The organism is Aquidulcibacter paucihalophilus, assembly GCF_002105465.1.
Taxonomy (GTDB): Bacteria; Pseudomonadota; Alphaproteobacteria; order Caulobacterales; family Aquidulcibacteraceae; genus Aquidulcibacter; species Aquidulcibacter paucihalophilus.
Genome location: NZ_NCSQ01000171.1, coordinates 57,672 through 114,147, shown reverse-complemented (window position 1 = coordinate 114,147; position 56,476 = coordinate 57,672). Strand labels below are relative to the sequence as shown.

Genomic DNA, 56,476 nt, shown 5'->3' with positions numbered 1-56,476 from the left:
CGGTGGACGCCCGTGCCTCTGACAGCACCCTGATTATAGCACGTACCGACGCCATCGCAGTGGAGGGATTTGACCGTGCATTGGAACGCGCAGACCTCTACCGCCAAGCGGGCGCAGACATTTTGTTTGTTGAAGCCCCGCAAGCGATTGAACAAATGCAGGCGATTTGCCGCGCTTTTCCGGCGACACCGCTCTTGGCCAATATGGTCGAAGGCGGCAAGACGCCACTGCTCACATGCGATCAATTATCCGAGATGGGCTATCGTCTGGTGATTGCTCCTGGCTCCATGGTCCGCCTCCATGCCTTTATCGCACAACAGTTTCTGCAATCGCTAAAGGCGAATGGAACAACGGCCTTGTTCCGCGACAAAATGTTGGACTTTAAACAAATCAATGAGTTATTGGGATTACCAGACCTCATGGATCAAGGTTCTCATTATGAGATGCGCGGTCAAGAAGCGGCGGAATAGTGTTCTATTGCCGTAAGGCTTTTTTCACTGCGTTTCATTACAGTTTTGTCTCTATGTTGCCAGATTCTGGGTGCACGAAAGCTGTATGGTGATTAAGGACAGTCTCTGCTGTGAAAAGCATCTGGGTTCAGGTGTTTGGGCTCAAGCTAAGTTGGGCTTGCTTTCTTGCACCTTCATGGTTTTTGGGCTGGCTTTTGCAGGTTCTGCGGCTGCACAAACTCAAAAGCGGACAAGCGATCTTACGCTGAACGATATGTTCGCCAGCCCAAATGCTGCTGCCGCACAAGCCGTGTCCTTTAGTGCAGGGCCTAACAATATCCGTTTCATCCTAGACCGGTCGCAACCGCGGGTCGTTTTATTACGCTTTGAAGGTGATCCCGAAGTCTGGGCACTGACTTCGCAATGGGGACCACGGGGCGATGAGTTTTTGCGCAATGATATTGGAGAAGTCATTGTGCGCATCACCACATTGGGTGGCGTCACGGTCTATGGTCCATTGGGCACCAATGGGGGCCTAGCTGCTAGCGAGGGGCGTGCGAAAACCCTATCGGCCCCTGTGCGAAGCGAAGGCAATCTGCAAGCCACCTTAGAAAAAGCGCTTCGTTGGTTTGATAAATTCTCCAGCCGAAACATTCGCGTTGAAGCTTCAGGCGCTTTGCCGCCGGCTTTGGTCCATGAATCGCTAGAGCGCGCCGCACAAGGCATGTCGCGCGCACCGCGTGGCTATTTCGGTCGAGCAGAACGTCGTGTCAAGCTGATCCGAGTTCAACGCAGCTTTGATCGCCCCAGTGTACGTTGGCAATCCGGGGTTTTGACGATTGGTGTGGTGCCTGGTGCAGGCTACGCCGGTAGGCCGTCGAGCGCCGCGGTGCTCTTGGCGTTGACTAAGGGCAAATAGTCACACGACAGACTTAGGCGATTGCCCCGACCATACGCTCGGCATATATCAATCCTATGACCTTAGAACCCCTCAATATTGCAATCTTCGTTGCTATGGCTGTTGTTTTGGCCGTCTTGGTTGCCGGTATCGCTAATCTGGCCATAACGGGTGACAAAGCTCGGTCACGGTCTAACCAGCTGATGCGACTGCGAGTTGTGGTTCAGTTCATTGCCGTCCTTCTTTTGATGCTTGGCTTTTGGCTTAAAACGCGCGCGGGATGACGAAAAGAAGCTTTACCGGCAAGGTTGCCTTAGTTACCGGTGGCGGTGGGCGGTTTGGCCGTGTCATGAGCCAGGCCTTGGCACAACGCGGCTGTTCGCTCGTTGTCGGTGATTGTGACCTTTCAGCCGCGCGAGAAACGGCAGCCCAAACCCAAGGATTAGCCGTAGGTTTGGATGTTCGCGACCCGCCTATGTGGCTCAACGCGCTAACTTCAGCTCGCGACTTATTTGGATCGGTCGATTTCATTTTTCATTGTGCCCAACATCATGGAGAGGGCAATAGCGCTGAGGACTTTACCCAAGTGTGGGCCACTCAAATCACCGCCTTGGAGATCGCTCAACGCGCTTATACGGCCGATTTCGCCAAAACAGGGGGAAGCCACATTATCTTTGTCTCTGCGGCAGCTTGGATTCCAGATGGAGCGCGACCCTTATGGTCGGCAGCAGAAGCTGCAAAGCGACATTGGCATAAGGCTAATCGGCTGTCGCCAACTCGGATCCCGAGCTCACTAATTGCTTATGATGTCCCACCCCGTACCAACAGCAAAACACAAAATGATGAGATTGCGGCGGCAACGCTCTGGGCCTTAGCGCGCGGCGAACGTGACGCATATGTCCCAGGTGGGTTTGGGGTTAGAGGCTTTTGCCGTAAGGCGGCCAGCGACTAAATTAAGCCGGCATCCCCGGGCAGCGCAAGTATTTCTCAGGGGTTGCGCCATCCCAAGAAATACTGGCCGTCTCGTCACTTATCTTCTCAATAATCAAGCTAAATGACACCCCAACACCATTTTGGCCTTTGACTTCAAAGCCTTTTTCAGTTGGGTCCACCGCCAAAATTTTGTGGCGCTCGATGCCAGATGGTCGGATGCTGTCTAACCAAAGACCGGACTCTTCATCCATGAGAACATAGCCTTGATTCATCCGTTGAGGATTACAGGCTATTGGCCCCGCATCGGCGGGCTGACCCATAAAAGCAGCATTTGTTTCTTTGCCAGCGAACAGAAAGTCACGGTCGTCTGCAGAGATTTTTTCAAGTGGGTCTGCTGGCGCGCAGGCACTCATGATTAGACCCACCGCCAAGAAACCTGTGATTAGAGTATAGCGCATCGCCAGACCCCCTTATCGTATGCGGTGGGCACGATCCCATCGCGGTACAAGTGGACCATAGAGCGGTTAATCTTATGTGTTCATACTCTGGAAAAAGTCGTCGTTGTTTTTGGTTTGCTTGAGTTTATCCAGCAAGAATTCCATCGCATCCATGGTACCCATGGGGTTTAGGATTCGGCGAAGCATGTACATTTTTGGCAGGTGCTCTTTTGGAACCAAAAGCTCTTCTTTCCGGGTACCGGACTTGATGATGTCGATGGCTGGGAAGACGCGCTTATCAGAGACTTTACGGTCGAGAATGATTTCAGAGTTACCCGTACCTTTGAACTCTTCGAAGATGACTTCGTCCATCCGCGAACCGGTTTCGATCAGCGCAGTGGCAATGATGGTCAGCGAACCACCTTCCTCAAGATTTCGCGCTGCGCCAAAGAAACGCTTTGGACGTTGCAGGGCATTTGCATCCACACCGCCGGTTAACACTTTGCCGGAAGATGGCACTACCGTGTTATAGGCACGGCCCAGACGGGTGATGGAGTCGAGCAAGATCACGACATCGCGACCATGCTCGGCCAAGCGCTTTGCCTTTTCTATAACCATTTCAGCAACTTGCACGTGGCGCGTCGCGGGCTCGTCGAAGGTAGAAGATACCACTTCGCCCTTCACAGAGCGCTTCATATCAGTCACTTCTTCAGGACGTTCGTCGATCAATAGCACGATCAGATAAACTTCTGGATGGTTAATCTCGATCGACTTAGCGACATTTTGTAGAATGACCGTTTTGCCGGTGCGAGGTGGCGCCACGATCAAAGCACGTTGGCCTTTCCCGATAGGGGCTACAATATCGATGACCCGGCCAGTACGGTCTTTCCGGGTGGGGTCTTGGATTTCCAGATGTAACCGTTCGTCTGGATAAAGAGGGGTTAAGTTATCGAAATTGACCTTGTGGCGGGCTTGCTCTGGATCGGTGAAGTTGATCGTATCCACTTTTGAAAGAGCAAAATAACGTTCGCCGTCCTTAGGTGCCTTTACGGGTCCTTCGACGGTATCACCCGTCCGCAAACCGTGGCGGCGAATTTGTTGGGGCGAGACATAAATGTCATCTGGGCCGGACAAATAATTGGATTCTGGAGAACGCAAGAACCCGAAGCCATCTGGCAAAACTTCCAACACACCGCCGCCGCCAATTTCTGAACCGCGCTCGGCCTGTGCCTTTAAAATAGCAAAAAGTAGATCCTGGGTGCGCAGATTGGATGCACCATCAATTTCTAGGGATTCTGCCAGCACCACCAATTCAGTTGGGGTGCGGGTCTTTAATTCTTGTAGGGTGGACCGGCGAGGTGGGGCGTCGATCGACAATTCCTCTGACATGTCAGGGCCTCAAAATATCTTTGGTGAAAGCCGTCTTTGCAAGGACTGCAGCGGCTGTAATGCGGTGCCAAACCAGAAGAAGGTCTTGGCATCTGATGTCCACATGACGATTATCGCATGCGGGGTCAAGGTGTGTTGTTAAGAAAAAGGCTCAAGGACCACCATAAAGACAGCGACAATCATCAAAACAAAGGGCAACTCGTTCAAGAAACGAAAGGCCACATGGTTCAGCGGGCGCTCTCCGCGCTCAAAAGCTTTCCGCCAACGCATGTATAAATGATCAACAGCGGTAATGGTGGTCACCATGGCCAGTTTAATCTGCATCCATGGGTGGGCCAACAAATCCCATCCGCCTCGACCGACCAAAAGACTCACGCCCAAAATCCACACGACAATCATCGCTGGAACCATAATTCCGCGATGCAGACGCCGTTCCATAACAATCAATTGTTGATCCAGTTCTCCGCCATGAGGTGCCATAGAATGATAGACAAACAAGCGCGGTAAATACATCAACCCGGCCATCCATGCGATCACCGCAATCAAATGAAGGGCTCGAAAGACCTCATAATGACTAGCGATCCATAGACTCATGCCGCGCATCCACCAAATTCTGCCCTTGGGCAGGCGGGACAGGCGACAACACAGCCTGTCGTTCGCGCTGCAAGGATTGGGTCTGGGCCCTCAAGTAGATCCGTGGTTAGGCGGGCCAATTCGTCGATAAATTTCGCCCGTGTACCGAGCGCTGGTGCGCGCAAGTAAAGGGGTACACCAACTTCATGGGCCACTTCATAATATTCTTCATCTAATTCAACCAAAGTCTCAATATGTTCTGAGACAAAGGCAATCGGGACGACGATCACCGCTATTTTGTCCGCACCGGCACGCTCAATTTCAGTCTCAGTCGCCGGACCGATCCACTTCACCGGCCCCACGCGAGACTGATAGCAAATAGCATGCTCAAAATGATCTGGAAGAAGAGGCCGAAGGGCCGCCACTGTCTCTTCAACCTGTTTTTGATACGGGTCACCATCAAGGATGATCTTTTCTGGCAGGCCATGCGCCGACCACAAAACACGCACACGTTGGGGCGAGCCACCAGCCCTCCAGGTTTCCATAACCGCTTCAGCATGCGCTTCAATAAAGCCTGGAGCGTCAGGATAACAGCAAATCAGCTTGGTTGGACCACCGCCGGCCTTTTTCCAAGCCTGAAGGGATGAATCTGTCGTCGTCGTCGAAAACTGAGGATAAAGCGGCAGCAACACGGTTTCGTCTGGATTGAACGCGCGCACTTGCGCAACCGCATCCTTCACAAACGGCTTCCAATAACGCATCGCCAAGAAGGTTTTGACTTCGGCATTTTCATAGCCTGGACGCGCCTTTACGGCTTTTTCTAGCGCTTCTGCTTGCGCTAAAGTCTCGGGCACCAGTGGCGAACCACCACCCATTTTTGCGTAATTGGCCCGCGCTGATTTTGCCCGCAGCGTCGAGATCAGCCGTGCCAACATCCAGCGAACAGGGCCTGGAACGCGAATGATAGCTGGATCAGAAAACAAATTCTTTAAAAAAGGGCGCACTGAGTCCGGCCCATCCGGACCCCCTAGATTAAAGAGAACAATCGCTATTTTTTGTCCCATAGACCTATCAATTACCTTTTTTGGCCAGCGGTAGTCCAACTTAGCCGGTATTTAGGCCAAACCCTTTACTCGGCGCATAACATATTCGACATTTGGGATCGGCGTTGCAGGAACGACCCCATGTCCCAGGTTGAAGATATGTGGTCCCGTCGTCGCCGCGGCAAGAATGGCATCCACAGCCTGTTCCAAAGCCGCACCGCCGGCCATCAAAGCCATGGGATCAAGATTGCCTTGTAAACAAACTTTTGGCCCCAATGCAGACCGTGCTGCACTCAAATCAGCAGCGATATCCAGCCCGACACCTTGGACGCCGGTCTCTTGCTGAAATTGACCAACGCGGTGGCCTGCCCCGCGAGGAAAGCCGATAATAGGAACCTCTGGATAGACAGCGCGAACGACATCTACTGCGCGCCTTATTGGCTTGGTTACCAAACGAGCGAACAAGTGCCCTGGAATATCTTCAGCCCAAGATTCAAAAATCTGTAGCGCATTCGCGCCAGCCTTAACTTGGGCAATAAGATGTTGGCCAACAGCCTCTGCCAAAATCGCCAAAAGCTCATCCACTAAGTCAGGGTTCTGATAGGCAAAAGCTCTAGCAAGGTCACGTTCGCCCCCACGTCCTTGGATCATATAGGTCGCCAAGGTCCAAGGTGCGCCAGCAAAGCCAATTAGCGCCCTGTCTGCATCCATCGCCGCCCGAACTCGTTGTAAGGCCTCATAGACGGGTGCCAAGCGCGTTTCCAAACGCGACATATCAAGTTTCGCAATATCCTCCGCGCCTTCAAGGGGTGTTAAAAGGGGCCCCTCGCCCTCTGCGAAACGCACATCCCGACCCAAAGCATGTGGAACGACCAAAATATCGGAAAAAATGATGGCTGCATCGACTGGATAACGACGAACAGGTTGCAATGTGGCTTCAGCTGCCGCTGCGGGCGCGTAGCAAAAATCAAGGAAACTTTTGTTTTTTGCCCGCAGCTCTCGATATTCTGGCAAATGACGCCCAGCCTGGCGCATGAGCCAGATCGGAGGATGGGGTTGTTGCTCACCTAGGAGGGTGCGAACCAACGCGCTATTTTGTCCCTTTGCTCCCTCACCCATCTCGGGCTCCCCTTCCCTTATAAGATTTAGATTCTTGAATCAGTAGACAGTAGTGCGGTGGATAGACTGATCCTCGTAAGTCACCTGCATGACCTAACGGGATTTCTCAAGCGGTTTATCAGCTTTTGCCCCTGTTTTCTCCACAGGGTGGAGAGGCTGAAAAGCTCTGAAAATCATGTGATTGCTTGCCGAATAGGGTGACAGTTACCCCCAACGGGGATGCTAATTTCAACATCTTACCAGCCTTGTGGATGTTCGAGAAAAGTTCCGCATGGCTTTTTCGCTGGTAGTACACAAGCGACGATTTGCCTCACATATTCATACAAAATTAACCGCGTTTCTTAGAGATTCATTAAGCCCTTTTAACAAGTTATTAACAGCCCTACCGGGATGGCCGGGTGAGACTCCAAGAAGTTTGACCCGATCATGTATGAAAACCTTGATCCAGACTGCTTCGTCAGCCACACCTTCCAAATGCGCATGTCCACGTTTCTAAATGTACATTTGGTGTCTGACTCGACTGGCGAGACGCTGAATGCCGTATTGCGGGCGGTTGCGCCTTTGTTTGAAGGCGTGACTCCGTTGGAGCATTCCTACTATCTTGTGCGCTCCCGTCGCCAGCTGGACCGCGTCTTGGCAGAAATTGAGTCTTTTCCAGGGGTAGTCCTTTTCACCATCGCCGCGCACGATTTACGTGATGTGTTGGTAGACCATTGCAAGCGTCTAGGCATCCCAGCACTACCGCTTTTGGACCAAGTTCTCACCATGTGGGAACATCATTTGAAAATGCGGGCCGGTGAAAAGACCGGGTCTAAACAGGCGCTTGATGAAAATTACTTCCGACGGATCGATGCGCTCAATTACACAATGGCTCACGATGACGGTCAAATGGTACATGAATTCAATCAGGCTGAAGTTGTTTTAGTTGGCGTAAGCCGCACGTCGAAAACCCCAACCTCCATTTATTTGGCCAACCGTGGTATTCGTACTGGCAATTTTCCACTGGTTCCCAAAGCGCCAATTCCGCAAGCCTTATTGGAGCTAACAAAGCCTTTGGTAGTCGGCCTTCGGGTTTCACCCGACCGTTTGATTGCTATACGGCGAAATCGACTTTTGTCTCTCAATGCGGATGCGACGAGCGAATATGTTGATGAAGATGCGGTTCGTGAGGAGATAACAGATGCTAACCGTCTGTTTGAAAGGCAAAATTGGCCGGTTATTGACGTGACGCGCCGATCTATTGAGGAAACCTCTGCCGCGATCTTAAACCTGCTTGCCGAGCGGAATGCGAGATAATCATGTTGACGCTTGCTTCTACCAGCGCCATTCGAAAACAAATCCTTTCGCAAGCCGGTGTCGAGTTTCAGGCGGTTGGATCTGGGGTTAATGAAGATGCCGTCAAAGAGGCCATGCGCGCTGAAGGTGCTAGCCCACGAAATCAGGCCGACAAATTAGCTGAACTCAAAGCTGTTAAAGTTTCGCAGAAGCACAGCGGGTTTGTACTTGGATGCGACCAAATTCTTGCGTTTGACGGTCGTTCCTTTGATAAGGCCGAGACTTTAGAAGAAGCTTTTGAACGTTTATCTGAGTTGCGCGGCAAAACCCATAGTTTAGAATGTGCATCCGTGATTGCTAAAGACGGTCAAGTCATTTGGCGCTTGGTCACGAGCCCCAAACTCACCATGCGGGCATTCTCTGATGCTTTTTTGCGGGATTATCTAAGGGCTTATGGTCATGAGGCCCTTTCAAGTGTTGGTTGTTATCAATTTGAGGGTCCGGGCGCGCAATTATTTGAGCGCGTCGAAGGCGATTTTTTCTCGATTCTAGGTCTGCCATTGTTAGAAGTTTTGGCCTTTCTGCGTCTTCATGGGGAACTGCAAACATGAAGATAACTGGATCGACAGAGCTTTATGCGGTTTTGGGCAATCCCGTACGCCATTCCATGTCACCTATTTTGCAGAATTCATGGATTCAAGCCCATGGGTTTAACGCGCTCTATGTGGCTTTACCGGTCGAGCCGGAAAATTTTGAAACAGCCTTAGAAGGCTTGGCAGCTAGCGATGTCTGTGGACTGAATATTACGACCCCATTTAAAGAACGTGCTGCAGCGGCAGCTTTACAGCAGTCTGACCGAGTGCGGTTGATTGGTGCCGCTAATTGTTTGAGTTTGGACCGGACAGGCCGTGGTTATGACGCCAACAATACCGATGGAGACGGATTGGTCGCGGACCTCGATAACCGTGCAGCACAATGGCGCAGTCTGGAGGGCCATATTGTTGTCTTGGGTGCAGGAGGTGCAGCCAGATCTATTCTTGCTGCCTTGTCTGCCCATAGTGATAAAGAAATTTGCGTGATTAATCGCGATCAAGCACGGGCGCAGAAAATCGCTGATCAGCTAAATCCACAACAAATTCGTGTTGGAACGTGGCAGGACCTGTCGCAGAATTTGGCCAATTCCAGCCTTGTTATCAACGCTACCAGTCAAGGTCTTAATAACCAAGCGCCGTTTTCTCCGGATTTTTCGCCGACCCATCCGGATGCGATCATTTATGACACCATCTATTCGCCTCGCATGACCGCCTATTTAGAGAGCGCAAAAAGCCATAAACGTCGCTATCTTGATGGGCTTGGTATGTTGGCCGGGCAAGGAGCCTTGGCGTTTCAGCATTGGTTTGGCATTTTACCTAATCTGCAAGACGGCCTACACACGTTGGAGAAGGCGCTTACTGCATGAAGATTGTGGCGCTGACCGGCTCTATCGGTATGGGGAAATCGACAACCTCGGCCATGTTTCAAGATTTGGGCGTGCCTGTTTGGGATGCTGATGCTGCCGTTCACCGTCTCTATAGCCCGGCGGGTGCCGCAATTGGCCCGCTTCAGGCGTTAGTCCCCGAAGCAATTGGCCCTCAAGGTGTTGATCGAAGCGTTCTAACATCTAGAATTTTACAAGACCCGACGCTTCTGAAACAAATCGAAGCCATCGTGCACCCCTTGGTCGGTAAGGATCGCGCGGACTTTTTGGCTGCTGAACGAGAAAAAGCGGCACCTTTGGTAATCGTTGATGTACCGCTCTTATTTGAAACCGGTGGCGAAGCTTATGTGGACGCGGTGATCGTCGTTTCTTGCCCGGCTGATATTCAAAAGGCACGGGTTCTGGCCCGCCCCGGCATGACAGAGGAGAAGTTTCAGGCGATTTTAGCCCGTCAGACTCCTGATGAGATAAAGAGGGCTGAGTCCAATTTTGTCATCGAGACTGGCTTAGGGCTTGACGTGGCACGCGAACAAGTTGGGAAAGTTTATGCCGCCTTGATGGCGGCAGCGGAAAAATAAGATGCGCGAAATCGTTTTTGATACTGAAACCACTGGAACTGACCCGGAGCGGGGCGACCGAATTGTCGAAATCGGTTGTGTTGAGTTAATCGACCTTGTTCCGACCGGCGCGACTTTCCATCGCTATATCAATCCTGAGCGCGATGTCCCAGCTGAAGTGGTTCGGGTTCACGGCCTGACCAATGAGTTTTTGGCCGATAAGCCAGTGTTTGGTGCGTCGGAGGTGGTTGAAGAGTTATTGGCTTTTATCGGCGATGCCCCGCTTGTGGCGCATAATGCCGAATTTGATCGACGCTTTTTGAATGCTGAGCTTGGGCGCCTGGGCCTGCCGTTGATTCCAAAAGAACGCTGTGTCGATACCTTAGTGATCGCGCGCAAAAAATATCCTGGTGCTCCAGCCTCTCTGGATGCTTTATGCCGTAGGTTAAACATTGATTTGACCGCACGCGATAAACACGGGGCCTTGCTGGACTCCCAATTGCTCGCCGCGGTTTATCTTGAACTAAAAGGGGGCCGGGAAAGGCGTCTCGATTTTCTCGATCCTGTCGAGGCGGCTCAGGCCCCGAACCAAACGACGCAAGGCATTTTGGAAACCAAAGCCGGAAAGCCAAGGCGCGAACGACACCAAGCTTTAGAGCCCTTATCTACTTCAGAAGAAATAGAAGCGCACCGCGCCTTTATTGCCACCCTTGGCAAGGAACCGGCTTGGCACAAGTTCCTTGCCGAAAAGGGGCAGGCAATCGCTTAGGAAGGCTGACCGCCGGACCGCTCAATGCGCTGAGTGGCATAAAGTGCGCCAAAATCCATTGGATCCAACATCAACGGCGGATAGCCACCGGCTTGGCTGTTCGTCGCAATCAATTGGCGCGCAAATGGGAAGAGAATCTTCGGACATTCAGCCAACAACAGGGGCTCCAAAGCTTCACCAGGAACATTGGCGAACTGGAACAAGCCTGAATACACCAACTCGATGATGAATTGGGTCTGACCTTCGCGATCACTGCGCGCATTGATCTTCAAATCGACTTCAAAAACGCCGGATTCATCCATCGCCCGGGCGCTCACGTCTAATTGAAGATCGATTTTTGGCTGTACACCTTCCCGCAAGGAATTTGGTGCATTTGGATTTTCAAACGAAAAATCCTTTACATATTGGGCTAAAACACGGACCGAAGGGGCAGTTTCGGCCCCACCATTCGCTAAAGAACCGTTTTCTAGTGGCGCAGAGGCCGTTTCGTCTGTCATGTGATGATCTCCAGAAGCTGTGGTGGCTAGCACGCAACAGCCCTTTACGGCAACCAAGTGGCTGACTTACGCCACATTGCACCCTATATGTGAGAAAGACCGCCATTTAAAACCAAGCGGAACCGGATCGAAAACCATGGAAATAGTCTTTTTTGCCGTTGTGGCAGCACTCGTCCTTGGCCGTTTGTACCAAGTGCTAGGCCAAAACCGTGGCGCTGAGCCACCTCCCATGCGGCAGCCACGATTTGGTTTACCAGATGCGCCTGCCGACAAGGGCGATACAGACACGCCCGCATCCGCCGATGAAAACGGCAAAGTCCTGCCGTTCCCGGTCAAGGACTATGATGGGCCTGGTGCTGCTGGTCTGAAGGCGATCGGTGCAGCCCAACGCGGTTTCAGTGCAGGTAACTTCTTGGATGGCGCGAAAGCGGCTTATGAGATGATCGTAACCGCTTATGGCTCTGGAGATGAGGAGACGTTGAAAGGCCTCGTCGATGCCGATGTATTCGAAGCCTATAAGGTTGCGATGGATGAGCGTCGGGCCGCGAATGCGCCTAAGATTGAAGTCATTCGGTTGAGCGATGCGAAAATCGTCGATGCCGAGTTGGACGGCAAGATTGCCCGCATTGATGTAGCTTTCTCGTCCGACCTAGCCGATGGCGGCGATGGCTTGCGTGCAGCTGATGAAATCTGGACGTTTGAGCGTTCTGTTGACGCGCGCGATCCAAACTGGCTCTTGAGCGCAGTCCGGACCGCCTAAACATGCGTCGATCTTTGGGTCTTTTGGCCGCATCAGGCTTGGTGCCGGTTTTCCTCGCGGCCTGCGCCACGGTGGCACCATCACCCGTGCCTGTACCAGCTCCACAACCAATGCCGTCACCCGCGCCTGTGGCGGCAACAGTGGTACCTCCGCCGCCCGTAGCGGTAGCGCCCGCGACACCTTTAAGATCGGCAACGAGCCCGATTACGGCTTCTGCCGCACCAGTGCCGCCGGCCGATATTGTACCTTTGCAGTTTAGCCAAGTTGCATTTGAAGGCCTGCCAGATTGGACGGAGACCGATGTAGGGGCAGCGCGGCGCGCACTGGTTCGTTCTTGTGCAATCTCTCAAGCCCGGCCCAAAGACCAGTTTTTGTCTCCGATTGCGACTTATTCAGGTCGTATAGGTGATTGGGCCGAGGTTTGTGCTTTGGCCCAAGATCCCAGTCTTGAAGATCGCAGCTTCTGGGAAAGCCAGTTTCAGGCTTGGCGTGTCTCAACCGAAACCACCGACATCGGAAGACTAACTGGCTATTATGAGCCAATCATGGCCGCGTCGCGGGTAAAGACCTCCGTACTTTCGGAGCCTATACAGGCCAGACCTTCAGACTTGTTTGAAATTGACCTAGGTCAATTCGATCCCACGCTTCGTAATCGCTCTATCGTCGCTCGGATGGAGCGGGGAAAAGTTGTCCCTTATTGGTCACGGGCTCAAATCAACGAAAACACTGCGCCCGTATTGGCCTGGGGAGAGCCGGCAGAGGTGTTGTCCTTGCAGGTTCAAGGTTCTGGCCGACTACAATTTGAGGATGGCACACAAGTTCGTGCCGCTTTTGCCGCCCATAATGGGCATCGCTTTGGGTCAAATGCGCAAGAATTGATTCGCCGTGGAGCATTACCGGTCAATGGCGCTTCGATGGATGCAATCAAAACGTGGTTTAAGACGGCATCTCCCAAGGAAGCGCGTGAAGTTTTGAATGCGAACCCACGCACCGTGTTTTTCCGTCTTGAACCCATTAAGGACCCCAGCCTTGGGCCAAGAGGCGGGCAGCAGGCCGCTTTAGAAGCAAATGGGTCGCTCGCTGTGGATACGAGCTATCATGCGTATGGCGTTCCCATCTTCTTGGTAGCGGATGCCCCGCGCGTGGCCCTGTCTGCCGATGTCAGCTTGCGCCGTTTGGTCGTCGCCCAAGATACAGGCGGAGCCATTCGTGGCCCCATCCGAGGGGATCTTTATTGGGGCACGGGGCCAGAGGCAGGATTGCGGGCTGGCCGGATCAATCATGACGTGCGGTTCTGGGTGCTTTTGCCAAAGGGCATGAACCCCACACCCGCCGCTAGCGCAGGCCGCTGAGTATGAGCCGGCGTCGCGATTTGATGCCGGAGGAAGCAAAACTGTGGCATCGGGTTGCCCGAACTGTGCGGCCTTATGGCCATGGAAAACCCAAAACAGAAGGAGACGACCTTCCGCCGGCAAGCGCCTCGGTGTCAAAGGTCATTCAAAAGCCTGCACCGGAGTTACCCCATTTGGTGCTTAAGCGAGCAAAAGCGGCCCGACATGTACCGGTGTCTCCTGCCCCAAAGCCAGAGAACAAACCGGCGACTCTGGTTTCAGATGCTTCCGGGCACAAAAAGATACGACGCGGTAAGCTGGACATTGACGGCACACTTGATTTGCATGGCTATCGACAAATGGATGCTCAAACTGCGCTTTCTGGCTTTCTGGTCCGCATGCGGTCTAGCGGCGCGCGCTGCGTTTTGGTGGTGACGGGCAAAGGTCGCGCGGTCGAAATTGGTGAGGATTATCTGACACCCCAACCCGGCGTCATCCGTCGCCGCCTACCAGAATGGCTGAGCGGTCAAGGCATCCGGGAGCATGTCTCTGGTTATGCTTCTGCCCACCCACGTCATGGCGGTAGCGGCGCTTATTATGTCCTGTTGAAAGCGCTGAAGGATGCTTAGATGAGCGGCCACACACCCAGAGAGACTTGGTGGAAGACCCGCTCGGTCTATCAGATTTATCCACGGTCCTTTCGCGATGCCAATGGCGATGGTGTGGGTGATTTAGCCGGAATAACCGCGGGCCTTCGTGCAGTTAAGGCCTTAGGGGCTGGGATTGTCTGGTTGTCGCCGATCTTCCGCTCACCCATGGTCGATAATGGCTATGACATGTCGGGCTATCGCGAGATTGATCCTCTGTTTGGGACGATGGCGGATTTTGAGGCGCTATTGGCTGAAGCCAAACGTCTGGACCTTAAAGTCGTTTTGGATATTGCGCTCAATCACACTTCTATTGATCACCCATGGTTTCAAGCGGCCCTCGCCGATCCAGGTGGGCCTTATCGCGACTATTATATTTGGCGGGATAAGCCCAATAATTGGCAGTCCATCTTTGGTGGTCCGGCTTGGTCTAAGCCTGAGGGTGATTCAGCCTATTATCTCCATCTGTTCGATAAGACGCAGGCAGATCTAAATTGGGAGAACCCGGCTGTCCGCAATGAGATATATGGTGCCATGCGGTTTTGGCTAGATAAGGGCGTAAGCGGCTTCCGTCTTGACGTCGTAACCGTTATCTCAAAACCGCCTGGGCTACCCGATGCGCCAGACCCTAGGCCGATGCCGCTTTATCATATGTTGGCGGGCGGTCCCCGTTTACATGAATGGCTGCGGGATATGCGGCGTGAGGTTTTTGATCGTTATGATTGCGTCGCGATTGGAGAGGGGCCGGGCCTTAATCCAGAACGGGCTGCGGCCATCGTGAATCCTGCAGACCCCATGCTGCACATGATCTATCACTTTGATTTTGTAGACCATACGGGTTCACGTCAGGGTGAGGATTGGGATCGTGTGTGGTTCAAAAGTGTATTTGATCGTTGGGATAAGGGCATTGGTCCGGATGGCTGGAATTCCTGTGTCGTGGGCAATCATGACCTCCGCCGTTTCATCGCCCGCTTTGGTGACCCAAAGGCGGAGACCAAGCTGGTCGCAAAAGCCTTGGCAGCTAGTTATATTCTACAACGTGCCACGCCCTTTATTTATCAGGGCGATGAATTAGGATTGGGTGATACGATCATCACAAAAGTTGAGGAATTGGACGATGTTTGGGCGAAGACCACCTATCGCTTGGCGAAGTCCAAAGGCAATAGCGAAGCCGAATCCCTAGCCAAAGCCGTCGCAATGACGCGCGATCATGCCCGCACCCCCTATCCCTGGACCCCTGAAGGTGGATTCGGCGCGGGCAAACCGTGGCTAAAACCTACCCCCAATCGTGGAGGTGTGGATTTAGCTACCCAGCAGGGGGACGAACATTCTGCCTGGGCCTTTTGCCATGGCTTGTTAGAGCTTCGGACAAAAGATCCCGAAACTTGGGTTTTTGGAGCCTATGAAGATCTGCTGCCCGAGCACGAATCCTTATTTGTCTATCGGCGCGGCACGCATGGCTTGGTTTGCGTGAATTTGTCCAGCGAGCCTTGGCCTCTACCAGAGCCAATCGTCGCGCTCTTGGCGGAGCGCAGCTGCATCTTCACTTCTGGGGACATCACCACAACCCAAATGGGCCCGTGGTCGACACAAGTCTGGGCCTAAGGCTTCACGCCATGGGCAGCGAACCAAGCGAGTAACTCATCCCAGCCCAGTTTTGCGGCCGCTTCTTGATATTGCGGCCGATAATCAGCGTGGAAGCCATGTTGGGTCCCGGGAAAAATGATAAAGCGGCTTTCCCGATTTCCTGCTTTTTCCAGAGCGGCTTTCATAGCTTCAACGCTCGAAAGCGGAATTCCGCCGTCATTTTCCGCATAAAGCCCAAGGACTGGGCTTTTCAGTTCACCTGCCACATCCAAGGGCCATTTGCGCTGATCGATAGACCCTTCGCGGGGTGTCAAACGGCCATACCAAGCGACCCCAGCCTTGATGCGAGGCGTAAGCGCGCTGGCCATCCATACAACCGCCCCACCCCAACAGAATCCAGTAATCCCAATTGCATCCTTCTTGACGAATTTCTGCTGGTCGATCCAAGCAATCGTGGCCGTTATGTCGCCCATAACTTGTGCATTATTGGCCGCATTCACTATGGGCATGATCTTGCTAAAGTCGGTAAGCGGTGCAGGGTCGCCAACACGCGCAAAGAAGGAGGGCGCGATGGCGACATAGCCTAAACGGGCAAGCCGGCGACATACGTCGCGAATATACTCATGCAAACCGAAAATTTCACTCACCACAATAACAACAGGCTTCCGCCCTTTTGCCTGCGGGCGCGCTACAAAGGCGGGCAGGTCAAAGCCTTGCGACGGAAAGCTCACCATTTCAGTTATCAAGCCATCGGAAGGGGTTGTGATCGCAGCCGCATGAACTGGATGAATCGCCGCTGCAAAGCCTGCAAAGCCCAAAGCGCCAGTTAGGCCACGACGGGACAAAGCAACAGTGGCATCGGGGCCGTCAGGACGGGTTAAATTCATGGCGAAATACTCCTCCGTCTTTGGGTTTCATCTTTGACTAAGTGCGTCAAGTGCATTGCACGCTCTTTCATAATCCATCAGGCTTTACCACTTAGAGCAGACGATAACAGCGCTGCGGCTGCCGCTAGGTTGACCAAATCAACAAAAGCGTGTCGGAAAGAGCGAGTGAACGAGGAGCCTAGAAGCATGTTTCGCATGGACGAAGAAGACGAAAGCAAAGCGGGAAGCCCAGCCCCAGCCATTGTAGAAAAGGCGCTCTTCGACAGCCGCACCATTCTACTTACCGGCGGCGTGGACGATAAACTGGCCCAGCGGGTTTGTGAACGCATGCTGGCTTTGTCGGGGGAGTCCGATAAGCCCATACTTTTGATCATCTCTTCACCAGGCGGTCATGTAGAAAGCGGCGATATGATCCATGACATGATCAAGTTTGTGTCTGCACCTGTGAACGTTTTGGGCTCGGGCTGGGTCGCCTCTGCGGGTGCCTTAATTTATGCTGCGGCTGAACGCGAGCGTCGCTTCTGCTTACCCAACACCCGCTTCTTGCTGCATGAACCACGCGGCGGTGTTGGTGGCATGGTGTCGGATATTGAAATCCAGGCCCGCGAAATCATCCGTATGCGCGAGCGTCTAAACGCGATTTTTGCCGAGGCGACGGGCCAACCCATCGAGAAAATCAAGGCGGATACCGATCGCGATTATTGGATGAGCGCGGAAGAAGCCGTGGCCTATGGCCTTGTTGGCAAGATTGTCACCAAGCGTACCGATATTGGCTAAGCCTTTCGTATTGGTAGGCGCTATCGCCGGTGCCTTTGGGGTGCGCGGTGAGATACGCCTGCGCAGCTTTACTGCAGACCCTGAAGCTATCGTGGATTATGCCCCTTTTTGTAATGAAGAGGGGCAAGCTATCTTATCAGTCCAATCTTGGCGGCCGATTAAGGATGGCATTGTGGTGACTTCCAAAGAGGTGCCGACGCGAGAAGCAGCGATGGCTTTGCGAAATACCAAGCTGTTTGTTCCCCGTGATCGATTGCCTGCAGCGGAAGAAGACGAGTTTTATCATGTTGACTTGATTGGGCTTCGTCTGGAGGCCTTGGACGGAGCGGACCTGGGTCGTGTTCGGGCGGTCATTCCCGGACCCCAAGATTTGCTTGAGATTGAGACGACGCCCGGTGCCAAAGGTAGTTGGTTTCTGCCCTTTACCAAGGCCTTGGTTCCTATTGTTGATTTACCAGGAAGAAAGTTGGTTGGCGATGTGCCGATTGGCTTGATTCCGATGATTGGCGAAGTCTTAGAAGAGCCACCAGAGCAACCCTCTCGCGCGAAATCTTCAAAAAAGCCATTGAAAGGCCCCACCACATGATCCGTCCCTCTGCTCGAACCCCCGAACAATTGCGTCCGTTGAGCCTTGAAGCCGGTGTGTCGCGTTATGCGGAGGGCTCCTGCCTTGCGAAGTTTGGCAACACGCATGTGCTGGTGACAGCCTCTTTGGAAGAAAGCCTTCCCGGTTGGCTAAGGGGACAGAAGCGTGGTTGGGTGACGGCTGAATATGGCATGTTGCCCCGTGCTACCCATACGCGGGGTCGTCGCGAGGCGGCGTCTGGCAAACAATCGGGGCGCACACAGGAGATTCAGCGCTTGATAGGGCGTGGTTTGCGCTCTGTTGTCGATCTGGTCGCCTTGGGGGAGCGCCAAATCACCATCGATTGTGACGTCATCCAAGCCGATGGCGGCACACGCACTGCGGCGCTGACAGGTGCGTGGGTCGCGCTGAAGCAGGCTTGCCTGTATCTCAAGGCTGAGGGCTTGATCACAGAAGAGCCAATCCGCGCGCAAGTTGCCGCAGTTTCATGCGGCATTTATCAAGGCGTCCCGGTTCTGGACCTCGATTATGCCGAGGATTCAAATGCAGAAGCCGATGCCAATTTTGTGTTAGCCCAAGGGCTTGGCCTTGTTGAAGTGCAAGCAACAGGCGAAGAGCGGCCCTTCACCGAGGCAGAGCTACAAGTCCTGCTGTCGCTGGCAAAGTCTGGCTGTGAGGATTTGTTTGCGGCCCAGCGCCAAGCACTGGGCCTTTAAACTTTAGCTTTGGTTTTTGATGCCGGCCTTTTGGTCGGCCACTAATTCATCATCGGTCAGATCGCCTTCCCATTTGGCGACCACAGCTGTGGCGATAGAGTTGCCAATGACGTTGGTGGCAGAGCGGCCCATGTCGAGAAAATGGTCGACCGCTAGGATCAGCAAAATCCCAGCTTCTGGAATTTTGAAGAATGAAAGTGTTGCTGCAATCACGACGAGTGAGGCGCGTGGAACCCCCGCCATGCCCTTTGATGTCACCATCAGCAACAGCAGCATAGTGGCAATCTGTGGGACGGTTAGGTGGATGCCATAGGCTTGGGCGATGAACAGCGTTGCGAAGGTGCAATACATCATCGAACCGTCGAGATTGAATGAATAGCCCAAAGGCAGCACGAAGCTGGCGATACGGCGCGATACGCCAAACTTCTCTAATTGCTCCATGGTTTTTGGATAGGCCGCTTCAGATGACGCAGTAGAGAAAGCAAGCAAAGTGGGTTCGCGAATGCGGGCGATCAAATTACCGATCGCTGGGCCGATGACAATAAAGCCAGCGAGCAGCAAAAGCCCCCACAAAATCATCAAGGCCAAATAGAAGCCACCAATGAAGGATGCATAGGTGCCCAGAACGGCTAAGCCCTTGGTTGCGATCACGGCGGCCACGGCGGCAAACACGGCCAGCGGTGCCAATGACATCACATAGCCCGTGAGCTTCAACATGGCATGGGAAACCCTGTCTGCCAGGTCTGCCAAGGGTTTGCCCTCTTCGCCCATTGCGGTCACAGCGACGCCGAAGAAGATCGAGAAGACCACAATCTGCAAGATTTCATTGTTCGCCATGGCCTCGACGATGGATTTCGGCACCAAATGGATGATAAAATCCTTCAAGGTCAGCGCTGTAGGCTTGATATCGCTTACGGCATCAACAGGCGGGATCGGCAGATTTAGGCCAACACCCGGGTGCAACAAGCTGGCAATCACGGCACCCAGAGTCAAGGAAACCAAAGACGCCGCGAGAAACCAAGCCATGGTTTTGATGCCAACGCGGCCCAAAGTTGTTGTGTCGCCAATATGGGCGATTCCGGCGACCAAGGTCGCAAACACCAGGGGCGCGATAATCATTTTGATCAAGCGCAAGAAAACATCGGTCACAATCTTAAAATTGCCTGCCCAGACTTCTTGGCCTTCTTTAGGAACAAATTGGAAAATGGCGGCCCCGACCACAATTCCCAAAACCATGGCGGCGAGAATAAAGAGTGTGAAATGCTTGTTCATGCGGCAGCCCTGTTTCTAATCCGAACACACAGAGAGCCAGGAGGTTGCAAAACCCCTGTTGGTCCCGCTCTCCTGTGGTCCACCCCCGTGCGACTTAGAGACTAGACTTATGCTTCATTCAACTTGATGTGAAGCGTTAATAGCCGTCTGACCCGCCCAAAGGCAAAATAGCGAGGAACATGAGCAGCTTATTGCAATTCACACCGCATCTGACGCCAGTTTGCTCACAGTGAATTGACCCCTCGGCAATTGCGCGTTGGCACCATCAGTCGTTTTCTGAAGGTTTGTTACGCTCGCACCCGTTGGACCTACATGACCGCCTTTTTTCAAAAGCCCTTGTGGCTTCGCATCCTCGTTGCCATGGTTTTGGGTGTCATTTTGGGCTTTGGGATTAGGCCAGAGGGCTATCTCAATGGCTTAATCGACGGAGAGGCATGGTCCGCTGCGCTGAAGCTGGTTGGAGATGCCTTTATCCGCTTAATTCGGATGTTGTCCGTCCCCTTGATATTTGTATCTGTCGCTGCAGCGGTGGTGTCGATTGGTGATTTGAGTCGTTTAGGGAAGTCTGGAGCCCGCATCGCGGCGCTCTACATTCCTTCGGGTCTTTTGGCTGCGTGTCTCGGCGTGAGTTTGGCGATGCTGATCCAACCCGGTGCAGGGATTGAGGCCCCCGCCGGCCTTTCTGCGCCACCGGTGAAGCCTCCTCCGACGGGGGCAGACATCTTGGCCATGTTTATTCCGGCCAATCCAGTGAAGGCCTTGGCCGAAGGCGATATGTTGAGCGTGATCGTCTTTGCTATTCTATTGGGTATTGGCGTTTTGGGCGCGCGAGAGGCGGCAAAACCTGTTGCTGACGTCTTGGACGGGGCAGCCCATGCCCTGACCAAGCTTGTCACTTACATTATGGAACTGGCCCCGATTGGCGCTTTCGCTTTGATGGCTTGGGCTGTCGCCTTAATGGGGGCAGATGCGCTGGTAAAGCTCGCCGCTTTAATTGGCACCGTCTATCTTGGCTGTTTCATTTACGGCTTTGTTGTCTATGGCGGCTTTATCAAGTTTGTCTTGGGCTTGCCCATTTTGCCGTTCTTCAAGGGCATGTCAGAGGCCATGGCTGTTGCCTATTCGACATCGTCTTCTAATGCGACCTTGCCTGTCACCATGCGTTGCATGATCGAAAAATTGGGCATTTCTCGTCGGATGAGCGCCTTTGTCTCGTCCATGGGCGCAACCGTCAATATGGATGGTACGGCGATGTATATCTGCATCGTGACCATTTTTGGCGCACAATTGTTTGGGATTCCGCTCGATAGCGGTCAATTGGTCGGGATTGTGATTGCGGCATCCTTAGGGGCAATCGGTGCGGCAGGCATTCCTGGCGGATCAATCGTCTTCATTCCTTTGGTCTTGGGAATCGCAGGAGTGCCCGTTGAGGTGATCGCCATCATTCTTGGCGCTGATCGGATCATGGACATGATGCGCACAGTCGTGAACGTCTTGGGCGACAGCGCCGCCGCCGTCGCGGTTGCAAAATGGGAAGGCGAGCTTGATGTCGATGCCTATAAAGACAATCAGTTACGCGAGGCACCTGTTGCCCAAAGCCAAGGCTAGGATTTGGTCAATCTCAGTGTCGGCCAAATGATAGGAGCAATCCCCTCAAGACCCCCAGTCACGCGGGAGTTTACAAGCCAAGAAGACGGGAAGAACCATACACCTGTAACGGGGCAGGCCTTTAACAAGATTTGCTCGGCAGCTAATGCCTTTTCAAGGCGGGCGGTAGGCTCGTTTTGGGCCCGCGCATCGGAAAGGGCTTGATTGAAGGCCGGGTCTTTCCATTGGTGAGAATAAGCTGTCCCACCCTCTCCCCACGATGCCATCAGGTCGATCGCATCAGACTTCATACCCTTATCAATGCTGACAATGGCGCTCTCGAAGTCAAAGCCATTCAAACGTGAAATGATGGCGCTGGAATCTGCGGCAAACATGGTGGCCTCAACCCCGATCTGCTTCCACATATCGACAATCTGAATTGCGGCACGTTCGCGATCATCTTTGGTTACCAAGATTTCAAATCGCAACGGATTTGCGGGCGTATATCCCTTTGCGCTCAAAATGGCGCGCGCACCGTCTGGATCATATTTGGGTTGAGCTTGATCACGAACAAATCGCCCGGCCGGCTCGACAGATCCGCGCATTACCGCATTTGCAATAACCGAGCGGTCAAAGCCCATGGCCAGCGCCCGTCGAATGTCGGGGTCTTGAAGTTGTGGCTTTTTGGTATTGAAACTGATGTAGATTAGACGTGGCGCTTGGAAACGTTGATACTGGCTGCCGAATTCTTTGGCAAAGTCGCCTGCCCGCAATAGGGGTGGATCTTGCGCCAAATCAAGGTCGCCGGATTGGAACATACGTAACCGGGTCGAGGAATCATCAATAGCTTCGACACTGATCTGTCCGGGCATGCCTACTACCCAGCCACCTTTGGGGTTCTTGTCGAATACCAACCGCGTTTGCGACCGCTCTATCGGCTTGTAGGGCCCTGAGACAACAATCTTATCTAAGTCAGTCCATTTTTCGCCGTGTGCGGCGATCGTATGCATGGGTACAGGATAGAATTCCTGCATACGGCTCCAGAAAGCCGCATCAGCTACTTCCAGTTCAATCACTAGGCTCGTTGGGCTTGGGGCCGAGACGCCAATTGTTGTCGGATCTTTGCCGTCTACAACGCAATCGCGATAGCCCTTGATCATATAAAGTTCTGACGCGTCGGCATAAGCTGTCTTTCGGTCAGCACCCATCCGCAAGCTATCAAGAACATCTTTTGAATCAATGGCTTTTCCATCTGACCATGTAAGGCCTTGTGCGATTTCAAAAGTCCAGGTCTTGTTGTCTTTGCTGGGGGTCCAAGATGTCGCAAAGCCCGGGGCCGGACCGCCCTTTGGGCCATAGCCCACCACTGGCAAGTAGAATTGTCGGAACAGCAAAGCTGCGGCGGCGAATTCTGCTTTCAACGGGTCTAGAGAGTCGGGGCCACCGCGCAAGCCGACCCTCAAGATATCGGCTGGGGCTGCGGTCTTGCCACAGGCAGACAGCGTCGAAAGGGCAGGAACGATGGTGAAGCTGGAGAGAAGGGTGCGGCGATTGATCTGGCTCATGGCCTGACAATGCCGCCCAAACTCACGACGTCAAGTGCACAAGCGTGTCATTTCGCCTGTTTGTGCGCCCGCATTGCTTCTCTAAAGCGCTCAAACAAATAAAAGCTGTCTTTAGGTCCCGGGCTAGCCTCTGGGTGATACTGCACTGAAAACACTGGCTGATCGGCCAATGCAATGCCGCAATTGGAGCCATCGAATAGGGAAATGTGCGTTTCGACAACACCTTCGGGCAGGCTTGTGCGATCAATGGCAAAGCCGTGATTCATGGAAACGATTTCGACCTTGCCTGTTGAAAGATCTTGCACGGGGTGGTTTGCGCCATGGTGGCCCTGCGCCATCTTGACGGTCTTTGCCCCTAAAGCGAGCCCCAGCATTTGATGACCCAAGCAGATACCAAAAACCGGCACTTTGGCCGCGATGATCTTTTGGATCGCCTCGACCGCATAGGCCCCGGTTGCAGCAGGGTCGCCTGGGCCATTCGACAACAAGACGCCATTGGGTTTGCGGGCTAGCACCTCTTCGGCGCATGTTTGAGCTGGCATTACATGGATCTTGGCACCGGTCGAGCCAAGGCAACGCAGGATATTTTCTTTCACGCCAAAGTCGAGCACGACGACACAAAGGTCTTCTTGGGTGTCGACCGTGCCGGTCCCCGCTGGCCAAACCCATTGGGTCCCATCAAAGTCATAGGGTGTTTGGCAGGTAACGTCTTTGGCTAAGTCCAAGCCCTCTAAGCCAGACCAAGCGGCAGCTTTGGCCGCCAAGGCGGCGACGTCAATCTGGCCGTCTGGCGCGTGGACAATCACGCCATGTGGCATACCATGTTCGCGAATTCTTACAGTCAGTGCCCGCGTATCAATGCCGGTAAGGCCAACAATGTTCTTCGACTTAAGCCACGCGTCCAATGAAGCGGTAGAGCGCCAATTCGATGGGCGCGTGATGTCCGCACGCATGACCGCACCACGAGCGCCGTTTGCAGCGGGCGGGGATACATCTTCTTCGTCTTCACCATTGGTCCCCGTATTGCCGATGTGGGGTGCGGTAAAGGCGACGATTTGCCCAGCATAGGATGGGTCCGTTAGGATTTCCTGATAGCCCGACATTGCTGTGTTAAAGCAGACTTCAGCGACAGCTTCGCCAATTGCGCCACAGCCGTGGCCCCAAAAAACTGTGCCATCCGCTAAAACAAGGGCGGCTGTCGGTTGGCGCGCGAAAGCGAGCGCGTGGTCTTGCGCAGAGGTCAAGGTGGTGCTCCCGGGATTTTGTTGCTGTTAAGCCTGTGAGCGCGTGAGGTCAAATCAGGATGGCAGCAGTGTCCATAATGCGGAGCAGGCAGTGCTTACGTACCCTCTTTTTGATGTTGATCCCGCAGTACCCGCATGCGCTCTGATGGTGTGGCGGAGGTTGAGGCCTCCAGCAGCGAAGCGCGCATGGAGGCCCGCTTCTCATGAATGGCGACGAGGATATTGCCCATCGCCACACCGGACTCAACTAGAATGGCTTCACCGACTTGCAAGCTGGCCTCTAGGGTTTCTGGCACTGCTTCGCGAACCCCCAAGCTATAAAGATGGACGGCGTGTGCGGCGTCTCGACTGCGCGCAACGATTGGCAGATTTGGCTGTTCAAGGTGGGCAGCTGTTACGACTTGGTCAACGGCTGGGCCGCCATCCATGGTTACAACCAAGGCCCGCGCCCGCTCGATCCCGCATGCACGCAGAAATTCGCCGCGCGAAGCGTCACCAAAATAGACGTTCTTTCCCGATTTGCGGGCCCGACGGACCCGATCAATATCTGAATCTACGGCAAGATAGGGAATTTTTTGCTCGGCCAGTAGTTCTACGACGACCACGCCGACCCGGCCATAGCCAGCGACAATAACATGGGGGCTTTCTGTTTGACTGGCTTGTTGCGCCAAATCCCTTTCCTCGGCGTCGGTGGGCTGTGCCGCGTTGGTCTTTTGCTTCCCATAGCGACCCAAAAGCGGGATCAGGCACATCGTGATGGCTGTAACAAGCAAGGCAAAGTCTGCTTGTTCGGCGGGTAGAACCGAGAGGCTGGTTGCTAGGCCTAGGACCACAAAGGCAAACTCTCCACCAGGTCCAAGGATCAGTCCTGCCTTGATAGCGGCGGGTCGCTTAATACCGAAGCTGGGGCCAAGCGCGGCGACGACTGCGGCCTTAAGTGCGATCAAACCGATGATTGCCCCGGCAATCTCAAGCGGCCGCTCCAGTACTTTTGCGATATCAACACTCATCCCCACCGAAACAAGGAAGACACCCAATAATAGGCCTTTGAATGGTTCAATAGTTGCTTCAACTTCTCGGCGATACTCCGTTTCGGCCAACAAGAGGCCTGCCAAAAAGGCCCCGAGGGCCATGGAAAGTCCCGCAGCCGCGCTGCCGAGGGCTGTTGCAATCAACACCAATAAACAGGCAGCCATAAAGATTTCCGGGCTGCGGGTCCGCGCGGCCTGCCGAAACAGAGGCCGCAGAACTATTCGTCCAATCACGATAGTCAAGCCAACGGCAAGCACCGCCAGCGCCAAGCTCTGAACAAGTCCGCCGACGCCAAGGCCCATCCTGTCGGGTGCCAGCATCGAGACCGCAAATAGAACAGGGACGACGGCCAAATCCTGAAAAAGTAGGACGCCAAAAGCGCCGCGTCCGGTGGGGCTGGTCAGGCGCCTTTGCTCGGCCAAAGTTTGCAATACAACGGCGGTTGACGATAAGGACAAGGCAAGGCCGATAACCGCGGCCCCGGTGCCGGTTGTATCAAGGAAAAAGTAGCAAACCGCGAAAATCGCAAGTGCCGATAGACCCAATTGGAGGGAGCCAAGGCCAAATACGACTTTCCGCATCATGTTTAGGCGCTCAAACGACAGTTCAAGACCGATTGCAAAAAGTAGAAATACGATTCCCATTTCCGCCATCATGGCGATGGACGCGCGATCTTGGATGGTGAAGCTATTCAGCCAGGGCTGCTGGACGGCCAATCCTCCCAAGCCTGATGGCCCCAAGAGGATGCCGCATAGGATGAAGCCGAGGACGGGGCTGATTTTAAATCGGTGGAACAGGGGCACGACTATGGCTGCAGCCGTCAGAATAATGACAGGCTCTTTAAAGGCCGTCATGTCCACCATACCTGCCAAAATATATCCTCCTGCACTAAGCCTAGTGTAGTCTGGCTTGATTTGCCACGTTTCTTTAACGCGTTTCCTAGAAAATCGATGTCATGACCGATTCGATTCAAATTCTGAGCAGACGTTGCTTCGCTAAGTCTGCGACCGCTGCAACGCTTGCTTTGACCTCTAGTGCGAGCGTCGGGGTTCTCTCAGCGGAGGCCGCAAAGCCTGTGCCCAAAGGCGGCGGCAATGAGGCCGGCTTTCTCGGGTCTAACCAAATTACAGCCAGTATCATGCGCCAGTATCGGTCAATTGGTATCATCCAGATCGATATGGGTATTGTAGTGAGTGCCATGCCCCAGCGGGAGCGGGCACAAGCAGCCACGCCATCTTTACGAGCGGCTTGGCGTGGTGTGGCGCAGGAATTTGTGAATAGCTTCTTCGTCCCGGGCCGTGTGCCCGATACGCAGATTTTAGGTCAGCGCATGCAGGCGGTAACCGACCGTGTGGTCGGCCCCGGCATTGCACGTGTCGTGTTGTTGTCTGTCATTGTGCGTTAGGCTTTCGGCCTACATGGCCGAGATGCCGCCATCGACTTTCAACTCTGCCCCCGTGACAAACTTGCTCTCATCGCTGGCCAGATAGACGGCCGCATAAGCGATATCGTCTGGTTCACCTAAGCGGCCTAGCGGCACTTGGCGAGCCAGTTTTGCATAAGCTTCTTCTTGTGAGCCAACCAATCCAGCCATTCCGTCTAGGATGGGTGTCTTGATAAAGGTTGGGTGGATCGAATTGCAGCGGAAACCCGGCACTTTGCGTGCGCAATGAAGAGCGACGGACTTTGTCAGCAACCAAACAGCGGCCTTTGCGGCATTGTAAGCGGCATAATTGGCTGAAGCGATCAGGCCAGCGATGGAGGAGATGTTGACGATTGCGCCGGGCCCATAGGGTTTCATGACGCCAAGGGCATATTTACATCCTAAGAAGACGGAATCGACATCTACCGCCATTACCTTCTTCCAGTTCTCAAAGCTTTCGCTTTCAACCGAACCAAGGCTGCCGATACCGGCGTTGTTGACCAGAACATTGAGGCCTCCCATGGCATCATGGGCTGCATTGACGATCTCGATCCAACGCGCTTCCGAGCAAACATCTTGCTGGAAGGCGGTAGCATGGCCGGGATAAAGCGCGTTGATGGCAGCAGCGGTTGCCTCAGCACCCGCTCCATTAATGTCAGTGACGACGACTTTTGCGCCTTCCTTGGCATACATGGTCGCGATGGCTGCACCTAAACCTTGGGCAGCCCCGGTGATTAAGGCCATTTTGCCGGCCATACGTCCAGTCATTGTCGTCTCCCTGATTATGTGTGACGTAGTCCATCCCACGCCGCTTGTTCGAGTTGTTTGAGACTTTCCACCGAACAGGCATGGTTGCGCAAGAGGGCAGACAGTGGACCCCAGACAATAGCAGCCAATTCTTCTCCGCTGAGTGGCTTCAACGCGCCGGTGGCCGCGCCATCGCGCGCAAATATCGCGCTAGCCTTGATGAAGGCGCTGTCAGAGGCCATCGGCTTGCGCGCTAGATAGGCCGCTATGTCCGCTTTCTGTAACGCAAACTCGGCAAGCCTAGACCACATTAACCGAAATCGCTCTTCAAGACTAAGTCGCGCTGGGAAGGGCGCGAAAACATGGCGATCAAACTGGGCTTGTGCGCGAGCGTTAAGAAGGACGGCAAGTGCTGTTTTCGAGGGTGCAATTCGATACAAGGTGCCTACGGCGATTTGGGCAGCGGCGGCCAATTCCGGCATGGAGATGCTGTCAAGACTATCACCTAACGCGACCGATGCGCGCAGGAGGCGGTCCTCAATGACTGAAACCGGTTCTGGGGAACGTCTCTTAGCCATGCCCACATCTCACTGAAAAAATATTCAATGAAGTGGTTTGCTTGAGAGTTCAATGCGCAGTCCTAAGCAGCATCATCGTGGCTGTGCTGAGGAGCAATATCCCAACAGCTCCTGAAAAGAGGCGGGCGAAGCGGGCTTGCGCAAACTGTTGCGCCATCAGGCCACCGGCGAGTGCAAACATCGACATGGTGATTGTATCAAACAGAATCGTCCCAGCCGCGAACATCGCCAATTGCGGGACCGTGTCGCGCTGTGGGTCAATAAAAGGCGGTAAGACAGCGGTAAAAAAGAGCAGTGCCTTTGGATTGCTGATCTGAACCAGAAAGCCGTCTTTGAAAGGGTTGCTCCCTGCAGCATGTCCCGTAAGTTTGAAGCCTTGCGTCTCCTTCGACAGCGCGGACCGCAGCGCCTTAAAGCCCAACCAAGCCAAATACAGCCCGCCCAATATGGCAAGCATGGAAAACACGGTGGGATAGAGTTGCATCAGCACACCCAATCCTAATGCCGCAAAGACGAACCACACCAATGAAGCAACGTTCATTCCGAACACACCCCATAGTCCCGCACGTGGACCATGGGCCAGCCCGGTTGCCAAAGCAAACAGGTTCGCTGGCCCAGGAGTCGCAGCCATACCCGCCATAATCAGCAAGAAAGATACATAGGCGTGGGGGTCTATGGGGAGATGGTCGAAGTTCATCAGCTAGCGGTCCGGTCCCCAAATAATGCGTCGAGGCGTTTGGGGAGGCTGTGGGCTAGGCCATCAAGCGGTCCAGAGGACAGAAGGAGGACGACCTCATCCCCCTTGAGTCGGGTCGGCATTTGTTCAAGAAAGGAATCTGTATCCTCCACGCCTTGGGCGGAAACACCGGCGGAATGGACGCGCGACAAGATTTCGACGAGCGTGAGCTGGCTTTGGCTTGCCGCGCCAATTCGGGGCGGCGGTAAAATATGGACCTGATCGCAGCCGTCAAAAACACGATCATACCAGCTCAATGCGTCTTGATTGCGCCAAGAAAATGTATGCGGCTCAAATACGACCACCAAAGGGCGGCTCGGGAAATGGAGGCGGATCGCATCAATCGCGGAGCGGGCTTTCTCAAAGGAGGAACCAAAACCTTCATAAGCCGGGACGACGGAGGTGTTGGTTTTCTTGTCAAGGCGACGGGCAACGCCGCGGAAGGCACGCACTGCCGCTTGAATCTGCGAAGGGGTCATCAGGCCACGTTCCAGCACAAAGGCGGCGCCGCCGATCAGATTCTCAATATTGTGGAGGCCCAACAATTCGGTCTCCAGTGCGATCCGGTCGCCGTTTGGGCAAACAAGGTCAAATCGGGTGACTTCACCGATTGTGATCGCGTCAGCGAAATAGCCCGGATTGGATTTAAGGCCGTACCAGATTGCTGGTCGGTCCCCGACCAACCGACGCACGGGCTCATAGGTGTGGCAAGCGATCAACAATCCGTCTTTGGGTAAGTTTGAGAATAGCTTGGAAAAAGGGGCTTCATAACTCTCCATCGTCGGGAACATATTGATATGGTCATGAACAATGGAGGAAATCAGGATGTGGCTTGGATGATAGAGTTCGAACTTGCTGCGCCGATCCTGCAGGCTGACGATATATTCATCGCCTTCCATGACAAACAATGGGTCTGTGCCCGCGTGGCCAGTTTTGGGCAAGTCTAGCGGGATCGCACCAATGAACCAGCCAGGATCTTGCCCAGCATGGCGCAATAGGAAGGCAACCAAGGCGGTGAGCGAGCTTTTGCCAAAGCTGCCCGCAACAATGAGATTTTCGCGTCCTTGTGTGTAGTGGCCAAGGTAAGTTGCGAAATTATAGCAAGGGACGCCGCGCGCCTGCAGTTCAGCTAATTCGGGATTGGTTGCCGGGTCCATTTTTGCAGTGGTTCCTACCACAGCTACGTCGATTTTCTTTGGTAGATTGGCCACGTCAAAGCGCTTGGCATAGACAATGCCAGCTTGATCAAGATAGGTTGATACGGGCGGGAAAACCCCTTCATCTGATCCGGTGACATTATTGCCTTGCGACTGCAAGACGCTGGCCAAAGCGCTGACGCCAGCTCCACCGATTCCCAGAAAATAAATGTTCATTCTGACCCTTTAGCGCGGCTTTTCGGGGCCGTCACGTCTGGGTTCGCAGGTCGCGTTCGCGGGCTCCTGCCGTTATGTTTGGGCCGACTTCGCAGAAGCTTATAGCTAGGCTAGAAGACACCATGCCCTTTTCTGTCTCCGTCATCACCCTAACCCCAGAGGCCTGGCCCGGCGCGCTTAGCGCATCCTTGATCGGCAATGGGCTTGAGAAATCCGTATGGTCGCTGGAATTGATTCACTTGCGAGGCTTTGGCGATGGGAAGCACCGTCAGGTCGACGACACCCCAGCTGGAGGTGGTGCTGGCATGGTGATGAAGGCCGACGTAGCTGCTCGTGCCATTGATAGCATTCCTCGTGATGGTCGTCCTCTGATTTACCTAACCCCGCGTGGCAAGCCCTTGACCCAAGCTCGGGTTCGAGAATTGGCTGCGGGCCCAGGTGTCATCTTGTTTTGTGGCCGCTTTGAAGGTCTTGATGAACGTGTCATTCAGGCACGTGAGATGGAGGAAATATCGGTGGGCGATATCGTCTTGACTGGGGGGGATTTGCCCGCGCAAATGCTGGTCGAGGCCAGTGTACGTTTATTGCCTGGCCTTCTCGGCAATGCCGAAAGCCTAGGCGAGGAAAGCTTTGAAACAGGCCTCTTAGAACATCCACTCTATACCCGGCCGCGCAGTTTTGAGGGCCACGAAATCCCGCTCGTCCTGATGTCGGGCGATCACGCTAAGATTGCCGCGTGGAAGAAAGAGCAATCTGAATCCGCGACTGAGGCGCGCCGACCAGACCTTTGGGCAGTTTATAAGGGTGACAAAGCCTGATCATTCGTATAAATGCGCCTCTTCTTTCAACCTCAAAGTTCTCTTTGACAACAACAATGCCGCGGCCTGCTTGAGCTTTTGATCTGGTTTCAAAGACTTAAGTTGGAATCGTGCAAGGTGAGCTGATATGAATATCATCGAAACACTCGATGCCGAGGAAGTCGCACGCGTCTCCGAAGGCAAGTCCATCCCAGAATTTTCGCCAGGTGACACCCTGCGCGTCAACGTGAAGATCAAAGAAGGTGAACGCGAGCGCGTTCAGGCCTATGAAGGCGTTTGTATTGCCCGCTCTGGCGGTGGCATCAATGCTAACTTCACTGTTCGCAAAATCTCTTTCGGCGAAGGCGTTGAGCGGGTTTTCCCACTGCATTCGCCAAACGTTGAGTCGATCACCGTCGTGCGTAAAGGTAAAGTTCGCCGCGCCAAGCTGTATTATCTGCGTGATCGCCGCGGTAAATCGGCTCGCATCGCTGAGCGCACCGACGGCCGCGGCTTCGGCGAATAAGCTAAGCTATTGGCACATAGTTACAAAGGCGGTCCCTTGGGGCCGCCTTTTTCGCTTTAGCTGTCAGGATGCAGCCTCAATCGCCTCACTAAGCTCAAGCCAGGCTGCCTCCGCCTTGGCCAGGGCTTCTGCGTGCCAAGCGCGCTTCTTGGTGAGTTCTTCGATAGCCTTCGCCCCTTCGGTATAGAGGCTGGGGGAGGCAAGCCGCGCATCGATGGTGTCAAGAGCGTGCTGCTCCTTGGTGACGGCTTTTTCTGCGTCGGCCAAGCGAAAGCGCAAAGTGGAAAGGGAGGGCGCTTTTTTGCCGCCACTGACGTCATTCTTGGTAGCGGCCTTGGGTGCATTTTTACCTGCACTGCCGCCATCGGGGCGATCTGCACTGAGGACCAGACCTCGATAGTCCGTCAAGTCCCCGTCATAGGCGCGAGCTTGGCCGTTATGGACCAGCCACAGCCGGTCCGCGCATGCCTCAGCCAAATAAACATCGTGCGTAATCAGCAATACGGCACCAGAATATTCATTCAGCGCGTGGATCAGCGCTTCCCGACTATCGATGTCCAAGTGGCTGGTCGGCTCGTCCAAGATCAGAACGTGCGGCTTGGCATAAGCCATGAGGCCTAAAAGCAAACGCACCTTCTCCCCGCCCGAGAGCTTTTCGACATGGGTATCGATTTTTTCTTGCCCGAACCCCATCCGAGCGGCCAAGGATCGGTGGCGCGAAGGCGGCCAATCCGGCTCGAGATCCCGGACGTGCTGCAGCACGGTTTCCCCGGCGCGCAATTCATCCAATTGATCTTGACTGAAATAGCCGATCTTGACCGCTTTTGAGGCGCGCCGCTTGCCATTCAACAATTCTAGCCGGGCACCAATGGATTTGACCAAAGTGGTTTTGCCTTGCCCATTGGGTCCGATGATGACGATGCGGTCATCGTGGTCGAGGCGGAAGTCAACCTTCCTCAAGACAGGCTTTCCATCAATATAGCCGAGGTCTGCTTCGTCTAATTGGATGAGGGGTGAGGCAAGCTCGCTTGGTTCTTCAAAATGGAACGGCATTGCCCGGTCCGCGATTGGAACCGAGATTTCCTGCATCTTCTCCAACATTTTGATCCGGCTTTGGGCCTGGCGAGCTTTGGAGGCCTTGGCCCGGAAGCGGTCGACAAAGGCTTGTAGATGGGCGCGCGCCGCATCTTGTTTGGCTTTCTGACCGGCCAAGAGTGCGGCCCGTTCGGCACGCCGACGCAGATAGGTGTCATAGCCACCCGCATGGACTTCAAGCTTCGCGTCTTCCAGCGCCATAATGTGGGTCACAGAGCGATTGAGCATTTCGCGGTCATGGCTGACGACCAGAACCGTATTTGGATATTTGCGTAAAAAGGCCTCTAGCCAAGCCGCACCCTCAAGGTCGAGATAATTGGTCGGCTCGTCCAAAACCAAGAGGTCAGGCATCGAGAATAAGACCCCTGCCAAGGCGGCGCGCATCCGCCAACCACCCGAGAAGGAGCCTGCCGGGTTCATCAGTTCGTCTTGTTTAAAGCCAAGGCCGACAAGGATTTCACTTGCGCGCGCTTCAGCTGAATAGGCGTCAATATCAGCCAAGCGTGTGTGGATTTCGCCGATGCGATTGGGGTCCGTCGCGGTTTCTGCTTCTGCCATGAGACTGGCGCGTTCGGTATCTGCTGCCAAGACGACTTCCAGCATTGGGTCAGGTATTGCGGCGATCTCTTGGGCAACGAAACCCATACGCGCGCCACGCTTTAGGCGCACACTGCCGTCGCCCTTCACGGCTTCATCTTGAATGATGCGCAAAAGTGTTGATTTGCCAGAGCCATTCTTGCCCACCAAACCGACCTTCCAGCCGTCTGATATGACGGCATTGGCCCCATCGAACAGCACGCGCCGCGCGAGACGATAGGTTAGATCTGTGATTTGCAGCATGGGATTCGTTTTCTGACGACAAGTCTTAGGAGGACACGTTTTCTGAGGGATTTGGCAGGTGTCGTCTGATAGCGTTATTGGCAGCCGAAGTCACGACTGAGGGTCAGGCTCACGATTGGCGTCCAGAATCGCGCGCAGTTTCATCAGTGTGGGGACAAGGGCCTCTAATTCTTGTTGGTCAATCAGTCCTGCCAATTGTTGGAGCGACGGGCCAAGGCGGGCAATCGCATCGTGGCGCGCTGCTCGCCCATCCTCTGTGATGGAGACTAGTTTACCTCGCCCATCTCTAGGGTCTGCAATAATTGTCACCAAACCCAAAGCTTCTAGGCGGTGGATCGTGTTGGTCATCGCACCTTTGGTGACCTGGAAGGCTCTGGCCAATTGGCTTGGCGTGTCTTGCGTCTTGTTTAAACGGACAAAGTGATTGAGCAAGCTAAAACCTGCAATCGATAGTCCATCTGGCAAGACACGCTCAAAACGGTTCCGTCCCAATTGGTCAATGATCGCAATTTCATTGAAGAAAGTATAGGCGATCGTGGTAAAGTCTGGATCGGGACGGTTTGCGGTCATGTACGAAGATGCTCTGAAAGGCCCCGTCGAGGCGATGGGGGCACTTTGCCAGCATAGCCTATTCTGGCCAGCATCTGTAGACACTTGTCAGCTGACATGCCGACAGCCTTTTCCGTTTCGGCCTTAATAGCGCTCATTTCTGCATATTCTTGCAAGGCTTGGCTCATTGGATGCATCGCGATGCTCAGGGCTGTCGCGCGCAGATTCAGGCGGGCATAGGCGCGCCCCGCTGCCACTTCTGCGTAACGATCCTTGGTGTCGCTGATGATCCAGACGTACCCCGCGGCAGATTTGGCCAAGGGGTCATATTGCTCAAGGCCTTGCTGATAGACTTTGGTGCCGGGGGTCATCAGTTTTTCGCGTGTGAGCAAGCCCATCGCTTGCATCGCCCCAATGCCGGGGAAGTCGAGATCAATCCCATCGCGATATCTTGCGATCTCGGCTTTACCGATGCGCATCAGATCAATGCTTTCTTTCAGCGCAATTGGTGTCTCAACTTCGCGTCGATAGGCCTGCACGGAAAGGCTGCGCAATTGTTCGCAGGTAGGAGCTCCAGAAAGCGCACCGGCAAATGTGAGGCGTTCGACAGGCTCCCGCGTCAGCAGACTTTGTAAGGTTTCAGGGCTCACAGGCTTCTTTGCGTCATAAACTTCCTTGTTTGACCGTCGTTGGGTGATGAAGGCGTAAAGTGGGTCTTTGGTGCCGCCTTTGACAAGACGGATATGGGCGACCGGTTTGTCATCTAAATTGGGCTGCGGCTCGCCCATGGGGAAGAGACTGATTTGAGCTTGGTAGCCGATTTCGGCTGCAGCAATGGATAGGGTTTCGAGGAACGTACCACAGCCAATCGCGAGCTGACGATCATAAGGGTCGGTGGCTGGCAGGCGGCGGCTTGTGTCAAAGTAAAAAACAATAGCGTCCTCGCCTTCGAGGCTTACCAGCCATGGCTGGCGATTATGTGGATTGGGGGCGAGGATCGCATGGGCGAGACAATAGAGACGTGGGTCCTTCTGGCCCGCACCTGGATTGCGCCAAGCTGCGGCGGGGTCCGTACTGGGCCTTAGGGTTGCGCCTACTGCTGGGACCGCGGCTAACGAGCTCAAAGCAAGGATTTGAAGGATGGTTCGACGATCAGTCATGACGACCTCTTTGGTTTAACGTTAAACCAATATAGTTTAATGATGAACTATATGTCAAGCCCGTGTTGAGGCCTGTCGTTGCTGGCCTGAAACTGCCCTCAATCCTTGACTCTAGGGCGGCAATCCCGTTTAAGCGCGCCTTCTCGCTGGGTTGGCACTGCCTTCGCTGGGGGAAGACATGGGTGATGGATTTCCGGCCATTGCAATCGCGACACATGGTGTGCCGCCCGGACCGTCAACAACGTAATGGACTAAACATGTCAAAGCGCATTGCTGCGAAGTATAAAATCGACCGTCGCCTCAGCGAAAACCTTTGGGGCCGTCCCAAAAGCCCAGTAAACAAGCGGACCTATAAGCCAGGTCAGCACGGCCCAACCGCTCGCCCTGCCAAGGTTTCAGCTTTCGGTGCTCAACTGCGCGCCAAGCAAAAGCTGAAGGGCTATTATGGCAACATCACAGAAAAGCAGTTTGCTGGCCTGTATGAAGAAGCCGCACGCCGTAAGGGCAACACCGCTGAAAACCTGATCGGCCTCTTGGAGTGCCGCTTGGACGCGCTGGTTTATCGTGCGAAGTTCGTGCCAACCGTGTTTGCGGCACGTCAGTTCGTCAACCATGGCCACGTCACGGTGAATGGCAAGAAGGTGAACATTCCTTCGTACCGTTTGCGCGTCGGTGACGTTGTTCAAGTCCGCGGAAAGTCCCGCACCATGGCTTTGGTCTTGGAAGCTTTGGACTCCGCAGAGCGTGACTTCCCAGACTATATCGAGATGGATGTCGGTGCGATGAAGGCGACTTTCTTGCGCGTGCCGGAATTGGCAGACGTTCCATATCCAGTCAAAATGGAACCAAACATGGTTGTGGAATATTACGCTTCGTAATTTCTGCCCTAGATCACATACAGAAAAGCCCGCTCAGCTTTGGCCGAGCGGGCTTTTTTGTGCCTATACATCTGAAGATTAAGCTTGGATTGAAACCCCTGCTTCGCTCAAGACCTGCTTAAGTTCGCCGGTTTCAAACATTTCACGCACGATGTCGCAGCCCCCAATGAATTCACCCTTCACATAAAGCTGGGGGATGGTTGGCCAGTTGGAATAATCCTTAATCCCTTGGCGAACATTTTCATCGGCCAAGACATTCACATCCTGATAATCCACGCCGACATGGTCGAGGATTTTCACGACCGTCCCGGAGAAGCCGCACATTGGCATGCGAGATGTGCCCTTCATAAACAGAACGACATCATTGGTTTTGACTAGGTTATCGATAAAGGCGTGTGCGTCGCTCATGGCTCGTGCTCCTTGCTGGGGTCCAGAACGTGTCTAAGAAGGTGTTATCCTTCGATGGAACACATGAACCGCTGCGTCAATCATGGTGTGACCAAATAGGTCTGGCAAAATACGTCGCTTCTCTTCAGCTAGGGACCCGGAGGCTCTGGGTCAAGTCCAACTGAGATTGCGCGTGGTTGGCGATTGCCATTGAGAAAGAATAATTGGTCTTTATAGCTAAAGCTTCTGGTCTAACTTTTGCTTATGACGTGATGCGCTGTGGCCAGGGGGAGCATCCGTTTCAGGGGCCACAGTGTGGCTGCATCATGATGCGTCGTTTTTGGTTCGGTTCGGCTTCCATCCTTGTTTTCGCCCTGACTGGGCCTGTAACGGCGCAGAGTACGCCACGCCCCTTGGTTCTTGGCCAGCCCGTTCAAAGCGCGATGGGACCAGAAGACCCCGTCTTGCAGAGCGATGGAAGCAGCTATGAATTGTTTCAAGTTCGAGCACCGGCGGGCCAATTGGTGACTGTAACGCTGACCAGCACCGCGTTTCAGCCGATTGTGGCAGTCGGCGAGGAAATGAGTGAAGCGTGCGAAACATGTGCCACATCTATTGGCGAGACCGATAAGGCCGCCGTTGCCCGTAAAGTTGCTCCCGCGTCTGGTGTGCTTCAAATCCGGGTGAATGCCATGGATAAGGGTGATCGAGGCGCATTTACACTGCTTGCAACCGCCTCTGCCCCGCCGCGCATTTCGGCGCGTCCACTTCCTTTTGGCGAAAGCGTTTCCGAAGCCCTCGATGGCAATGATGCGGTAACCGATGATGGGGCCATGGTGGATGCTTACGCGGTTCGACTGGCTGCCGACCAAGAAGTTCAGCTAGACCTCTCGTCGGACGATTTTGACCCTAAACTTGAACTTCTAACGCCGGCTGGCGCGAAAGTCGCCGAAGATGATGATGGCGGGCCAGGAACCAATGCTCGAATTCGCTTTACGGTGCCACGTTCTGGTTTGTACCAAGTGCGTGTAACAGCTGTCGGTTCAGATGATGGCGGTAGATATAAGCTGTCTACAGGGTTGCGTCAGGCGCTATCGCCCATGCCGGCCCCGATAGCCCTTACGCTTGGCCAGGCCGTGAGTGGCGCGATTACAGAGTCAACGCCACGCTATGAAGCCGATGGAGAAGATGTTCAGGCTGTACGCTATGGGCTACGATTGGAAGCTGGGAAAGTTTACAAGATCTCGCTTACGGCCGCCTCTGGCAGTGAGTTGGACCCTAAAGTCGCAATCGGAAAAATTGCCACGGATGGCAGCCTTGATGCGGTTGCGCAAAATGATGACAGCGGGGCCGGCAGCAATGCGATGTTGCGATTCCGCCCTGAAACGACAGGTAATTTTGTTCTCGAGGCCCAGCGTGTTGGCTCCGCCATTGGCACCTATCGTTTGACAGTGGAACAGGCCGCGTCAGACCGCGCCCCCGAAGCTTCCCAGCCCTTGCGCCTGGGACTGGCGATTTCCGGTCAATTGCGCGATGGCGGTGCTCGCCTCGCCGCCACCGATACCTTGTTCAACACCTATTCGATTGCTTTACGTGCAGGTCAGCGCGTCAATGTAGTCATGGACAAGGATGACGAGGCCAATCTCGACCCCATGCTAGAAATCGGCCTGTTGAGTTCCGTTGCCTTTCAGCCGCTTGCCAAAGATGACGATGGTGGCAAAGGCGTGAATGCACGGATTAAGTTTACGGCACCCAGTGATGGCACCTACATTGTCCGGGCGACGGCCAATGAAGCCGCCCAAGAAGGGGCCTATACGATTGGTGTGAGTGAGATGCCGGCTTCAATCGTGCCGCCCTTCCCTGCCCGGGCAAAGTTTGGCGAGACTATTCGGGGTAATCTCGGGCCCACCGACCCCTTAAGGAATGACAGCCAGTATTTTGATCGGTATGTCTTCAACGGCCAAGTTGGTGAGACTTACGAGATCACTGCCAATTCGGAGAGCTTCGATGTCCTCGTTGGTGCGCGCCAGATTGATCGAGTCGATGATGATTATACATCAGACGACGACGGTGGCGGCGGTACCAATGCCAAATTGGTCTATACAGTCACCACAAGCGGACCACAGATCATTCGCGTCACAACGGTGGAAGAGGCTGCAGGTGGCGACTACAGCCTGTTGATTATCAAGAAATAGCCGACCAAAGCCTATGATTTCAGGCCAGTTTCAAGGGCGAGCGCATGTAGCTCGCCCCCCATCTTGCCTTTCAGCGCAGCATAGACAGCTTGATGCTGCTTCACGCGGTTCATCCCGACAAATCCATTGCTCTTCACGATCGCTTTATAGTGATCGCCGTCCCCTGCGAGGTCGATAATCTCGATGTCAGCATCGGGAAAGGCGTCCAAAATCATCGACTTAATGTCAGAAGCGGCCATGGGCATGTCTGTCTCCGGGGTAAAGGGTTTGGTGCCTAGGCCATAAAGGCAGGCATCCAGGCTTCGTGGGCTCGTTTCAGATCGGTGATATCAATTGCCATGACATTTTGGACGGTCAATTCGCAGCCACCGGCAGAACCAAGGGCCGTGCAAGGAATGGACTTATCCTCAAGGGCGGCAAAGACACTGTCGGCGTGCGTTGGGTCGACGATCAGCAAATAGCGCGCTTGATCTTCGCTTAATAGGGCCGCTTCGGTGCTCAGGCCCTTTGGCAGGGTAAGGGCGAGGCCGGTGCCCGAGGCCATTGCAATTTCTGCGGCCGCGACCAAGAGCCCGCCATCAGACAAATCGTGACAGGCGCGGATATGGCCGGCTTGAATCAAGGTTCGCACCACATCCCCGGTCGCGCGCTCTTGAGCTAAATCAACTTTGGGCGGCGCGCCATCTTCCCGGCCCCACACTTCGCGTAGAGCCAAGGTTGCGCCCAGATTATCGGTCGTTTCGCCGACTAAAATGACCATGTCACCCATGCGCACGTCCCCAAAGCCAACGCGTTTGGTATAGTCGGTCAGCAGTCCAACGCCGCCAATAGCCGGGGTTGGTGGGATCGCTTGGCCAGAGGTCTCATTATACAAGCTGACATTGCCCGACACGACGGGAAAGTCGAGGACGCGGCAGGCTTCGGCCATACCGTCAGTGGCGCGTACAAATTGGCCCATTATCTCGGGGCGTTGCGGATTGCCGAAGTTAAGATTATCGGTAATTGCTATGGGGCTGGCACCGGTCGCTGTTAGGTTCCGCCATGCTTCGGCGACAACTTGTTTGCCGCCCTCAAACGGGTCTGCCAAGACATAGCGTGGGGTACAGTCACAGCTGATTGCTAGCGCCTTTTTGGTATTGTGAATGCGGACGACGGCGGCATCAGATGGCGTGCCGCTTTCTTCTAAGCTGTCGGCCATCACGTGACGGTCATATTGCTCCCACAGCCAGCGCTTGGAAGCCCCATCGGGGCAAGACAGGAGTTTCAAAGCTGCGTCACGCCAGTCTTTAATCGCAGTGACCTCTGCGCTGGTTACAACAGGGTGCAGCGCGGGCTGAACCCAAGGCCGATCATAATTTGGGGCGTCTTCACTGAGGGGTGCGACGGGGATGTCGCAAACGATAGCCCCGTTCCAATGCAACACCATCCGACCGGTGTCGGTTGTTTTGCCAATGACAGCAAAGTCGATGTCCCATTTCTTCATGATGGCCTCGGCCTCAGCCTCTCGACCGGGCTTCAAAATGGCCAGCATGCGTTCCTGGCTTTCCGACAGCATCATTTCATAAGGAGTCATGCCGGTTTCGCGGACGGGGACGGCATTCATATCCAGCTCAATACCAAGATACTCTTTGCCCGCCATTTCCACCGATGACGATGTTAGGCCCGCAGCGCCCATGTCTTGGATAGCTTCAATGCTGTCGGTGGCCATCAGTTCAAGACAAGCCTCAATTAACAGCTTTTCGACAAATGGGTCGCCAACCTGCACGGTAGGGCGCTTTTCTTCGCTAGCCTCGTCAAATTCGGCGCTGGCCATGGTGGCACCATGGATGCCGTCGCGGCCCGTTTTAGAGCCAAAATAGACGATTGGGCTACCTATCTTTGCCCCGCGCGCATAAAAGATCTTGTCGGCATCGGCGAGGCCGACGCACATAGCATTGACGAGAATATTGCCATTATAGCCAGGGTGAAAATTCGTCTCACCACAAACAGTTGGTACGCCGACGCAATTGCCATAGCCGCCGATCCCCGCGACGACGCCCGACACCAAGCGGCGCGTTAGCGGATGGTCTGGGCTCCCGAAGCGCAGCGCATTGGCCAAGGCGATGGGGCGTGCGCCCATGGTGAACACATCGCGCATAATACCACCCACCCCCGTTGCCGCACCTTGATAGGGCTCGATAAAGCTTGGGTGGTTGTGGCTTTCCATTTTGAAGACAGCAGCCTGCCCGTCATCAATATCAATGACGCCAGCATTTTCACCGGGACCTTGAATGACGCGCGGGCCTTTCGTCGGGAATTTAGCTAAGTGACGGCGCGAGCTTTTGTAGCTGCAATGTTCCGACCACATCACCGAGAAGATGCCCAGTTCCGTCAGATTGGGTTCACGCCCCAAACGGTCCAAGATAATGGCATATTCTGCCTCCGAGAGGCCGTGTTCGGCTACCAGGGCGGGGGTCATGGGCGGTTCGGCGGGCGATACAGTGGTCATAGAAGGTGTTTAGCGTGCGTTGACTTTGGTTTGAAGGGCAAACGCCTTCTTTCCCTGCAGTGCGGCGAACTTGGGTGCGCCATCTCCCTTGGCGAAGCGGGCAAATAGGCCCTACATCCACCTATGGTGCATCCAAACGAACGTGATCCGGTGACAATTGCTTCTAAGCCGATTTATGGGCCGCGTTTCGGCGTTGGCATGCTGGCTTTAGTTGCCTTGTTTTCCTTCGGACTAGGGGTGGCTTCCGGCGGGATTATTCTGCCATTCTTGAGGTCAGCTGCGCCGGTAGGAATTGACGCGACAGTTGCCGGATCCACCAAGTCGCAAACGGATCAAGCGCTTTTGTCGGTCTTGCCGCAGTCCATCCTCGCGGAATTGGATGCGGTTCAAGGGCCGATCCCCACAAATCTGTCGGTGGAGCAATATCTCAACGATATTGAGGTGCGTGCCTCGCAAGCAGGCTTTACCGCCTCAAGATCCTTTCAGCCGATCCAGTCTGGTGCTGAAATAGGGTATGTTTTTAAGCCCGGACCCACGGTCAACGCGAGGTCGAATGACATGCCGGAGACTCTTGTGCTTCGGTTTCAAACCGGGCCTCAGATGGGGACGCTTATCCTAACCGAAATGCGCCGGGATGGGGCAGTGCAGTCCGCTGGAAAGCGCTTTGTGGATTTGGTGAAGGCGGGGGCCAGCTTGCCAAGTCTGCCAGAGACCCAACTCTTGACGGCGCGCGGTCTCATCGAGGTCACGACCGAGGATGGCGGCTCAGCGGCCTATCTCGATGGGGTTTTGATTTATCCCCGACCTTCACAAGCGAAAGGGCAAGGAGATGCTTTACTGCCTGAAACGGCAGCGTTGGAAAGCCAAAAGCACGTGCCTACGGCGGGGTGGCCACAAAAGCTGTCGATCCAAGCAGTGTGGCCTGATTCGGGCCTTCTGCCGGAGGTAGCCGTTCTGGTCGCGGGCGATATAGCACCTAAGCCCTGCTCTACCCGCGTCATTGTGCTCGATTTACCCCGCGCTACAAAGATCACCTTGGCCGAACGGCTTCAGGCAAGTGCAGTTAAGCCAGAGGTCCGGGCGCGTGGCCTCGCATTAGCTGGTTTTTGTCCGTCCGCACTTGGCCGTGAGGCCGCCGATGACGCGTCTGGACCCTCGCCTGTTCAAACGGTCGCCTTCTATGACGTCAGAACAGGACTCGTACGATGGGAAACGGCCACGTCACCTGCACCGAGTGCCAAAGCGGACTCATTGCCTTGGCGGGAGCCAAGTGCCACACGCATCGCGTCCCCACTTGGCCAGAAAGGAGCTCTCGCTTCTGTCGCATGCCGTGCCGGTGGTGGCTACACAATCGCCGTTTCGGGGCTACCGGGCCCTACAGAGGGTACGACTGGTTCTGTTCAACTCAAGAGTGGCGGAAAAACAGTCGTACGTTCGATGAATTGGAAACCCAGTGCCAATGGCTTTGAAATGGACGGGCGGGCAGAAAAGATCGAGGGTGATCCATTCCTCGCCCGGCTTGGTGCCGGTCAGACCTTAGAGTTTGCAGCGAATGGCGTGGCGATCACAATCGCCGCCCCCCAACCCGCCCAGCTCGAAGCCCTTATTGGGCGCTGCCAGAAACCTAAGACGGAATAGTGTGAGGCCCTATTGCGCGGTCCATCCACCATCCATTGTTAGGATCGCACCATTGATTTGCGCTGCCGAGTCGCTGGCGAGATAGAGGGCGAAAGAAGCAACTTGCTCAACGGTCACAAATTGTTTGGTTGGTTGGGCTGCCAGCAACACATTTTGGATGACTTCTTCCTCTGTAATGCCGCGTGATTTTGCTTGATCGGGAATCTGCGCCTTCACAAGGCCGGTCAAGACATATCCGGGACAAATGGCATTACAGGTGACGCCCTCTTTTGCGTGCTCAAGTGCGACCGTCTTGGTTAGACCTACAATACCATGTTTTGCCGCCACATAGGCTGACTTAAACGGGCTTGCAACGAGGCCGTGAGCAGAGGCGATATTGATGATCCGGCCCCATTTTTGCGCTGCCATGCCGGGAATGGCGTGGCGGATGGTGTGGAACGCGGAGCTCAGATTGATGCCGATGATTTGGTCCCATTTTTCAGCTGGGAATTCCTCAATCGGCGCAACAAATTGAATGCCTGCATTATTGACCACGACGTCGAGACGGCCAAAGTGCGTGCGGGTTTGGGTGACCATGTCTTCGATCTCAGCCGGTGCCAACATATTGGCCGGATGATACAGCACGTCTACTTTGTGATCGGCTGCTATCTTTGCCCGGGTTGCTTCAATCTGGTCGGCATCGCCCAAGCCATTGATCATGATGCCATAGCCTGCTGCAGCGAAGGCTTCGGCAATGGCCAAGCCAATTCCGCTTGTGGAGCCAGTAATAAGGGCAACTTTGGCGGTGTTGGTCATGTCGGCTCCAATTCAGACTTCCATTTGAAGCTTGATGCATTAAAGCCAAAACGTCGGCACTGGAAGTTAGGTTCCACCGCACCAGAGAGGAAAGTTACGTATGGACCCTTCGTTGCAAGCCTTTGTTATCGGGCTGCCTGCTTTTCTATTTCAAGGTGGCGTTGCAATCCTGATTTGGGCCTTTGGCGTTTGGCTTTACATGGCGATTACGCCGCATCGCGAAATAGAGCTTGTTCGTGCTGGCAATAGTGCGGCCGGACTGTCTTTGGGCGGCGCAGCGATTGGCATTGCCATTCCGATTGCGGCGACACTGGCCACATCTCACGCCTTGTTGGATGTCATTGTCTGGGGTTTGACGGCCCTTGTCTTGCAACTGGCGATGTTTCGATTGGTCGATTTGGTTGTCCGGGGCCTAGCAAAGCGCATCGAAAATGGCGAGATGGCGTCAGCCGCTGTACTGGTTGGTGTGAAGATCGGTGCCGCTTTGCTGACGGCTTCTGCCTTGAATGGCTGATGTGCGATGCTGAGACGGTTTGGCGACGGAGTTTTGGTCCTGTTGGTCCTGATAGTGGCAGCGGCTTGGTTGCTGGGCCGCGTGAGTGATCGAGGCGGTTCTGCGCGGCTGTCTGAGCCTTCAGAGACATTCGTTGTACCAAAGCCCGGCGCAGCAACTGACGAGTCGACGGGACCATTGTTGCCCGCGCCCAGCCCCACGGATGACCAGTCGATGGTGGAGGCACAACGTGCTGGCCCCTGGTCGAGCGGAACCGGGTTTGCCATTGGCGACAATGGCATTTGGTTGACGGCCCGCCATGTTGCCTTGGGGTGCGAACGTCTGGGTGTGGTCAATGAGCAAGATCAGGAATTGGTGGCCGCCTCCCTCGCCTATGTGTCGAGGCGAGCCGATGTGGCGATTCTAAAGACCCAAGGCGGACCAGAGCCTTTGGCAATGGACTTAAATGAAAGCGATCTGCAAATCGGGGCAACTGGTTATCATATTGGATTCCCACAAGGTCAGCCGGGCGAAGTGGTCAGCCGCCTAATCGGACGGGAACTCATGATTACCGAGGGGGCGTGGCGTGGGCGCGAAAACACGTTGGCTTGGGCAGAGCTGGCGAGAACTAAGGGGCTGCGTGGCACGCTAGGTGGGCTGTCAGGCGGTCCGGCCTTTGATTCAAACGGCAATGTCATTGGCATCACGATTGCCGAAAGCTTGCGTCGCGGCCGTGTAATCACCACAAGTTCTGATAGCATCATTCAGGCCCTCAATGAAGCGCGTGTGAGGCCCGAGGGCGAAGCGATCGCACCGCTTCGGCCCAATGAAATCAGTCGCGCCGCCAATCGGGTACGGCGCGATCTCAAAGTGGTTCAGATTGTCTGTTTGCCGCGGGAATAGGGCTTAGAGGCTCTCGCCGATCCAAGCGGAAATGCGGCTTTTGGCCATGGCCCCCACTTTGGTCGAGACCACTTGGCCATCCTTGAACAGCATCATGGTTGGAATGCCGCGCACGCCGTAGCGCGAGCCTGTGCTTGGATTGTCATCAATGTTTAGCTTTGCAACGACCAACGAACCAGCCATTTCGTCCGAAATTTCTTCCAAAGCTGGGCCGATCTGCTTGCAAGGACCACACCATTCTGCCCAAAAGTCCACAAGGACTGGACCCGAAGCTTTTAGAACGTCTGTTTCAAAGCTGTCGTCGGTGATGGCTAGGGTTGGCATAGCATGAACTCCAAATGGCTAGTCTCTCTAACTAGGTAGCCCTGCAATGACGCGCAAGGCATCATCCAAAATTTGATCAGGTAATTCCATCAAGCGTGGCCCATCCGTCCACAAAAGGGCACACCGGACTTTCTTATCTGGCCAATTGCCTAACAGAAGCGCGCGATAGGCCGCCATTTGGTTGAGATATACCTGCGCGACACCGTCAAGGGTTTGCGGCGGAGGGCGGTTGGTCTTGAAATCCAGAACCATGACTTCTGACTCGGTTACAACCAAGCGGTCTACACTGCCATTGACCACCATATCTTCTGGCAAGCCTGGTCCTCTGCCAACGATGGAGGCTTCAGCGCGGCTCCCCGGACCAAATAGGGGGGCAAAAATCGGTTGCCTCAACACGGCAAGCGTCTCTTCCACCATTTGTTTGCGTGTATCTTCTTCAAGGTCTTGTTCCCGCGCGAGGCGACGGTGCGCCTGTATCTCCCATTGATCTTCCGGCAGGTCGGGCAATCGTTGCAACAATTCATGGATCAAGCGACCTCGTTGGAACCGCAGCTTTGCATGGGGTTGCAGTGGCGAGAGGGTTGCAGGTTCTGAACCATCAGGCGCTAAGGCTGAAGGTGCAATGCGACGGGCCCGCTGTGTTTCCGCCGGTGGTGGCAGATTGATCCAAGCAGGCAGGGCTGGGCGTGTTGATTTGACCAAAGCTTCTGGCGCTAACTGCCCAGCATAATCGCCCCACAGGGTGAAACTAAAATCGTCGTTGTCGCCAATAAGCCCCTTCAGGGTCTTGCCTGGGCCCATGAGGGAGAGGGCTCGCTCGAACAAATTGTACCAAGTGTCTTGGCTTTTGGAGTCTGGGTCTTCTGCAGTGCTGTCCCCGGTATCCTTCTTCCTTTGTCCATAGTGGAATCCACACAGGATCAATAGGTCTCGTGCGCGCGTCATGGCTACATATAGGAGGCGGGCGTCTTCGCGCTTTTCCGCATCGGTTTGGGCTTCCCTTAAGGCGCGGAAACTAGCCGCATCTTCTTTTGAATTTGGCGACCACAAGAAGGCTTGACCGTCGGCGTCATAATGAAAGGGCGTTTTTGTTGCCGCTCGTGGCGCTGTTGTCTCTGGTAGGATCACAACGGGGGCTTCCAAGCCCTTTGCCCCGTGAATGGTCATGACCCGAACGCCTTCTGCGCCTTGTTCCATTTCGCGCTTTACATCTGCTGCATCCGTTTCAATCGTCGCCAGAAATCCATGCAGACTTGGTGTTTCCGTTCGGCCGTGATGAAGGGCGCGTCCCAAAAAGGCCTCTACGGGTTCACGTGCCTCATGGCCCAAGCGCTCAATCATCAGCGTCCAGCCGGTTTTGTCGGCTAAGCACGGCCTTTCAAGGACGGACGCAAAAAACTCATACGGTGGCATTTGACCCGCTCGGCCCAGCACGGACCGCAAGAATGAGGCGACGGAGGCATGGGATGGGTCGGCGGATTGTTGAAGCCTTTGCCAAAGAGATTGGTTGCCCCGGTTCCATGCCAGCGGGAATAGATGTGTATCATCGTCAACGAGACCGCAAAAAGCCCCTTTCAGGACACAGGCCGTGTTGAAGTCATCTTCTGGCAGAAGCGCAAAGCGGCCCAGCGCAATTAAATCCTGAATGGCAGGATCTTCGACCAATTTAATCCGATCCGCACCGGCAACGGGGACCTTGTGATATTTGAGACGCTTGATGAGTTGGTGAAAGAATGGGCCACGCTTTTTCACCAAGATCATGATGTCGCCCGGGGTCATGGGCCGCAAACTCTTTTGTCCCGGAATGGCAAAGCCACACTCTAGGCGTGCCTTTAGTTCCAGCGCGATGCGCTCGGCCAAACGATTTCGGCTGCTATCTTCGCGCTCGATATTGAACGGGTGGTCCCAAGCTTCGCTTGCGACAGCCTTGTCGCCCGGTTCTGTCTTTGGCCATAATTCAACAGCGCCTGCATGATCGGTACGAAAAGCGATATGCTTTGTTGGAAATGCATATTTGCGCTCAAAGGGGACATCGGCCTCGTCAGGGACCAAAGCTTCCGGTGGCCCACCAAGCTTTGTACAAGCCCAAACTGCATCCACGGCGTTGAGAATCGTCTGGCTTGATCGAAAGGACAGCTCGAACGTGAGGCTGCTGCGCTGGTCCGCCATCTCGGCGGCACCGGCTTCAAAGCGGGCCTTTTCCTCCAAGAAGCGTTCGGGCTTTGCGCCTTGGAATGAATATATAGATTGTTTCTCGTCGCCAACGATAAAGCGGGTACGGGGTTGAGACGCTGCTTCTTGCTCCAGCACCGTGAAGAGGGGTTCTAGCAAGTCCCATTGTTGGGGGTTTGTGTCTTGGGCCTCATCGATCAGAATATGGGCAAGGCCAGCGTCGAGCTTGTAGAGTACCCAAGCCGCGGCACCTTCACCAGCCCGTAGCAGCGCGGATGTGCGCACCAAAAGGTCGTCGAAATCCAAAGCACCGATGGCTTCCTTGGCCCTGATCCAAGCCGCCCTGAACGCAAAAACGGCTTTGGTCAGCGCGAGTGACCGATGATAAGTCTCAACCGCCCATGCGCGTTCTTGAGCAGGCAAAAAACTGGAGACCAGCGGCGCGCTGCTATCAAATAGGCTTGCAACGGCGAAGTCGGTTTCGAATTTCTTGGTAACGAGTTTGCTTCTGGGTTCGCCATCGGCTTTTAAGAGGATGTCGCGCCAAGCATCCCACGCTGCATCACGATCGCTGTCTTGTGCCAAGCGGACTAATCTGCCTGCCAGTTCCTTGTCCTTTGTCCCACCCGTTTCAAGCCGACTTGCTGCGACAATCAAGGCTCCTCGGTCCAAACGATTTAAAGCCTCATGCTGATAGGATTCTTTGGTTCGGTTTGGGTCAATCCCCAATTTTGCCGCAAGCTTTGTCGCAATAGTGGGCAGGTCTGGAGTTAGAGGCAGGTTTGGTGCCGCCGCCGTCATGGCTTCCAAAATCAGCTTTTGATGATCATCTTGGTTTGTCAGGCGCGCGACAGCCAAGAAGGCTTCCGGGTCATGGGCAAAGGCCTCGTCAAATACTTTGGCCTGTAAAGCCTTTGCGGCCTGATCTTCCAAAACCGTAAAGCCCGGTGGAACTCCAGCCTCTAGCGGGAAGCGTTGTAGGATGGTTTGGCAAAAGCCATGAATGGTTTGAATTTTTAGACCGCCTGGTGTTTCCAGGGCTTTCGCAAATAAGGCACGAGCCTTGGCCAAAAAGCTCGGCTCAATATTGCTCAGTTCTGGGTCAAGTTTTTGTAGAGCCTCGGTCAGCTTATCGTCGGGTGAAATCGTCCAAGACCCTAAAAGTGCATAGAGTCTGGTTTGCATTTCGGCTGCGGCGGCCTTGGTATAGGTCACGGCTAAGATTTTCGCGGGATCAGACCCACGCAGAAGCAAACGGGCAATGCGATCAATCAAAACTTTTGTTTTGCCCGCACCCGCATTCGCGCTCGCCCATATCGACCGATCCGGTGTTGCCGCAATTGCTTGGTTTTTTGTGGTCAGATCAACGATAGGGCGGTTCATTCGCTGTCCTCCGCATTCGCCCATTCCGCCCGCCGTGATAGGCGGTCGACCGGATCGTCATAAGTCGCATTCTTGATGAGACTTACCCGTGGCTTGGGTAGATATGTACGGTCCGCTTGATGGTATTGGGCAGAGAGTTTCAAAAGCGTCCATTGCGTGCGGTCCACCAATTCTTGGACACTGCTGCTCGCGAGGACTGCCGGCTCGATCTTTGGCGTTCGTCCGCCCACATGGAGATGACGAAGGTCAGTTGGCAAGGAAATTGCCGGATCTTCGAAGCCATTATTTGCTGCAATAAGGGCGATCACGGGTAATTGCGGGTCAAACATTGCGTAGACGGTTTTGGCTTTTGGCGGCGTCCCGCTCTTGAAGTCGAGAATCTCGGTTCCCTCTGGGCCGACATCAACCCGGTCGGCGCGTGCCGTGAGCGTCAATCCGCCCTCTGGTGTCTGCATGATATAGGTGCCTGACTTCTCCACCATCGGCCGCCAACCGGCCAATAAGCGGGGAATTTCCACCTCCACCGCAAAGTCTATCGTGGGCTCTAATCGGGCAAGCTCGATTGCAAGATTAGTCTCATCATACCCGGCCTGCGACAGCGCCGAGCGGAAGGCGTTGCGTAGGGCACTACGAGGATCGGCGGGTAAAGCTTTGTACCACGAGGCGATCGCTTCAAAGCCCTTATGGATCGCTGTGCCACGCTCGCCAGCGCTAATCGGTCCGCCTAAGGGATCGAGGGCGCGCAGATTGAGGATTTTTTCGACATAGGTGCGGTAAGGATCTCGGATCCAGGTTTCGATTTGGGTCGCGTGAAAGCTGCGTGGGCGCGCTTCTACTGGCGGTTTTGGTCCAGGAATGGCGTTAATGGGGTCGAAAACTCGGTTTGGTGCGTGCGCGCGAAGAAGGGATTTCCAGCGCGATCCTTGGGTCAGGAGTTCACTGGCATCGCTTTCACCCAGGGCCCCGGCTGCGAGGGTCTTGAGACGCCACAGCCAGCGGGATGGGACTGCCGGGGCATCTTTGCGGCGGGCTGACCGGGTCAAAACGACATGTGGTGCGGTGGCAAATTGAGCGAAGTCATGTGCGGAGAGACCAATGCGCGTATCGGGCGATGGTAACCCCAAATGTTGGCGCATCGGCCGCGAGAGAAATGGGTCCGGCGCCGCCGCTTGCGGCCAAACGCCCTCATCCAAACCTGCCAGAACGACTTTGCTGAACTGAAGAAGGCGTGCTTCGAGCGGACCTAGAATGGCGATGCGCGGATGGGTGCCACGCGGGCGAACCACGAGGTCGGACATCAGATGGTCCAACGTCCGTCCAATCGCTTTTGGCTCAATCGGTGGAAAGAGGTCGCCATGCTCCATCAAGGCTACGAAGAAGCGCGCCGCCGCCTCTCCCGCCTCGCCGCGCCAGATAATCTCGGCACCTGTTTGGGTTTCAGTCGCGGCAAGAGCTTCTGCCGAGGAGGCGATCGTCTGCGCATAAACAGGCAATGCGCCGCTTAGTGGCCCCGCTGCATCGATCAAGGCATTGAGTCTCTTTAGAAGGGCAACGCCATCCTCTTGCTGAACTGGTTGACCGCCGACTTTGATCGTGCGCCAGTATTTTGGATTTTGGGCCTTGAGGGATTCAATGAGGGCCGGAAGGTTCCTGGCCTTTCTTGGCCCTCGTAAGAGGGCGATTTCGATGGAGGCCGCGCAGGCCGCTACATAGTCGCGGGCATAGCCGACCGAGGTTAAAGGATGGCCAAGCAGCGCGCAAAGGCCTACGGGGTCGCTTGGATCTTGGCTCCACGCCATAACATGGCGCAAGAAGCTGCCGACGCTGGTATCCCCGATTGGCCGACCCGATGAGATGTCAACTTCAATGTCCCAGCGCTGCATCTTGGCGGCCACACGACGCGCGATTTCGGCGCTTGGCGTGATCAAGGCGACAGTTTGGTCTGGGCTTTCCAGGGTCTCACGCAATTCATGCGCGATCAGGCTAGCCTCTTCCTCTTCACTATCGGCTTCAATGAGCGTTAGGCCTTCTAGGCCCACAACAATGTTGCCTTTTCCAATCTCTTCAATCCGAGAGGGCCAGTCGGCAGTAGAGGCCTGTGGCGTCAAAGCTTCATTGATGACAAGCCTGCGCTGGGCCAAGCCAAAAGGTTCGGACACGCCAGGCAAAGTTTGAACATCATGGCGTTCAATGCCGATGGCCTCAATCGCCTCGGACATGGCCCGTTGCGGATGTTGATCATCATGCCGCGCCGCGACCCAAGCTTCTTTTGAGATCAGGGTGTCCAAGCCGGGCAGGATTACCATGCCTTTAGGCAAGCGCGCGATAAGGTGCATGAGTTTGCGCGTAACGGGCATCGATCCCGTAGAGCCTGCCAATACAATGGTTTGCTTTGGCGGAGCGGTCCGCCATTTGTCGACCATCGCTTCAATGTTGCGTCTTTGTTGAACGCCCGGATCGACTTTGTTGACGCTGGCCAGATAGGCGGGCCAAGCTTCCGTTACGATGGACAGGAATGTTGTGGATTGTTCCCAATGCTTGGCCAGTTCATGCTCGCTGACCAAGGTCGACAATTTGGACCAGTCAAAGTTTTCACTCCCACTGGCCATCAAGGCCGCGGAGTCCAATAAATCGGCCAAAGCGTCAGCGGCAAGGAGCGCAGAGACAGGGTCTGCGGACCAGTCGGATTGCGCACCGCGTGCTTGGATCAGTCGAGCAAGGATCAATCGCCGTGCTAGCGGATCAATCGCTGGGTCTTGGTCCAAGTCGTCGCCAAACTCACCCAGCCCAGCATCAGCCGGATCGAGATCTCCCAAGGTCCGAATGCGGGGCAGGAGGGTTGCCGTTTGTGGGCTGCACGTCAAAAAAGCCTGTGCTAGGCCGCGTGCTGCACGCCGCGTTGGCAAAACCACAATTGCATCTGACAGCGCAAAAGGCGTGTCTTCGCGAACCAAGGCATTCACCAAAGTGCGAGCTAATACATCCAAAAACGACACGGCTGGGGGGATGGTGAAAACTCGTGGTGTCGGCGTCTCAAATAAGTCGCGCATTGAGGTCAATCCATCCCAAAAATCGTGCTCGATCCGCTTCGTCTATTAGGCCTCTACGACAGATGTGGACGCAGCCCGAAGTTCGTGGATGGAGGCCGCTAATGTGTCTTGAAATGCCAGTCGCCAGGCAGCAAGAGTTTGGGCTTCGGCGGCTTTTTTGCTGTATAGGATGGCGCGTGACGACGATACAGCGCCACCTTCATGACCATTAGGTCCGGGGACTAGCCCTGCCAATGCATCCTTTGCAGCCCCGCCTTGTGCTCCGTATCCCGGAACCAAGAATAAGGCATTTGGCAGGATGTGCCGCAATTTAACGGCTTCGGACGGCCAAGTTGCGCCGCATACGACCATTAAGGAAGAAAAACCCGACTGACCCATCAAGTTATTCTGCAGGCCGACCAGCTGTTCGCCGACCCGGACCCAAAGCGGCTGGCCCGAACAATCGAGATCTTGGAAATCCTTTGCGCCGGGATTGGACGTCCGCACCAGCACGGCAATACCTTTGTCTTCGGCTTTTGCAGCTGCCGCGAAGGGCTGTAGCGAGTCCAGACCGAGGTATGGGTTAACGGTCAAGCAGTCACAAGGTGTGGGTGCATTGGCCCCCAAAAAGGCCCGCGCATAGCCGTCGGCGGTTGAGCCAATGTCACCGCGCTTTGCATCAAGAATGACCAATATTCCTTGATCTCGGGCAAGGCGGCTCAGCCTCCCTGTTAAGGCTACCCCTTCTGCCCCCCAAGGCTCAAACAAACCAATTTGAGGCTTCACAACTGGAACCTTGCCAGAGACCTCTTCGATGACGGCGCTGAAGAAGCGTTCGAGGGTTTGAAGCTCGCCTGGAAGCCCAAAAATACGTGGGATAAGGTCAGGGAAAGGGTCAAAGCCAACGCATAGAGGCGTAGCATATAAGCGGGTTTGTTCGGTTAGGCGGTCGCCGAAAGTGGTCATGGGCTGTGTTTAAGCGATCTGGTTTGCTTTGCCCAGCGGGCAGGGGAGCCTTACAAGAGATTTTGTGGCAAAGCGCCTTCGTGCCGTAACAGCCAGTGCTTTCTTTCCATGCCACCCCCATAGCCAGTTAGGGTGCCGTTTGCCCTGATGACGCGATGACAGGGGACGATGAGGGCGATCGGGTTTGCACCATTGGCCAAGCCCACAGCACGCATGGCGCTCGGTTTGCCAATTTGCGCGGCAAGTTGGCCGTAGCTTAAGGTCTTGCCTGCTGGAATGGTTTGCAAGGCTTTCCAAACCGCCTGCTGAAATGGTGTTCCGCCGAAGGCAACAGGTAAGGAGTCCAAAGCGGTGGTATCGCCAGAGAAATAGGATTGAATGGCGGTCTGGTGGCGAAGCGGAGCAGGTTCGTCCTCAATGGCGAAAGTTGCTTTGGGATAATGGCGAGCCAAAAGCCGCTCCATCCGCGCTTGATGGTCCACCCATTCAAACAATCGGACTCGTTGGTCTTCATCAAGAAGAAGCATCATTGGGCCAGTTGGAGTGTCAAAATGGCTGCGGGAAAGTTTCATAATGGTCTTCCTAAGACGCAGGGGCGTCGAGTGCTAGGGTGTGCGCTTTTGGAGCTTTTAGCGCTGGCGGTTTTCGGACCTGCTCTGAGAGGACGTGCAGCCGGTCTTGCGATGTCCGAATTCCGCTAGACCGACTGGCGAGCCAGTGGCATGAGGGGGCATGAACCTCGATCACGACTCTTGCTATGCAATTATTTCGGCACGTGACAGCCGCTATGATGGCCGTTTTTTTACCGCGGTAAAAACCACCGGAATATACTGTCGGCCGGTTTGTCCGGCCCGCTTGCCCAAGAAAGAGAATGTGATCTTTTTCCCTTCTGCTGCCGTGGCACAGGAGGCGGGTTTTCGTCCCTGCTTGCGCTGTCGTCCTGAGACAGCCCCCGACACACCAGCGTGGCGGGGGACTTCCAGTTCGGTTGGCAGGGCCCTGCGCCTGATAGAGGAGGGCGCTCTCGATACTGGCAGCGTTGAGCAATTGGCTGCGCGTCTTGGCCTGGGTGATCGGCAGTTAAGACGCCTGTTTCTAAAGCATGTAGGTGCAAGCCCTGTAAGTGTTGCGCTGACCCGCCGACTCTTGTTGGCGAAGCAATTGTTGCACGAGACGAAGTTAAGCATCACCCAAATCGCGATGGCATCGGGCTTTGGGTCAATCAGGCGGTTTAATGAGTCTTTTCAGGAGGTGTTTAAGGTCGCCCCCTCGTTTCTGCGCCGCGAGATTGGCGTTGACGGACCCGGGGTATCTTCCGCTGAGTTGCAAGTCCGCCTGCGCTATCGGCCACCTTATGACTGGGAGGCGATGGCCACATTTTTAAAGGCGCGCCTCTACCTAGGTGTCGAAACATTTGATCGGGGCGTTTATCGCCGTAGTTTAAGGGTTGATGGCCGCATTTGTCTGATCGGCGTGTCCCGCGGAAAGGGAGACTGGCTGGATGTTCGACTGAGGCTGCAGGATTTGACAGCCGTGCCTAAAGTGATTGCCCGGGTGCGGGAGGGTTTTGATTTGGCTGCTGATCCAGAAATCATTAGTGGCCATCTCGGGCAAGACGAGGCGCTACGGCCCTTGACTCTGCGTCGACCGGGCCTGCGTGTCCCAGGGGCGTTTGATCCGTTTGAAATTGGTATTCGAGCCATACTTGGCCAGCAGATCACCGTCGCAGCAGCGATTAAATTGGGTGCGGCTCTCGTGCAGCATTTGGGAGAACCATTGCCGTCAGTCTGGGCGTCGGAAACAGGTGTGGCGCGATTATTCCCCACGGCGGAGGCGATTTTGGCTTCGCCGTTGGACTTTCTTGGGATGCCGCAAGCGCGCGTGAGGTGTTTGAAGGCTTATTGTCAAGCCTATGCGGATAGCCCCGACTTTTTTGGGGGTGAAACAGCCACTTTAGTCTCCCGCATGCAAGCCATCCCCGGTATTGGTCCATGGACTGCGAGCTATGTGGCACTGCGGGCACTACGCGATCCAGATGCATTCCCAGCAGGGGATGTGGCTCTCGCGCGTGGATTGGCTTTGCCGGATGGGACTCGCTTATCCCATGACGACTTAGAAGCTAGGTCGCAGAATTGGCGACCCTGGCGTGCCTATGCGGCCCAGCATGTTTGGACGGAACTTGCTTCGGGGTGACGGTCTCGCTTAAGCCGCCATAACCTTTTCCACTTCTGCGACCAGTTCGCGTAAGTGGAAGGGCTTGGAGAGTACTTTAGCTTTAGACGGGGCTTGATTGGCGGGGTTGAGAGCAACCGCCGCAAATCCTGTGATGAACACGATTTTCATGGCTGGGTCGACTTCGGCGGCGCGTCGTGCAAGCTCAACGCCATCAACCCCCGGCATCACAATGTCGGTCAAAAGCAAGTCAAACCCCATGGCATTCAAGGCTTCCAAGGCCTGATCGCCGTCTGGGAAATCCGCTACAATATGGCCTGCTTTGTTAAGCGCAGCGGCAAGGAACGTCCGCAACGAATCGTCATCTTCCGCCAAGAGAATTCTCGCCATCGTGGCCATGCTCCGTTAGTTGGTGGGTCCACTCATCGCGCAATATGGTGAAGGCGAGGTTGACAAGTTTTGCTGCGAAGCAATTTTTGCAGAGGTTGCTGTATGAAATTGCGATCGGTTTAGCTCAGTGTCTGCTGCTGGCTTTTGTTTTTCCGGTGGGGGGATTACAAGGTTTCACATGCAGATATGGGGTGCTGTGACAGGTTATCAGTCGGATAAGGCGGTTGGCACAGTGCCAACGCGGCCGCCTGCCTTTCGATTGACGCGACCTGATGTCGACAGGGCTGGCGTGATTGTTTGCTGTCCGCACTCTGGACGATTTTATCCTGAGGAGCTTTTGCGGGCGACAAAACTGGATCGCTTAGCCTTACGCCGCTCCGAAGACGCGTTTGTTGATGAGCTTTTGCACGCGGCACCCCAGCTTGGGGCCTCCCTTTTGGTCACCGATTTTGCGCGTGCTTATGTGGATCTAAATCGCGGTTTAGAGGAACTGGACCCCGAGCTGATTGAGGATGTGCCTGTTGGGGAGAGGCGTGTGCCTTCGCCGCGTGTCTTGGCAGGCTTGGGGGTGATTCCCCGCACTGTTGGCGATGGCGTCGATATCTACATGCGTCGGTTGGCATTTGCGGACGCACAGTCTCGGTTACGCGAAGTCTATATGCCGTGGCACGATGCCATTGCGGGTTTGATTGAAGAGAATAAGAGTGCGCTTGGTCAGGCGGTGTTGCTTGACTGCCATTCCATGCCTGCGTCTGCCTCGGGCTCGCCCGAGAGTGATATTGTTTTGGGCGATCGGTTTGGCGCGTCATGTGCGCCGATTTTTATGGCAGAGGCCTATGACTTTCTGCGCGCAAAGGGGTTTCGCGTGGCGCGTAATAATCCTTATGCCGGAGGGTTTGCGACCGAGCGTTATGGAAAGCCCGCCCAGAACCAACACAGTCTGCAGATCGAGATCAATCGGTCGCTCTATATGGTGGAAGGAGCGATGAGTAAGCGGGCAGGTTTTGCAGAAATGTCTGAAACCTTGACCGG

55 protein-coding genes (2 of these 55 only partly in view) are annotated in these 56,476 nt (G+C 54.7%); 27 read left to right on the top strand and 28 right to left on the bottom strand.

The genetic code is table 11. The features are described 5' to 3' along the window. The 4 genes from B7364_RS15695 to B7364_RS15680 form a co-directional block, all read left to right on the top strand. Positions 1-470, top strand: partial view of an isocitrate lyase/PEP mutase family protein gene (locus B7364_RS15695; protein WP_198534292.1) — the 3' portion only. It extends 415 nt beyond the left edge of the window; 470 of the gene's 885 nt are visible here — the last part of the coding sequence; the start codon falls outside the window, past its left edge; it ends in the stop codon at positions 468-470. Between the two features lie 175 nt (positions 471-645). Continuing rightward, entirely contained in the window at positions 646-1,368 is a 723-nt protein-coding gene (locus B7364_RS15690; protein ID WP_157893743.1) for a DUF4908 domain-containing protein, read from the top strand. 56 nt (positions 1,369-1,424) lie between these two features. Beyond that, a complete protein-coding gene (locus tag B7364_RS15685) occupies positions 1,425-1,631 on the top strand; it encodes a twin transmembrane helix small protein (protein ID WP_085340977.1) in 207 nt (68 codons plus the stop codon). Next, positions 1,628-2,299 carry an SDR family NAD(P)-dependent oxidoreductase gene (locus B7364_RS15680; protein ID WP_085340976.1) on the top strand — a complete coding sequence of 224 codons (672 nt, stop codon included), beginning with the start codon at positions 1,628-1,630 and terminating at the stop codon, positions 2,297-2,299. Before B7364_RS15685 ends, B7364_RS15680 begins: the two co-directional genes overlap by 4 nt. Position 2,300: 1 nt before the next feature. Here B7364_RS15680 and B7364_RS15675 read toward each other — a convergent pair whose 3' ends face one another. From B7364_RS15675 to hemE, 5 genes are all read right to left on the bottom strand, one after another. After that, positions 2,301-2,738 carry a hypothetical protein gene (locus B7364_RS15675; RefSeq protein ID WP_085340975.1) on the bottom strand — a complete coding sequence of 146 codons (438 nt, stop codon included), beginning with the start codon at positions 2,736-2,738 and terminating at the stop codon, positions 2,301-2,303. A 72-nt stretch (positions 2,739-2,810) separates the two neighbouring features. Then, on the bottom strand, positions 2,811-4,106 hold the full coding sequence (gene rho, locus B7364_RS15670) for a transcription termination factor Rho (protein ID WP_085340974.1): 1,296 nt from the start codon (positions 4,104-4,106) through the stop codon (positions 2,811-2,813). Between the two features lie 138 nt (positions 4,107-4,244). Continuing rightward, positions 4,245-4,700, bottom strand: a complete 456-nt coding sequence (locus B7364_RS15665; RefSeq protein ID WP_157893742.1) for a CopD family protein — start codon at positions 4,698-4,700, stop codon at positions 4,245-4,247. Then, positions 4,697-5,743 (bottom strand): ferrochelatase, encoded by a 1,047-nt coding sequence (gene hemH, locus B7364_RS15660; RefSeq protein ID WP_085340972.1) that lies wholly within the window; start codon positions 5,741-5,743, stop codon positions 4,697-4,699. The genes B7364_RS15665 and hemH overlap by 4 nt, the downstream gene beginning before the upstream one ends. A 51-nt stretch (positions 5,744-5,794) precedes the next feature. Continuing rightward, positions 5,795-6,841 (bottom strand): uroporphyrinogen decarboxylase, encoded by a 1,047-nt coding sequence (gene hemE / locus B7364_RS15655; RefSeq protein ID WP_085340971.1) that lies wholly within the window; start codon positions 6,839-6,841, stop codon positions 5,795-5,797. Between the two features lie 426 nt (positions 6,842-7,267). Here hemE and B7364_RS15650 point away from each other — a divergent pair, with 426 nt between their 5' ends. Genes B7364_RS15650 through dnaQ form a run of 5 tightly spaced genes read left to right on the top strand, consistent with a single transcriptional unit; the run spans position 7,268 to position 10,919 of the window. Next, positions 7,268-8,137 carry a pyruvate, water dikinase regulatory protein gene (locus B7364_RS15650; protein ID WP_198534291.1) on the top strand — a complete coding sequence of 290 codons (870 nt, stop codon included), beginning with the start codon at positions 7,268-7,270 and terminating at the stop codon, positions 8,135-8,137. 2 nt (positions 8,138-8,139) lie between these two features. Then, entirely contained in the window at positions 8,140-8,727 is a 588-nt protein-coding gene (locus tag B7364_RS15645) for a Maf family protein (RefSeq protein WP_085340970.1), read from the top strand. Continuing rightward, the gene (gene aroE, locus B7364_RS15640; RefSeq protein ID WP_085340969.1) at positions 8,724-9,575 is read left to right on the top strand and encodes a shikimate dehydrogenase; all 852 of its coding nucleotides are present in this window, start codon (positions 8,724-8,726) and stop codon (positions 9,573-9,575) included. The genes B7364_RS15645 and aroE overlap by 4 nt, the downstream gene beginning before the upstream one ends. Beyond that, positions 9,572-10,171, top strand: coding sequence for a dephospho-CoA kinase (gene coaE, locus B7364_RS15635; protein ID WP_085340968.1), 600 nt, complete (start codon positions 9,572-9,574; stop codon positions 10,169-10,171). Before aroE ends, coaE begins: the two co-directional genes overlap by 4 nt. A gap of 1 nt (position 10,172) precedes the next feature. Continuing rightward, positions 10,173-10,919 (top strand): DNA polymerase III subunit epsilon, encoded by a 747-nt coding sequence (gene dnaQ / locus B7364_RS15630; RefSeq protein WP_085340967.1) that lies wholly within the window; start codon positions 10,173-10,175, stop codon positions 10,917-10,919. Here dnaQ and secB read toward each other — a convergent pair. Next, entirely contained in the window at positions 10,916-11,416 is a 501-nt protein-coding gene (gene secB / locus B7364_RS15625) for a protein-export chaperone SecB (RefSeq protein WP_085340966.1), read from the bottom strand. The two genes, dnaQ and secB, sit on opposite strands and share 4 nt — an antisense overlap. Positions 11,417-11,552: 136 nt before the next feature. Between secB and B7364_RS15620 the strand changes: the two genes are divergently transcribed. Genes B7364_RS15620 through B7364_RS15605 form a run of 4 tightly spaced genes read left to right on the top strand, consistent with a single transcriptional unit; the run spans position 11,553 to position 15,759 of the window. After that, positions 11,553-12,176, top strand: coding sequence for a Tim44/TimA family putative adaptor protein (locus tag B7364_RS15620; RefSeq protein ID WP_085340965.1), 624 nt, complete (start codon positions 11,553-11,555; stop codon positions 12,174-12,176). 2 nt (positions 12,177-12,178) lie between these two features. Further along, entirely contained in the window at positions 12,179-13,528 is a 1,350-nt protein-coding gene (gene mltA / locus B7364_RS15615; RefSeq protein ID WP_085340964.1) for a murein transglycosylase A, read from the top strand. A gap of 2 nt (positions 13,529-13,530) precedes the next feature. Continuing rightward, the gene (locus tag B7364_RS15610; protein WP_085340963.1) at positions 13,531-14,136 is read left to right on the top strand and encodes a Smr/MutS family protein; all 606 of its coding nucleotides are present in this window, start codon (positions 13,531-13,533) and stop codon (positions 14,134-14,136) included. Beyond that, positions 14,137-15,759, top strand: coding sequence for an alpha-glucosidase (locus B7364_RS15605; protein WP_085340962.1), 1,623 nt, complete (start codon positions 14,137-14,139; stop codon positions 15,757-15,759). Here B7364_RS15605 and B7364_RS15600 read toward each other — a convergent pair. Then, a complete protein-coding gene (locus tag B7364_RS15600) occupies positions 15,756-16,628 on the bottom strand; it encodes a dienelactone hydrolase family protein (protein WP_085340961.1) in 873 nt (290 codons plus the stop codon). The genes B7364_RS15605 and B7364_RS15600 overlap by 4 nt on opposite strands. Before the next feature lie 186 nt (positions 16,629-16,814). Here B7364_RS15600 and B7364_RS15595 point away from each other — a divergent pair, with 186 nt between their 5' ends. The 3 genes from B7364_RS15595 to rph are packed head-to-tail and all read left to right on the top strand — an operon-like array spanning position 16,815 to position 18,707. Continuing rightward, the gene (locus tag B7364_RS15595; RefSeq protein WP_085340960.1) at positions 16,815-17,405 is read left to right on the top strand and encodes an ATP-dependent Clp protease proteolytic subunit; all 591 of its coding nucleotides are present in this window, start codon (positions 16,815-16,817) and stop codon (positions 17,403-17,405) included. Then, the gene (gene rimM / locus B7364_RS15590; protein ID WP_232780929.1) at positions 17,398-17,991 is read left to right on the top strand and encodes a ribosome maturation factor RimM; all 594 of its coding nucleotides are present in this window, start codon (positions 17,398-17,400) and stop codon (positions 17,989-17,991) included. Before B7364_RS15595 ends, rimM begins: the two co-directional genes overlap by 8 nt. Then, on the top strand, positions 17,991-18,707 hold the full coding sequence (gene rph, locus B7364_RS15585) for a ribonuclease PH (RefSeq protein ID WP_085341026.1): 717 nt from the start codon (positions 17,991-17,993) through the stop codon (positions 18,705-18,707). The genes rimM and rph overlap by 1 nt, the downstream gene beginning before the upstream one ends. Positions 18,708-18,710: 3 nt before the next feature. Here rph and B7364_RS15580 read toward each other — a convergent pair whose 3' ends face one another. Then, entirely contained in the window at positions 18,711-19,979 is a 1,269-nt protein-coding gene (locus B7364_RS15580; protein WP_085340958.1) for a dicarboxylate/amino acid:cation symporter, read from the bottom strand. Between the two features lie 312 nt (positions 19,980-20,291). On the opposite strand from B7364_RS15580, the gene B7364_RS15575 reads away from it, so the two are divergent. Further along, a complete protein-coding gene (locus B7364_RS15575; protein WP_085340957.1) occupies positions 20,292-21,587 on the top strand; it encodes a dicarboxylate/amino acid:cation symporter in 1,296 nt (431 codons plus the stop codon). On the opposite strand, the gene B7364_RS15570 is transcribed toward B7364_RS15575, so the two are convergent. From B7364_RS15570 to B7364_RS15560, 3 genes are all read right to left on the bottom strand, one after another. After that, a complete protein-coding gene (locus B7364_RS15570) occupies positions 21,584-23,131 on the bottom strand; it encodes a peptide ABC transporter substrate-binding protein (protein ID WP_085340956.1) in 1,548 nt (515 codons plus the stop codon). The two genes, B7364_RS15575 and B7364_RS15570, sit on opposite strands and share 4 nt — an antisense overlap. A 47-nt stretch (positions 23,132-23,178) precedes the next feature. Then, positions 23,179-24,375 carry a glutamine-hydrolyzing carbamoyl-phosphate synthase small subunit gene (gene carA / locus B7364_RS15565; RefSeq protein ID WP_085340955.1) on the bottom strand — a complete coding sequence of 399 codons (1,197 nt, stop codon included), beginning with the start codon at positions 24,373-24,375 and terminating at the stop codon, positions 23,179-23,181. Positions 24,376-24,470: 95 nt separating this feature from the next. Then, positions 24,471-26,270, bottom strand: coding sequence for a cation:proton antiporter domain-containing protein (locus B7364_RS15560; protein ID WP_085340954.1), 1,800 nt, complete (start codon positions 26,268-26,270; stop codon positions 24,471-24,473). A 92-nt stretch (positions 26,271-26,362) separates the two neighbouring features. On the opposite strand from B7364_RS15560, the gene B7364_RS15555 reads away from it, so the two are divergent. Further along, the gene (locus B7364_RS15555; protein ID WP_085340953.1) at positions 26,363-26,812 is read left to right on the top strand and encodes a hypothetical protein; all 450 of its coding nucleotides are present in this window, start codon (positions 26,363-26,365) and stop codon (positions 26,810-26,812) included. A 9-nt stretch (positions 26,813-26,821) separates the two neighbouring features. Here B7364_RS15555 and B7364_RS15550 read toward each other — a convergent pair whose 3' ends face one another. Genes B7364_RS15550 through B7364_RS15535 form a run of 4 tightly spaced genes read right to left on the bottom strand, consistent with a single transcriptional unit; the run spans position 26,822 to position 30,264 of the window. Then, the gene (locus tag B7364_RS15550) at positions 26,822-27,598 is read right to left on the bottom strand and encodes an SDR family oxidoreductase (protein ID WP_085340952.1); all 777 of its coding nucleotides are present in this window, start codon (positions 27,596-27,598) and stop codon (positions 26,822-26,824) included. A 14-nt stretch (positions 27,599-27,612) separates the two neighbouring features. Further along, the gene (locus tag B7364_RS15545; protein WP_085340951.1) at positions 27,613-28,155 is read right to left on the bottom strand and encodes a TetR family transcriptional regulator; all 543 of its coding nucleotides are present in this window, start codon (positions 28,153-28,155) and stop codon (positions 27,613-27,615) included. A 49-nt stretch (positions 28,156-28,204) separates the two neighbouring features. Continuing rightward, positions 28,205-28,852: a LysE family translocator gene (locus B7364_RS15540; protein ID WP_085340950.1), complete on the bottom strand. Its 648-nt coding sequence runs from the start codon at positions 28,850-28,852 to the stop codon at positions 28,205-28,207. Beyond that, a complete protein-coding gene (locus B7364_RS15535) occupies positions 28,852-30,264 on the bottom strand; it encodes a Mur ligase family protein (RefSeq protein WP_085340949.1) in 1,413 nt (470 codons plus the stop codon). The genes B7364_RS15540 and B7364_RS15535 overlap by 1 nt, the downstream gene beginning before the upstream one ends. 122 nt (positions 30,265-30,386) lie before the next feature. On the opposite strand from B7364_RS15535, the gene trmD reads away from it, so the two are divergent. Next, the gene (gene trmD / locus B7364_RS15530) at positions 30,387-31,082 is read left to right on the top strand and encodes a tRNA (guanosine(37)-N1)-methyltransferase TrmD (RefSeq protein WP_085340948.1); all 696 of its coding nucleotides are present in this window, start codon (positions 30,387-30,389) and stop codon (positions 31,080-31,082) included. 127 nt (positions 31,083-31,209) lie between these two features. Beyond that, positions 31,210-31,587, top strand: a complete 378-nt coding sequence (gene rplS / locus B7364_RS15525; RefSeq protein WP_085340947.1) for a 50S ribosomal protein L19 — start codon at positions 31,210-31,212, stop codon at positions 31,585-31,587. A 63-nt stretch (positions 31,588-31,650) separates the two neighbouring features. On the opposite strand, the gene B7364_RS15520 is transcribed toward rplS, so the two are convergent. The 3 genes from B7364_RS15520 to B7364_RS15510 all read right to left on the bottom strand — a co-directional run bounded on the left by B7364_RS15520 (position 31,651) and on the right by B7364_RS15510 (position 35,231). Continuing rightward, positions 31,651-33,522 carry an ABC-F family ATP-binding cassette domain-containing protein gene (locus tag B7364_RS15520; RefSeq protein WP_085340946.1) on the bottom strand — a complete coding sequence of 624 codons (1,872 nt, stop codon included), beginning with the start codon at positions 33,520-33,522 and terminating at the stop codon, positions 31,651-31,653. A 90-nt stretch (positions 33,523-33,612) separates the two neighbouring features. Further along, a complete protein-coding gene (locus B7364_RS15515) occupies positions 33,613-34,092 on the bottom strand; it encodes a MarR family winged helix-turn-helix transcriptional regulator (protein ID WP_085340945.1) in 480 nt (159 codons plus the stop codon). Further along, entirely contained in the window at positions 34,089-35,231 is a 1,143-nt protein-coding gene (locus tag B7364_RS15510; protein WP_085340944.1) for an Acg family FMN-binding oxidoreductase, read from the bottom strand. Before B7364_RS15510 ends, B7364_RS15515 begins: the two co-directional genes overlap by 4 nt. Positions 35,232-35,488: 257 nt before the next feature. Here B7364_RS15510 and rpsD point away from each other — a divergent pair, with 257 nt between their 5' ends. Further along, a complete protein-coding gene (gene rpsD / locus B7364_RS15505; protein WP_085341025.1) occupies positions 35,489-36,109 on the top strand; it encodes a 30S ribosomal protein S4 in 621 nt (206 codons plus the stop codon). A gap of 78 nt (positions 36,110-36,187) precedes the next feature. Here the strand turns inward: rpsD and grxD are convergent, their stop codons facing one another. Next, complete coding sequence (grxD, locus tag B7364_RS15500; RefSeq protein WP_085340943.1) at positions 36,188-36,517, bottom strand: Grx4 family monothiol glutaredoxin; 330 nt, start codon at positions 36,515-36,517, stop codon at positions 36,188-36,190. A gap of 305 nt (positions 36,518-36,822) precedes the next feature. On the opposite strand from grxD, the gene B7364_RS15495 reads away from it, so the two are divergent. Continuing rightward, positions 36,823-38,691 carry a PPC domain-containing protein gene (locus B7364_RS15495; RefSeq protein ID WP_157893740.1) on the top strand — a complete coding sequence of 623 codons (1,869 nt, stop codon included), beginning with the start codon at positions 36,823-36,825 and terminating at the stop codon, positions 38,689-38,691. A gap of 11 nt (positions 38,692-38,702) precedes the next feature. On the opposite strand, the gene B7364_RS15490 is transcribed toward B7364_RS15495, so the two are convergent. Then, the gene (locus B7364_RS15490) at positions 38,703-38,936 is read right to left on the bottom strand and encodes a BolA/IbaG family iron-sulfur metabolism protein (RefSeq protein WP_085340941.1); all 234 of its coding nucleotides are present in this window, start codon (positions 38,934-38,936) and stop codon (positions 38,703-38,705) included. 29 nt (positions 38,937-38,965) lie between these two features. Beyond that, positions 38,966-41,179 (bottom strand): phosphoribosylformylglycinamidine synthase subunit PurL, encoded by a 2,214-nt coding sequence (purL, locus tag B7364_RS15485; protein ID WP_085340940.1) that lies wholly within the window; start codon positions 41,177-41,179, stop codon positions 38,966-38,968. Positions 41,180-41,302: 123 nt separating this feature from the next. Between purL and B7364_RS15480 the strand changes: the two genes are divergently transcribed. Then, entirely contained in the window at positions 41,303-42,817 is a 1,515-nt protein-coding gene (locus B7364_RS15480) for a hypothetical protein (protein ID WP_085340939.1), read from the top strand. A gap of 9 nt (positions 42,818-42,826) precedes the next feature. Here B7364_RS15480 and B7364_RS15475 read toward each other — a convergent pair whose 3' ends face one another. Continuing rightward, a complete protein-coding gene (locus tag B7364_RS15475) occupies positions 42,827-43,624 on the bottom strand; it encodes a 3-hydroxybutyrate dehydrogenase (RefSeq protein ID WP_408606352.1) in 798 nt (265 codons plus the stop codon). 88 nt (positions 43,625-43,712) lie between these two features. Here B7364_RS15475 and B7364_RS15470 point away from each other — a divergent pair, with 88 nt between their 5' ends. Next, positions 43,713-44,126 (top strand): DUF350 domain-containing protein, encoded by a 414-nt coding sequence (locus B7364_RS15470; protein ID WP_085340937.1) that lies wholly within the window; start codon positions 43,713-43,715, stop codon positions 44,124-44,126. A 6-nt stretch (positions 44,127-44,132) separates the two neighbouring features. Further along, complete coding sequence (locus tag B7364_RS15465; RefSeq protein WP_085340936.1) at positions 44,133-45,008, top strand: S1 family peptidase; 876 nt, start codon at positions 44,133-44,135, stop codon at positions 45,006-45,008. Between the two features lie 3 nt (positions 45,009-45,011). Here the strand turns inward: B7364_RS15465 and trxA are convergent, their stop codons facing one another. Genes trxA through ogt form a run of 5 tightly spaced genes read right to left on the bottom strand, consistent with a single transcriptional unit; the run spans position 45,012 to position 53,454 of the window. Next, complete coding sequence (gene trxA, locus B7364_RS15460) at positions 45,012-45,332, bottom strand: thioredoxin TrxA (protein ID WP_085340935.1); 321 nt, start codon at positions 45,330-45,332, stop codon at positions 45,012-45,014. A 27-nt stretch (positions 45,333-45,359) separates the two neighbouring features. After that, positions 45,360-48,887, bottom strand: a complete 3,528-nt coding sequence (gene addA, locus B7364_RS15455) for a double-strand break repair helicase AddA (protein ID WP_157893739.1) — start codon at positions 48,885-48,887, stop codon at positions 45,360-45,362. After that, complete coding sequence (addB, locus tag B7364_RS15450) at positions 48,884-51,937, bottom strand: double-strand break repair protein AddB (RefSeq protein ID WP_085340933.1); 3,054 nt, start codon at positions 51,935-51,937, stop codon at positions 48,884-48,886. The genes addA and addB overlap by 4 nt, the downstream gene beginning before the upstream one ends. A 45-nt stretch (positions 51,938-51,982) precedes the next feature. Then, complete coding sequence (gene pyrF / locus B7364_RS15445; RefSeq protein ID WP_085340932.1) at positions 51,983-52,882, bottom strand: orotidine-5'-phosphate decarboxylase; 900 nt, start codon at positions 52,880-52,882, stop codon at positions 51,983-51,985. Between the two features lie 50 nt (positions 52,883-52,932). Beyond that, on the bottom strand, positions 52,933-53,454 hold the full coding sequence (gene ogt / locus B7364_RS15440; protein ID WP_085340931.1) for a methylated-DNA--[protein]-cysteine S-methyltransferase: 522 nt from the start codon (positions 53,452-53,454) through the stop codon (positions 52,933-52,935). Between the two features lie 160 nt (positions 53,455-53,614). Between ogt and B7364_RS15435 the strand changes: the two genes are divergently transcribed. Further along, positions 53,615-55,075 carry an AlkA N-terminal domain-containing protein gene (locus tag B7364_RS15435; RefSeq protein ID WP_085340930.1) on the top strand — a complete coding sequence of 487 codons (1,461 nt, stop codon included), beginning with the start codon at positions 53,615-53,617 and terminating at the stop codon, positions 55,073-55,075. A gap of 9 nt (positions 55,076-55,084) precedes the next feature. On the opposite strand, the gene cpdR is transcribed toward B7364_RS15435, so the two are convergent. Continuing rightward, a complete protein-coding gene (gene cpdR, locus B7364_RS15430; protein ID WP_085341024.1) occupies positions 55,085-55,444 on the bottom strand; it encodes a cell cycle two-component system response regulator CpdR in 360 nt (119 codons plus the stop codon). 178 nt (positions 55,445-55,622) lie between these two features. Between cpdR and B7364_RS15425 the strand changes: the two genes are divergently transcribed. Further along, a protein-coding gene (locus tag B7364_RS15425) for an N-formylglutamate amidohydrolase (RefSeq protein WP_085340929.1) crosses the window boundary here: on the top strand, positions 55,623-56,476 show its 5' portion. The gene runs 58 nt beyond the window's last position; 854 of the gene's 912 nt are visible here — the first part of the coding sequence; its start codon is at positions 55,623-55,625; the stop codon falls past the right edge of the window.

Bases quoted from the DNA above. Each gene is read 5' to 3' on its own strand.
- B7364_RS15645 (WP_085340970.1), top strand. From the start codon at position 8,140: ATGTTGACGCTTGCTTCTACCAGCGCCATTCGAAAACAAATCCTTTCG.
- mltA (WP_085340964.1), top strand. From the start codon at position 12,179: ATGCGTCGATCTTTGGGTCTTTTGGCCGCATCAGGCTTGGTGCCGGTT.
- B7364_RS15675 (WP_085340975.1), bottom strand. From the start codon at position 2,738: ATGCGCTATACTCTAATCACAGGTTTCTTGGCGGTGGGTCTAATCATG.
- B7364_RS15665 (WP_157893742.1), bottom strand. From the start codon at position 4,700: ATGAGTCTATGGATCGCTAGTCATTATGAGGTCTTTCGAGCCCTTCAT.
- B7364_RS15610 (WP_085340963.1), top strand. From the start codon at position 13,531: ATGAGCCGGCGTCGCGATTTGATGCCGGAGGAAGCAAAACTGTGGCAT.
- B7364_RS15575 (WP_085340957.1), top strand. From the start codon at position 20,292: ATGACCGCCTTTTTTCAAAAGCCCTTGTGGCTTCGCATCCTCGTTGCC.
- pyrF (WP_085340932.1), bottom strand. From the start codon at position 52,882: ATGACCACTTTCGGCGACCGCCTAACCGAACAAACCCGCTTATATGCT.
- addB (WP_085340933.1), bottom strand. From the start codon at position 51,937: ATGCGCGACTTATTTGAGACGCCGACACCACGAGTTTTCACCATCCCC.
- addA (WP_157893739.1), bottom strand. From the start codon at position 48,887: ATGAACCGCCCTATCGTTGATCTGACCACAAAAAACCAAGCAATTGCG.
- grxD (WP_085340943.1), bottom strand. From the start codon at position 36,517: ATGAGCGACGCACACGCCTTTATCGATAACCTAGTCAAAACCAATGAT.
- rpsD (WP_085341025.1), top strand. From the start codon at position 35,489: ATGTCAAAGCGCATTGCTGCGAAGTATAAAATCGACCGTCGCCTCAGC.
- B7364_RS15650 (WP_198534291.1), top strand. From the start codon at position 7,268: ATGTATGAAAACCTTGATCCAGACTGCTTCGTCAGCCACACCTTCCAA.
- B7364_RS15555 (WP_085340953.1), top strand. From the start codon at position 26,363: ATGACCGATTCGATTCAAATTCTGAGCAGACGTTGCTTCGCTAAGTCT.
- purL (WP_085340940.1), bottom strand. From the start codon at position 41,179: ATGACCACTGTATCGCCCGCCGAACCGCCCATGACCCCCGCCCTGGTA.
- B7364_RS15685 (WP_085340977.1), top strand. From the start codon at position 1,425: ATGACCTTAGAACCCCTCAATATTGCAATCTTCGTTGCTATGGCTGTT.
- B7364_RS15495 (WP_157893740.1), top strand. From the start codon at position 36,823: ATGATGCGTCGTTTTTGGTTCGGTTCGGCTTCCATCCTTGTTTTCGCC.
- B7364_RS15510 (WP_085340944.1), bottom strand. From the start codon at position 35,231: ATGACTGATCGTCGAACCATCCTTCAAATCCTTGCTTTGAGCTCGTTA.
- aroE (WP_085340969.1), top strand. From the start codon at position 8,724: ATGAAGATAACTGGATCGACAGAGCTTTATGCGGTTTTGGGCAATCCC.
- B7364_RS15490 (WP_085340941.1), bottom strand. From the start codon at position 38,936: ATGCCCATGGCCGCTTCTGACATTAAGTCGATGATTTTGGACGCCTTT.
- B7364_RS15560 (WP_085340954.1), bottom strand. From the start codon at position 26,270: ATGGTGGACATGACGGCCTTTAAAGAGCCTGTCATTATTCTGACGGCT.
- dnaQ (WP_085340967.1), top strand. From the start codon at position 10,173: ATGCGCGAAATCGTTTTTGATACTGAAACCACTGGAACTGACCCGGAG.
- B7364_RS15690 (WP_157893743.1), top strand. From the start codon at position 646: ATGGTTTTTGGGCTGGCTTTTGCAGGTTCTGCGGCTGCACAAACTCAA.
- trxA (WP_085340935.1), bottom strand. From the start codon at position 45,332: ATGCCAACCCTAGCCATCACCGACGACAGCTTTGAAACAGACGTTCTA.
- B7364_RS15620 (WP_085340965.1), top strand. From the start codon at position 11,553: ATGGAAATAGTCTTTTTTGCCGTTGTGGCAGCACTCGTCCTTGGCCGT.
- B7364_RS15540 (WP_085340950.1), bottom strand. From the start codon at position 28,852: ATGAACTTCGACCATCTCCCCATAGACCCCCACGCCTATGTATCTTTC.
- rplS (WP_085340947.1), top strand. From the start codon at position 31,210: ATGAATATCATCGAAACACTCGATGCCGAGGAAGTCGCACGCGTCTCC.
- B7364_RS15600 (WP_085340961.1), bottom strand. From the start codon at position 16,628: ATGAATTTAACCCGTCCTGACGGCCCCGATGCCACTGTTGCTTTGTCC.
- B7364_RS15515 (WP_085340945.1), bottom strand. From the start codon at position 34,092: ATGACCGCAAACCGTCCCGATCCAGACTTTACCACGATCGCCTATACT.
- B7364_RS15570 (WP_085340956.1), bottom strand. From the start codon at position 23,131: ATGAGCCAGATCAATCGCCGCACCCTTCTCTCCAGCTTCACCATCGTT.
- hemE (WP_085340971.1), bottom strand. From the start codon at position 6,841: ATGGGTGAGGGAGCAAAGGGACAAAATAGCGCGTTGGTTCGCACCCTC.
- B7364_RS15580 (WP_085340958.1), bottom strand. From the start codon at position 19,979: ATGAACAAGCATTTCACACTCTTTATTCTCGCCGCCATGGTTTTGGGA.
- B7364_RS15595 (WP_085340960.1), top strand. From the start codon at position 16,815: ATGTTTCGCATGGACGAAGAAGACGAAAGCAAAGCGGGAAGCCCAGCC.
- B7364_RS15480 (WP_085340939.1), top strand. From the start codon at position 41,303: ATGGTGCATCCAAACGAACGTGATCCGGTGACAATTGCTTCTAAGCCG.
- coaE (WP_085340968.1), top strand. From the start codon at position 9,572: ATGAAGATTGTGGCGCTGACCGGCTCTATCGGTATGGGGAAATCGACA.
- B7364_RS15465 (WP_085340936.1), top strand. From the start codon at position 44,133: ATGCTGAGACGGTTTGGCGACGGAGTTTTGGTCCTGTTGGTCCTGATA.
- B7364_RS15680 (WP_085340976.1), top strand. From the start codon at position 1,628: ATGACGAAAAGAAGCTTTACCGGCAAGGTTGCCTTAGTTACCGGTGGC.
- B7364_RS15550 (WP_085340952.1), bottom strand. From the start codon at position 27,598: ATGACTGGACGTATGGCCGGCAAAATGGCCTTAATCACCGGGGCTGCC.
- B7364_RS15520 (WP_085340946.1), bottom strand. From the start codon at position 33,522: ATGCTGCAAATCACAGATCTAACCTATCGTCTCGCGCGGCGCGTGCTG.
- cpdR (WP_085341024.1), bottom strand. From the start codon at position 55,444: ATGGCGAGAATTCTCTTGGCGGAAGATGACGATTCGTTGCGGACGTTC.
- ogt (WP_085340931.1), bottom strand. From the start codon at position 53,454: ATGAAACTTTCCCGCAGCCATTTTGACACTCCAACTGGCCCAATGATG.
- trmD (WP_085340948.1), top strand. From the start codon at position 30,387: ATGCCCTTTTCTGTCTCCGTCATCACCCTAACCCCAGAGGCCTGGCCC.
- B7364_RS15605 (WP_085340962.1), top strand. From the start codon at position 14,137: ATGAGCGGCCACACACCCAGAGAGACTTGGTGGAAGACCCGCTCGGTC.
- B7364_RS15545 (WP_085340951.1), bottom strand. From the start codon at position 28,155: ATGGCTAAGAGACGTTCCCCAGAACCGGTTTCAGTCATTGAGGACCGC.
- B7364_RS15435 (WP_085340930.1), top strand. From the start codon at position 53,615: ATGAACCTCGATCACGACTCTTGCTATGCAATTATTTCGGCACGTGAC.
- B7364_RS15470 (WP_085340937.1), top strand. From the start codon at position 43,713: ATGGACCCTTCGTTGCAAGCCTTTGTTATCGGGCTGCCTGCTTTTCTA.
- secB (WP_085340966.1), bottom strand. From the start codon at position 11,416: ATGACAGACGAAACGGCCTCTGCGCCACTAGAAAACGGTTCTTTAGCG.
- B7364_RS15535 (WP_085340949.1), bottom strand. From the start codon at position 30,264: ATGAACATTTATTTTCTGGGAATCGGTGGAGCTGGCGTCAGCGCTTTG.
- hemH (WP_085340972.1), bottom strand. From the start codon at position 5,743: ATGGGACAAAAAATAGCGATTGTTCTCTTTAATCTAGGGGGTCCGGAT.
- rho (WP_085340974.1), bottom strand. From the start codon at position 4,106: ATGTCAGAGGAATTGTCGATCGACGCCCCACCTCGCCGGTCCACCCTA.